Origin of the sequence: Halalkalicoccus paucihalophilus (assembly GCF_001593955.1) — an archaeon.
GTDB classification, from domain to species: Archaea; Halobacteriota; Halobacteria; order Halobacteriales; family Halalkalicoccaceae; genus Halalkalicoccus; species Halalkalicoccus paucihalophilus.
In genome coordinates this window covers 346,029-403,699 of the sequence record NZ_LTAZ01000013.1, presented here as the reverse complement: position 1 = coordinate 403,699, position 57,671 = coordinate 346,029, and the positions used below count along the sequence as shown (strand labels likewise).

General features: G+C 53.7%; 45 protein-coding genes and 7 pseudogenes (1 of these 52 only partly in view). 36 read left to right on the top strand and 16 right to left on the bottom strand.

From position 1 onward, the window contains the following. Window positions 1-867: 867 nt before the first annotated feature. The 10 genes and pseudogenes from HAPAU_RS17090 to HAPAU_RS17055 all read left to right on the top strand — a co-directional run bounded on the left by HAPAU_RS17090 (window position 868) and on the right by HAPAU_RS17055 (window position 5,674). Window positions 868-1,257: a hypothetical protein gene (locus tag HAPAU_RS17090; protein WP_066385151.1), complete on the top strand. Its 390-nt coding sequence runs from the start codon at window positions 868-870 to the stop codon at window positions 1,255-1,257. A 308-nt stretch (window positions 1,258-1,565) separates the two neighbouring features. After that, on the top strand, window positions 1,566-1,721 hold the full coding sequence (locus HAPAU_RS22515; protein WP_245634203.1) for a hypothetical protein: 156 nt from the start codon (window positions 1,566-1,568) through the stop codon (window positions 1,719-1,721). A gap of 305 nt (window positions 1,722-2,026) precedes the next feature. Then, window positions 2,027-2,530 (top strand): type VII toxin-antitoxin system MntA family adenylyltransferase antitoxin, encoded by a 504-nt coding sequence (mntA, locus tag HAPAU_RS17080; RefSeq protein WP_066385147.1) that lies wholly within the window; start codon window positions 2,027-2,029, stop codon window positions 2,528-2,530. A 64-nt stretch (window positions 2,531-2,594) separates the two neighbouring features. Next, window positions 2,595-2,759: pseudogene (locus HAPAU_RS23095) on the top strand (HepT-like ribonuclease domain-containing protein); the annotation flags it as partial. Between the two features lie 97 nt (window positions 2,760-2,856). After that, window positions 2,857-3,012, top strand: a pseudogene (locus tag HAPAU_RS23090) (DUF4397 domain-containing protein); the annotation flags it as partial. A gap of 78 nt (window positions 3,013-3,090) precedes the next feature. After that, window positions 3,091-3,297 (top strand): hypothetical protein, encoded by a 207-nt coding sequence (locus tag HAPAU_RS22505; RefSeq protein ID WP_169802681.1) that lies wholly within the window; start codon window positions 3,091-3,093, stop codon window positions 3,295-3,297. Window positions 3,298-3,402: 105 nt separating this feature from the next. After that, a pseudogene (locus HAPAU_RS17070) lies at window positions 3,403-3,676 on the top strand (winged helix-turn-helix domain-containing protein). 158 nt (window positions 3,677-3,834) lie between these two features. Beyond that, window positions 3,835-4,133: pseudogene (locus HAPAU_RS22500) on the top strand (hypothetical protein). Between the two features lie 879 nt (window positions 4,134-5,012). Beyond that, window positions 5,013-5,279 carry an antitoxin VapB family protein gene (locus HAPAU_RS17060; protein WP_066385146.1) on the top strand — a complete coding sequence of 89 codons (267 nt, stop codon included), beginning with the start codon at window positions 5,013-5,015 and terminating at the stop codon, window positions 5,277-5,279. 2 nt (window positions 5,280-5,281) lie between these two features. Next, on the top strand, window positions 5,282-5,674 hold the full coding sequence (locus tag HAPAU_RS17055; RefSeq protein ID WP_066385144.1) for a type II toxin-antitoxin system VapC family toxin: 393 nt from the start codon (window positions 5,282-5,284) through the stop codon (window positions 5,672-5,674). Between the two features lie 389 nt (window positions 5,675-6,063). Here HAPAU_RS17055 and HAPAU_RS17050 read toward each other — a convergent pair. Next, a pseudogene (locus HAPAU_RS17050) lies at window positions 6,064-6,513 on the bottom strand (RNA-guided endonuclease InsQ/TnpB family protein); the annotation flags it as partial. A 68-nt stretch (window positions 6,514-6,581) separates the two neighbouring features. On the opposite strand from HAPAU_RS17050, the gene HAPAU_RS23320 reads away from it, so the two are divergent. Next, complete coding sequence (locus HAPAU_RS23320; RefSeq protein WP_449267241.1) at window positions 6,582-7,061, top strand: DUF7344 domain-containing protein; 480 nt, start codon at window positions 6,582-6,584, stop codon at window positions 7,059-7,061. 83 nt (window positions 7,062-7,144) lie between these two features. Here HAPAU_RS23320 and HAPAU_RS22495 read toward each other — a convergent pair whose 3' ends face one another. Further along, complete coding sequence (locus tag HAPAU_RS22495; RefSeq protein ID WP_157078529.1) at window positions 7,145-8,140, bottom strand: hypothetical protein; 996 nt, start codon at window positions 8,138-8,140, stop codon at window positions 7,145-7,147. Between the two features lie 1,616 nt (window positions 8,141-9,756). Between HAPAU_RS22495 and HAPAU_RS17035 the strand changes: the two genes are divergently transcribed. The 4 genes and pseudogenes from HAPAU_RS17035 (at window position 9,757) to HAPAU_RS20345 (ending at window position 12,548) form a co-directional block, all read left to right on the top strand. Further along, the gene (locus HAPAU_RS17035) at window positions 9,757-10,677 is read left to right on the top strand and encodes a hypothetical protein (RefSeq protein ID WP_066385141.1); all 921 of its coding nucleotides are present in this window, start codon (window positions 9,757-9,759) and stop codon (window positions 10,675-10,677) included. Window positions 10,678-10,738: 61 nt separating this feature from the next. Next, window positions 10,739-10,864, top strand: a pseudogene (locus HAPAU_RS22490) (PadR family transcriptional regulator); the annotation flags it as partial. Between the two features lie 469 nt (window positions 10,865-11,333). Further along, window positions 11,334-11,603, top strand: a complete 270-nt coding sequence (locus HAPAU_RS22485; RefSeq protein ID WP_245634202.1) for a helicase HerA domain-containing protein — start codon at window positions 11,334-11,336, stop codon at window positions 11,601-11,603. Between the two features lie 39 nt (window positions 11,604-11,642). After that, window positions 11,643-12,548 (top strand): type IV secretory system conjugative DNA transfer family protein, encoded by a 906-nt coding sequence (locus tag HAPAU_RS20345; RefSeq protein ID WP_281177902.1) that lies wholly within the window; start codon window positions 11,643-11,645, stop codon window positions 12,546-12,548. 20 nt (window positions 12,549-12,568) lie between these two features. Here HAPAU_RS20345 and HAPAU_RS17020 read toward each other — a convergent pair whose 3' ends face one another. Then, window positions 12,569-13,561 carry a DUF368 domain-containing protein gene (locus HAPAU_RS17020; RefSeq protein WP_066385139.1) on the bottom strand — a complete coding sequence of 331 codons (993 nt, stop codon included), beginning with the start codon at window positions 13,559-13,561 and terminating at the stop codon, window positions 12,569-12,571. 467 nt (window positions 13,562-14,028) lie between these two features. Between HAPAU_RS17020 and HAPAU_RS17015 the strand changes: the two genes are divergently transcribed. Further along, window positions 14,029-14,580, top strand: a complete 552-nt coding sequence (locus HAPAU_RS17015; RefSeq protein WP_211263616.1) for a DUF7342 family protein — start codon at window positions 14,029-14,031, stop codon at window positions 14,578-14,580. A gap of 944 nt (window positions 14,581-15,524) precedes the next feature. On the opposite strand, the gene HAPAU_RS17005 is transcribed toward HAPAU_RS17015, so the two are convergent. Next, window positions 15,525-15,851 carry a helix-turn-helix transcriptional regulator gene (locus HAPAU_RS17005; RefSeq protein ID WP_066385135.1) on the bottom strand — a complete coding sequence of 109 codons (327 nt, stop codon included), beginning with the start codon at window positions 15,849-15,851 and terminating at the stop codon, window positions 15,525-15,527. A 225-nt stretch (window positions 15,852-16,076) separates the two neighbouring features. On the opposite strand from HAPAU_RS17005, the gene HAPAU_RS17000 reads away from it, so the two are divergent. The 4 genes and pseudogenes from HAPAU_RS17000 to HAPAU_RS16985 all read left to right on the top strand — a co-directional run bounded on the left by HAPAU_RS17000 (window position 16,077) and on the right by HAPAU_RS16985 (window position 21,547). Further along, complete coding sequence (locus HAPAU_RS17000; RefSeq protein WP_066385133.1) at window positions 16,077-16,715, top strand: DUF7344 domain-containing protein; 639 nt, start codon at window positions 16,077-16,079, stop codon at window positions 16,713-16,715. Between the two features lie 416 nt (window positions 16,716-17,131). After that, a pseudogene (locus tag HAPAU_RS16995) lies at window positions 17,132-18,114 on the top strand (RNA-guided endonuclease TnpB family protein); the annotation flags it as partial. Between the two features lie 158 nt (window positions 18,115-18,272). Further along, a complete protein-coding gene (tatC, locus tag HAPAU_RS16990; protein WP_066385132.1) occupies window positions 18,273-20,483 on the top strand; it encodes a twin-arginine translocase subunit TatC in 2,211 nt (736 codons plus the stop codon). 437 nt (window positions 20,484-20,920) lie between these two features. Then, window positions 20,921-21,547: a DedA family protein gene (locus HAPAU_RS16985; protein WP_066385131.1), complete on the top strand. Its 627-nt coding sequence runs from the start codon at window positions 20,921-20,923 to the stop codon at window positions 21,545-21,547. Window positions 21,548-21,818: 271 nt separating this feature from the next. On the opposite strand, the gene HAPAU_RS16980 is transcribed toward HAPAU_RS16985, so the two are convergent. Next, window positions 21,819-24,152 (bottom strand): cation:proton antiporter domain-containing protein, encoded by a 2,334-nt coding sequence (locus tag HAPAU_RS16980; protein ID WP_211263615.1) that lies wholly within the window; start codon window positions 24,150-24,152, stop codon window positions 21,819-21,821. Window positions 24,153-25,056: 904 nt separating this feature from the next. On the opposite strand from HAPAU_RS16980, the gene HAPAU_RS16975 reads away from it, so the two are divergent. Then, on the top strand, window positions 25,057-27,432 hold the full coding sequence (locus tag HAPAU_RS16975) for an amino acid permease (RefSeq protein WP_066385230.1): 2,376 nt from the start codon (window positions 25,057-25,059) through the stop codon (window positions 27,430-27,432). Window positions 27,433-28,377: 945 nt separating this feature from the next. Here HAPAU_RS16975 and HAPAU_RS21210 read toward each other — a convergent pair. After that, window positions 28,378-28,692 (bottom strand): DUF7344 domain-containing protein, encoded by a 315-nt coding sequence (locus tag HAPAU_RS21210; protein WP_157078528.1) that lies wholly within the window; start codon window positions 28,690-28,692, stop codon window positions 28,378-28,380. Window positions 28,693-29,528: 836 nt separating this feature from the next. Further along, entirely contained in the window at window positions 29,529-29,654 is a 126-nt protein-coding gene (locus HAPAU_RS22825; RefSeq protein WP_281177899.1) for a hypothetical protein, read from the bottom strand. A gap of 193 nt (window positions 29,655-29,847) precedes the next feature. Between HAPAU_RS22825 and HAPAU_RS16965 the strand changes: the two genes are divergently transcribed. Together HAPAU_RS16965 and HAPAU_RS16960 are read left to right on the top strand one after the other, a co-directional pair. Further along, a complete protein-coding gene (locus HAPAU_RS16965; protein ID WP_066385129.1) occupies window positions 29,848-30,096 on the top strand; it encodes an antitoxin VapB family protein in 249 nt (82 codons plus the stop codon). After that, window positions 30,093-30,485, top strand: a complete 393-nt coding sequence (locus HAPAU_RS16960) for a PIN domain-containing protein (protein ID WP_066385127.1) — start codon at window positions 30,093-30,095, stop codon at window positions 30,483-30,485. Before HAPAU_RS16965 ends, HAPAU_RS16960 begins: the two co-directional genes overlap by 4 nt. Before the next feature lie 707 nt (window positions 30,486-31,192). Here HAPAU_RS16960 and HAPAU_RS16955 read toward each other — a convergent pair. Next, the gene (locus HAPAU_RS16955; protein WP_066385126.1) at window positions 31,193-31,513 is read right to left on the bottom strand and encodes a helix-turn-helix transcriptional regulator; all 321 of its coding nucleotides are present in this window, start codon (window positions 31,511-31,513) and stop codon (window positions 31,193-31,195) included. Between the two features lie 11 nt (window positions 31,514-31,524). Next, window positions 31,525-35,682, bottom strand: a complete 4,158-nt coding sequence (locus HAPAU_RS16950; RefSeq protein WP_066385124.1) for a multicopper oxidase domain-containing protein — start codon at window positions 35,680-35,682, stop codon at window positions 31,525-31,527. A gap of 586 nt (window positions 35,683-36,268) precedes the next feature. Here HAPAU_RS16950 and HAPAU_RS16945 point away from each other — a divergent pair. The 9 genes from HAPAU_RS16945 (at window position 36,269) to HAPAU_RS16900 (ending at window position 44,106) form a co-directional block, all read left to right on the top strand. Further along, a complete protein-coding gene (locus HAPAU_RS16945) occupies window positions 36,269-36,721 on the top strand; it encodes a DoxX family protein (protein ID WP_066385122.1) in 453 nt (150 codons plus the stop codon). Between the two features lie 115 nt (window positions 36,722-36,836). Next, a complete protein-coding gene (locus tag HAPAU_RS20330) occupies window positions 36,837-38,141 on the top strand; it encodes a polysaccharide deacetylase family protein (RefSeq protein ID WP_084383851.1) in 1,305 nt (434 codons plus the stop codon). Window positions 38,142-38,303: 162 nt separating this feature from the next. After that, a complete protein-coding gene (locus HAPAU_RS22055) occupies window positions 38,304-38,465 on the top strand; it encodes a hypothetical protein (protein ID WP_211263614.1) in 162 nt (53 codons plus the stop codon). Window positions 38,466-38,877: 412 nt separating this feature from the next. Beyond that, window positions 38,878-39,516 (top strand): DUF7344 domain-containing protein, encoded by a 639-nt coding sequence (locus HAPAU_RS16930; protein WP_066385115.1) that lies wholly within the window; start codon window positions 38,878-38,880, stop codon window positions 39,514-39,516. A gap of 1,888 nt (window positions 39,517-41,404) precedes the next feature. Next, on the top strand, window positions 41,405-41,599 hold the full coding sequence (locus HAPAU_RS16920; RefSeq protein WP_066385112.1) for a hypothetical protein: 195 nt from the start codon (window positions 41,405-41,407) through the stop codon (window positions 41,597-41,599). 18 nt (window positions 41,600-41,617) lie between these two features. Continuing rightward, a complete protein-coding gene (locus tag HAPAU_RS16915) occupies window positions 41,618-42,268 on the top strand; it encodes a helix-turn-helix domain-containing protein (protein WP_066385110.1) in 651 nt (216 codons plus the stop codon). A gap of 67 nt (window positions 42,269-42,335) precedes the next feature. Next, entirely contained in the window at window positions 42,336-43,262 is a 927-nt protein-coding gene (locus tag HAPAU_RS16910; RefSeq protein ID WP_066385108.1) for a cytochrome P450, read from the top strand. Window positions 43,263-43,383: 121 nt separating this feature from the next. After that, window positions 43,384-43,572: a hypothetical protein gene (locus tag HAPAU_RS16905; RefSeq protein ID WP_066385107.1), complete on the top strand. Its 189-nt coding sequence runs from the start codon at window positions 43,384-43,386 to the stop codon at window positions 43,570-43,572. Between the two features lie 255 nt (window positions 43,573-43,827). Further along, the gene (locus HAPAU_RS16900; protein ID WP_066385104.1) at window positions 43,828-44,106 is read left to right on the top strand and encodes a hypothetical protein; all 279 of its coding nucleotides are present in this window, start codon (window positions 43,828-43,830) and stop codon (window positions 44,104-44,106) included. 191 nt (window positions 44,107-44,297) lie between these two features. Here the strand turns inward: HAPAU_RS16900 and HAPAU_RS23315 are convergent, their stop codons facing one another. Continuing rightward, window positions 44,298-44,438, bottom strand: a complete 141-nt coding sequence (locus HAPAU_RS23315; RefSeq protein WP_449267240.1) for a DUF7563 family protein — start codon at window positions 44,436-44,438, stop codon at window positions 44,298-44,300. Between the two features lie 346 nt (window positions 44,439-44,784). Here HAPAU_RS23315 and HAPAU_RS22480 point away from each other — a divergent pair, with 346 nt between their 5' ends. The 4 genes from HAPAU_RS22480 to HAPAU_RS16885 all read left to right on the top strand — a co-directional run bounded on the left by HAPAU_RS22480 (window position 44,785) and on the right by HAPAU_RS16885 (window position 50,680). After that, the gene (locus HAPAU_RS22480) at window positions 44,785-47,580 is read left to right on the top strand and encodes a bacterio-opsin activator domain-containing protein (RefSeq protein WP_245634201.1); all 2,796 of its coding nucleotides are present in this window, start codon (window positions 44,785-44,787) and stop codon (window positions 47,578-47,580) included. Next, window positions 47,543-47,878, top strand: a complete 336-nt coding sequence (locus HAPAU_RS23085) for a helix-turn-helix domain-containing protein (protein WP_368085903.1) — start codon at window positions 47,543-47,545, stop codon at window positions 47,876-47,878. Before HAPAU_RS22480 ends, HAPAU_RS23085 begins: the two co-directional genes overlap by 38 nt. 692 nt (window positions 47,879-48,570) lie before the next feature. Then, window positions 48,571-49,383 carry a helix-turn-helix transcriptional regulator gene (locus HAPAU_RS16890; RefSeq protein ID WP_066385103.1) on the top strand — a complete coding sequence of 271 codons (813 nt, stop codon included), beginning with the start codon at window positions 48,571-48,573 and terminating at the stop codon, window positions 49,381-49,383. A 157-nt stretch (window positions 49,384-49,540) separates the two neighbouring features. Further along, the gene (locus HAPAU_RS16885) at window positions 49,541-50,680 is read left to right on the top strand and encodes a flavin-containing monooxygenase (RefSeq protein WP_066385101.1); all 1,140 of its coding nucleotides are present in this window, start codon (window positions 49,541-49,543) and stop codon (window positions 50,678-50,680) included. A gap of 925 nt (window positions 50,681-51,605) precedes the next feature. Here HAPAU_RS16885 and HAPAU_RS16880 read toward each other — a convergent pair. From HAPAU_RS16880 to HAPAU_RS16850, 6 genes are all read right to left on the bottom strand, one after another. Then, complete coding sequence (locus HAPAU_RS16880; RefSeq protein WP_066385099.1) at window positions 51,606-51,980, bottom strand: hypothetical protein; 375 nt, start codon at window positions 51,978-51,980, stop codon at window positions 51,606-51,608. Next, entirely contained in the window at window positions 51,981-52,211 is a 231-nt protein-coding gene (locus tag HAPAU_RS16875; protein ID WP_066385096.1) for an AbrB/MazE/SpoVT family DNA-binding domain-containing protein, read from the bottom strand. Window positions 52,212-53,075: 864 nt separating this feature from the next. Then, window positions 53,076-53,774: a hypothetical protein gene (locus tag HAPAU_RS20310; RefSeq protein ID WP_211263613.1), complete on the bottom strand. Its 699-nt coding sequence runs from the start codon at window positions 53,772-53,774 to the stop codon at window positions 53,076-53,078. A 169-nt stretch (window positions 53,775-53,943) separates the two neighbouring features. After that, window positions 53,944-54,693, bottom strand: coding sequence for a hypothetical protein (locus HAPAU_RS16865; RefSeq protein ID WP_066385094.1), 750 nt, complete (start codon window positions 54,691-54,693; stop codon window positions 53,944-53,946). Next, complete coding sequence (locus tag HAPAU_RS16860; RefSeq protein WP_066385092.1) at window positions 54,687-54,893, bottom strand: hypothetical protein; 207 nt, start codon at window positions 54,891-54,893, stop codon at window positions 54,687-54,689. Before HAPAU_RS16860 ends, HAPAU_RS16865 begins: the two co-directional genes overlap by 7 nt. A 1,081-nt stretch (window positions 54,894-55,974) precedes the next feature. Next, window positions 55,975-57,671, bottom strand: partial view of a DUF5797 family protein gene (locus HAPAU_RS16850; RefSeq protein WP_157078527.1) — the 3' portion only. The gene runs 637 nt beyond the window's last position; 1,697 of the gene's 2,334 nt are visible here — the last part of the coding sequence; the start codon falls outside the window, past its right edge; it ends in the stop codon at window positions 55,975-55,977.

Sequence of the window (57,671 nt, the reverse complement as noted above, 5' to 3'; positions counted from 1 at the left end):
AGTTTCGTCGTGTTTCGTATGGGATTCCACGGGAAACGGCTGGTTCACCCGTCACAACACTGTGACCGCTGAGCGACAGTCTCGAGTCAGGAGAACGAAACGGAGCGGCTTGTCCTCTCCCAGATGAGGAGGGATCTATTTCGATACTCTCGCCACCCAGCCTGAGGCAACAGACAACGAGACGGACGCGGACTCAGTCAAGACGTCTCTCCGAGTGTCCTAATACCGACCCAACATAAACGAGAATAGTCTGTAAGAGCGAACCACGTAAGCAAGGCCATATTAGTAACAACCATGAACAACCCGAGTATAATATAGTAGTAGTGTAGGTAGTAGAAACGGTTTGAGCCGTTCTGGCGTCGCGAGCATATCACACCACGGTGTGATCAGTCAGATACTGCCTTGTGCACCGTCAAGCCCTTCTCGACAAGATGTAATGCACAAGGGCCCGATTTTTGAAACACTCCCAGCACACAACACACCCGCCTGATAGTCGATCCCACAATCATGGTTCAGTTGATTCGCAAGAGTGTTCGTACTGTCTATTGTCACAAATTCTTGACCGACTGAAATCGGCGTGACTAACTTAGAGGGTGGGTTCAGCACGAGTATCCTATCCACTTCAATAAGCGTTAATTGCATCCTATTTAACAGGAAAGCGATATGAGTACGAAGATCCGTACCGCTGAAGACTATTTGGGGGTATTACCGATGGTCCCACGCTTTGCAACCCAAAAAATTTCTTTAAGCCTCTCCGAGAACCTACAAGGACATGATGTCGCACCCGGACTCGCTCGGAAGACACGAGCGGGGCCCTGTCTCCCAACCTGGACCTGTGGAAATCGTTTCCGAGGGGATCTTCTATCCATGAATCCGCGTTACGTCGACGCTGTCGTCGATCTTGCATATGGGGTGGTGCTCTTTAGCGCCATCGCGCTGATCGTCATGAGGGGAACCGAGACCGGTCTCGCCTTCGGGTTCGGAGTGCTGGTTTCCTACGCGATTCACGTCGTCTGGAAGATGGCACGCTTCGATCCCGACTGGATGACCCGAACCGTGGAGGAGACCGTCGAACAAACGGTGGGGAAAACCGTCGAAGAAGCGGTCGAACAAGACGTCGAGGAGCAGGTCGGCACGGTCCAGGAACAGATCAAGACCATCGAGCAGCGCGTCGAGCGTCGCCCACGGGAAGACGAGGTTGAGGAGCTGATCGAAGAGACCGTCGAAAACGACGCGCAAGGCCGGTCGGATAGTTGATCAGGTTTCCCCGGATACCGGGTCGCATCACGGTAGTGAGACGAGTTTCGAGTTGCCCGATTTGAGCATAGCTGGCATTTGGGTAAGAGTCGTGGATTCGGTCGCAGTCGCCTCCTTCTGGGTGAGTGTTACTGGGCTCATTGTGACTACCTGAATCGATACTGTTCACGTATAGCTTCATCGTCCGTGACGTTCGGGATTACGCTGAGAAAGCGCCTGCTGGGCTTGTATTGAACAGTCGGACGATTACGAAGGTTCTTACCGCGTCTGAAGGATCGAAGCCCCACACCCAAACTGTGGCCCGTGTCATGGACTTCCTTGACAAACTCGGGATAGACGAGGTCGAGCAAACGAAACGACGTGGCAAGAAGCTCGTTGTGGTTGCCGAGGAAGCGGCCGACCGCTATCACGATCGTTGTGATTGGGATATGAAGCAAGCCCTCGCAGGAAGCATGATGGCCTAACAACGGGACAACACAATACGGAGCATAGTCTGCGAGAGCGAACCACGAATGCAGAGCCGTACTAGTGACAACGCCGAACAAACCGAGTATAATATAGTAGTAGTGTAGGTAGTAGAAACGGTTTTACTGGTTCTACCTTCGGAACTATATCACACCACGGTGTGATTAGTCAGACAGTACCCGACGAACCGTTCCAGCAAAGTGCAGGAGCGACAAACCACGCTCTCTGTTCCCCCTAACATGGCTCTTCCAGAGGGACAGCAGGGCACCAGTATTTTATATGGCCGAAGAGTGTAGACTGTACTATGCGAACCGTGGAAACAGCCACTCTTCCCGAGTCGCTGGATATCGAGGCTCTCCAAGCGGTTCTTCGAGACCACCCTGTTCAGATTGCACTCCTCTTTGGGTCTCACGCCACGGACACCGCTCATGACGCAAGCGATATTGACATCGCGGTCGTTTTTGAGTCCCAGCGTCCGTCTGATCCTGCATACAACGAGACGTTTTTCGGACTGAGTGCTGATCTCAGTGAGACACTGCAGACGGATGCTGTCGATCTCGTCGATCTTCGCACGCTCCCACCGACAGTAGCGGCGTCCGTCTTCGAACATGGACTACTCCTGATCGGAAAACAAGATCGCGCCGCTGAGCTCCGCGAGCAACTGACAACTCCTCAAATCGAGCCTACCCAATCACCACGACAACGTCTTGATGAGGCTCTCACCAAGATCGAGACACATCTCACACCGACGGAAAACGATACTGAGGCGGGTGTCCCAGCGAGCGGGCCACAACCAGACGACACCTGACGAATGACAGCCGACGAGTTTCCAACAGAGAGCCTCAATCGAATCCTCGTCGCTGTCGAGACCATTGAGGGAAAGTCTCGGAGTCCTTGCTCGTAAGCAACAGATTAGCCGTGAAGACTTCAAAGCCGATTCTGATACACGTGATATCGTCGAACGCCGGTTCATAAAACTCACCGAGGCATCGATCGATATTGGAGAGGAACTCGTCAAATACGAACGTAGTGAGCCACCAGCAAGCAATCCAGCATCGATGCGAGCACTCGGGGAACTAGACGTTCACCCCCGCCGGCGAGGGGTCCGAGGCGGCGGTCCTCGAATCCGAGGTCATCTTCGAGGAAGGTCGCTATACGGTTGCCGCCGTTGGCGAGGTCTGTGCGGGAAGCGACGAACCACTACGGATCGTCACCTTCGAGGACGATACGACATCTACGTCGCCGGGACACGCTCGTGTCCGGGGTATTCATGCATCGGTCGACGCTCCACGAGTCGACTTTACCGTTCGAGAGAGTGAAGAGACCGTCTTTGAAAACCTCGGATTCGGAGAGGGGAACTATAGCGAAGTGGCCGCTGACGAAACGGTTCTCAAGATACGTGAGAGCGCGACTGGTGAAATCGTTGAGCGCTTCGAGATCGGGTTCGAAGCGAGGGCAGTCTACACGGTGTTCGCTCTCGGATACGTCGATCCAACTACTACACCCGAAAACGCGGTCGAAAACGCCTCGTTTGCACTTGGGATTACTGAGAACGCGGTACCGGGTGAACGGTAAGCCGATGACACGTGTTATCTAGATTCTGAGAATCTGAATGGTTCTTTTGTAAACGATCAAAATGAACCGCTATCATTACAGTAGCAAGTGGAGATAGAGGAAATAATGGAGGCCGTTATCTGGTACGTGCTCACCGGAACCCGGGGGGCCGAACCGCGTGCGCCTCCTGCAGGCAATTGAGGAACGGCCACGCAATGCTAATCAGTTCGCCGAGGATCTCGACCTCAATTATACGACGATCCGCCATCACCTTGACGTACTGATGGACAACGGGATGGTTCAGAAAAGCGGTGGCGATTACGGCGCGGTGTACCTGACGACCGACCAGGTTGACCACCATTGGAAGACTGTCGAGACGATCATCGAACAGGTGGAATGAGTATGGATGAATTTGGGAACGTGTATATCCGAACACAGCAGAACGAGGGCGTGTAGATGAGTCCTTGGATAGCAGCCGTCGCTTCAATCATTGGCTTCCCTCCGCTCTCACCTTCCTTCATAGCGACAGCGGTGACGCCACTACAGGCCGACCCTGGTATCTGGCCAACGATCGCTCGGATCTCGGTTACACTGAACGCTGTCCTATTGCTTGCTCTCGGCGCTCTGTGGGCGCGTAACTACTGGCAGTTCCGCTCGAAACACACCCTGGGCTGTTCGTTTTCTCACTGCTGCTGCTTGCTGAGAACGTGTTGGCATTCTACTATTACCTGGCTGACCCGACGCTCGCAACATGGTTTGCGACCGCTGTACCAGCGGTCACATGGCGTGCGATGATGCTGCTCCATGTTTTTGAGATGATTGCGTTGGTCTTTCTGACGTGGGTCTCGTGGGACTGACCGACCGTTGTCTTTTGGACGACTCTTCGTTTTCGATTTGAGGAGAGATAGATTAGTGTTCCCAATACAGACGAGTGGATAGTCGTTGAGTGTGACATCCTCCCGCGCCTAAAGGCGCGGGCCTCCCACGCCCACCAACGGGCGGTTCGTTGGGATGTTTACGGTTGCCGGCCCGACGAACCGGGGGCGGTGCCACGCCGCCGTTACTCCTATCACGCTCGTGACTCGGAGTTATGTGGTTGTTTTCTGTCGGTCTGCGTCCCCGAAGGGCTTACGTTTTGATGAGGCAAACACCGAATCAACTGCCAATTTTCGGGGTGTCGAGACGCGACGGGAAACCGGCGCGTCGACAAACAGATATACGGACATGGGCACCTAACTCTATTGATTCTGATGTTTGGGCGGATGATGACGGCGATTCATCCACGTCGTAAACAGCATGATATTCTCGCCTGCAATTCATATAATCCGCTTAGATCCTGTTTGAATTCGTGAGGACCACGTAGAAGACGCCGAGTTTCGAAGCTACTGCAGCGGCTAACGGGAGGAGACCACCGGGGAGGATGAACGCGGCAATCGAAGCTAGTAAGCTACCATGCCCTAAAGGACGTGACGTTCCTATAGTCCTGCAGAGAGTGATCCGTCAGGTGATGCTTGACAGCCTTGCCTACCGACATTGATCCGGTCGATATCTCGATTAAGCCCGAGAATTCGTTCGGCATCAAGGGTCGCAATAGACAAGAAAATCAGATCCACGTTGACATCCTCCACACCGTCAACGACGTGGAATCTCGACTGCCGTTGGGAGAATAATCTCAGGGACGTAGCCGCGAATCGTTGGCACAAATACTTATACTCGTAGCACAGCTATCTATAGTCATGGCATCGTCCAACACAAAGACGATCGCACTCAGTAAACGCGCGTACGATCTGTTAGCCGCGAAAAAGCGCGAGGGAGAGTCGTTCAACGACGTTGTTGAGCGACTTGCAGGCGATCGCCCACTACTCGACATGGTCGGTACAGGGGACACTGACGACGAATACGAGCGCGCAGTCACTGACGCCCGCAAAAGCATTGACCGATCAACCGACCGCTACGCGAGCGAATTCGACGCAAACGAATCGGATCCAGCGGCGGATCGCTAGCCATGATCCTCGACACGAGTTTTCTGTTGGACATTCGACACGGGGATAACGGAGCGATCCGACTGGCGAGCCAGCTTGATTCGGACCACGTTTATCAGCGCGTGTCATCGATAACCATTGCAGAACTCTTTGCGGGCGTTCCGCGCTCGTCAAACCCAGATAGAGAACAGGAGAACATCATCAGCGTCGTTCTATCGAAGGAGGTCGTCCCGATTGATGAACGCATCGCACAGCGCGCTGGACGCCTACACGGCGAGCTCTATAACGATGGGACGCCAGTGGAGATGCACGACTGTCTTATTGGAGCAACGGCAATCGGCTTCGAGGAGCCTGTCGTGACGCGCAACGTCGATCACTTCGAGCGTTTTGATGACATTACTGTCCGCGAGTATTGATGTAAGTTACCCATGACTGAAGTCATGGGCTTTCCCCCTCGAGGGGTTTCCGCCCACACTCCGTCCGTCGTCACAGGCGGGTTGCACGCACAGCGTTCGGTTCGAGCGAACCGTTCCGTTCCCTCGAACGTACTCCCGGCGGGGGTTATCTCCGCCGAGGCCCTGGCCCATGGAGAGGCACTGTCATGCAGCTCGTTGCCGCGTGATAGGCTGGCTTACACCGCTTTAATTCTCGGTGGCCTCGAGCGCAACTGTTTCGCGGACGGTGAATCCGCCTCGGAGGGACAGCGGCATCGGCCCCAAGTTTCGGCACATCGCCGGGACGGTCTGTCCGGGGCACGCCTACGGGTGCCCGTACATTAGACCATATATGGCCCCAACGCACTACGACCGTCCGTATCGTGAGCGTATTTGAGAAGCCCAACGTCGATACCGACGCACCGCTCGGGATACTCGGGTTTCGTCGGCGGCTCACGGTCGAGGTCGACGCCAAAGGTAGCGTACCATTCGCCGGTCGGCTCCTTCTTGATCGTGACCTACTTGAGTGTCGCGTCGTCGGAAATCTCGCGGTGAAGCCGTATCGGTATGTCGCCGAGTTTCGAGAGACACAATAGCGTCTGACCGCCCTTCTTGTCGAGCTTGAAGCCGGATTGACTGTACGTGAAACTACGGAACTCCCGTGGCGGTTTCCACTTGAGCATCCTGACGTCCTACCCCTTTCGATTGAGCGCGGAGAGGCCTTTGAGATTGCCGAACAACCGTTCTACAAGGGTCTGAAGGACTTTCGAGTACATGTCGGTGAGGTCGTCCCACCACTTCTTGAGGTCGGGAAGCTCCGCGGCGTTCTCGGTAGCCTCCATAACTGTTGATACAGTGAGCCGCACTGGGTACGGATAGAGGGAAGAATATGCAAGCAGATTGTTTAGGTGACTGGAATTACAATTTACATTATATGACATCAGAAAAGCCGTTGAAATCACAAGACAATCTGGAGGGGGGTCTATCGAAAGATGACTTATTCCACATTCTTTCAAATTCCCGACGGAGAGATGCGCTCCACTATCTGAATGAACACGACGGACAGATTACGATGAGAGATATGGCGGAATGGATCGCTGCACGGGAACATAATACGTCAGTCTCACAACTCCGTTCTACAGAGCGCCAACCGGTCTACATCGCACTCTACCAATGCCATCTCCCACAACTTGACGACTATGGTATCATTGAGTACAACCAAGCTCGGGGAACAATTCGTCGAACCAACCTCGCAGACCGACTTAACCCCTATCTATATCTTGAACAGAGTAATCACACAGACGGAGAAATGAAAGAACGGGTAGTGACGTTCACAAAGCAACTACTCTCGTCCCCATCTGTCGCTTAATAGCCCCGTTTCCCGCTCACGATCTGACTGCCTGATATGCGAATCTGGAACGCTCTCACATAAAAGAGTCGGAGATGACGTTTCTATCGATATCCAAGATCCACCAGCTGTTCTTCCACATCGTACTCTTCATTCGTCGAGAAGTCACGGTCCGGCTGTCTATTTTTCGTATCCGTCCCAGTCATTTCCACCCATGGAACTTTCTTTAACTTTGGATGTGGGATGCTTTGGAAGTGTCCGTACTGGCCAAATTCACCGAATAATTCGCCATGATCTGCGGTGAGAGCAACGCTTCCATTAATGTTTTCAAGCAATTCTCCGACCGAGTCAAGAACAAGCCGAAGATTGTCGAGATACAACGGCCAAATATCGTCGATAGTGGCCTCTCCTGACCGACCGGCATCGTATGGCTTGTCTTCGAGGAATGTCATTTTCTCGTTATTTTTGACGAGATTGTGAATAAAGGGCCGATGGGGTTGAAAATAGTGGACGACAACCTTATCGAAGCCCTCGCGGCCGGCAACGATCGCTCGATCTGTAACATACGACGGCTCTTGAATAGTAGTCGAATGAGGCGCTAGATCGGAGATATCATCGAACTGTCGATTATGTTGACACGTTACTTCGAGATACGCCAGATCAGCATCGGATACCGTACTCCAGTTGGTGAAATCAAGCGGGCAAGGATGACTGGGTGGGCGAACGCCGTTAATCAACGTGTGTTCTGCATATGGGTTCGCTGAGATAAGAGCCGTCTCAGCGAGGACCTCGCGGTATTCATCTACGAACGTCTTGGCATACCATTCGCCCGATGTCGAGCCGACAGACCAGATAGACCCGATATCATCCAGAAACGAATATTCGGGCACTACCTCATGAAGCGCATCAGTCCGGCATGCGTCGAGCACTACCAGCACATCCCACGCTTTCTCGAAGACGTTTGTTCCAAGTGGATATCTCGACGTTAGTGAGAGGGAGAGACCATCATACGCATAAAACGCCGATGTAGCGATCTCTCCAAGGTCACGTGAGCGGACGCCAGCGAGAAGACCATGTGCCCATTCGTTCCGGTAGGTCATATGAGAGACCATAGAGGCTCTGTACAATGATAGCTATTGCGCCAGCAAAGCCGATTTATTCCGGAATTTGAGTGATTCTTCATGCTCAGGTTCTCTGGCAAATCCTCGTTGTAGAGGCCTGGTGTTGGTACTGAATCGTATAGTTATCAGCGAATTCCTGACCGTAGGCCGTACAAGATACGTACCTTGGATTTTTCACCTTCGCGGTGGCGCGGTACCTCCTTCTTCACCGAGCAAGCAGAGCGAGTGAGTAGGAAGAGAGGAGCGCGTGGCGAAGTCGTTCGAAAGACGCGAAGCGTCTTTCGTGATGTGGCCAGACGACGAAGACGCCTGGCTGCCTGCCGAGCTTCGTTCGGCAATGACGAGACGGCAAAACCGTCTTGAACCATCGGGCGAAATCGTGGCCACGGAGTGCTGTGCTGGCACACGTCCCGCACAGGACGGGCCGCAGTAGCCCGGCCCCGAATGGTGGGTTCGGAGACCCCCAAGGGTGTTCGGTAGGTGGGCGCAAACAACGCCCCGTCGCGCCAAGTGAGGACAAAAACCACATCAAAGCCCCACCCGCAACGAGCGAGCCCATCAGGGCGAGCGAAGGAGGGAGGGGTCAGTTACAGACTCGACGAACTACTGAGATAGTGTCAGAAGAGGCATGCGAGATACAGAGAACCCATGAAAATCCCGCACCTAAGGCCCTAGACCGTGAACGAATAGGGACTGGCTGAGACCGGAATACATCCAGTGAGACAAGCACGTTAGCAGAGAATCAGTACCACACAAAGCTAGTTTGCTGATTTCAGGTAATACCACTGCAGGTACTTTGTGAGGTACTGAACTGATTACACGCAAGAACTCAAGATGTTCGTCATGATGGTGTCAGGGGTACAACCGTCGACTCCCTGTTTCGGGAGAATACTGCTCTCTGTCGGGTCACTCTCGGGAGTAGTCATGGGCATCCTGGAACGAATCGCACTCTTGGCAGACAGCTCCTCGATCGAACTGAAGTCAAGCAGTTCCGAGAATTCACCAATCACATTGCCTACAAAGATCTTCTCTTGTCTGATACAGCCGTTCATTGAGACAACGAGCAAGATCTGGTACCCCTTCCGCAGTGAGAGTATCATATCCTGAATCGCCTTCTCGAAGTTTATGACCGGTCGTACAGCTCTTTCTCATTGGTTTAGCGATATGCCAACGACCATCCGGGTCTAACCGAGCCTCAGCCTGATCCATGGTATGTAGTACAATTCTGTACGGTACTATTTCAATATATTGAGGTTTTTCGTCGTTCCGATTACGTACAATGTAGATAGATTGACCCCAATAACCATGGATTCACGGGTGAACTTATGCTTGTGACTCATCGGTGTGTCTACTACAATGCCCATTGACGGCGGTAAGAACTCAATTACCATACTGCGTCTGAGAATATGGGGAAATACCTAGGCCATGAGTCACCGAGTACGCGAAATCGTTCCTAAAGAGGCACTCACTAGAGTAGTAGTTGCGGCCATTCCTACCAAGCGCGATACCCCGCTCACACAGTACCCACTCACGTCAATTTCAACTGATGGGAATAGGCATCTGTCATTCACTCCCACGTTGGAGGGCTAGCAGTAATGTACTCCTTGTTCGAAATCCGGCGAGCACTCGCAAATCCAGCCCGGATTGGCCTCGAGTGTAACCGCCTCTATTACCGTCGAGGCTATCAACGAGACTACAACCTTGACGGGGTGGATATTTTCGCCGAGGAGTGGGATACATTGATCATCCTTGATGCGTGTCGATACGATCTCTTCACAAAGCGCTCGACACTCCCAGGAGAGCCTGAAGTCCGCTACTCACGTGGATCAGGGACCGCCGAATTCCTTCGAGGAAACGTTGCTAATCGAGATCTTCGAGATACCGTATATGTGACGGCGAACCCACAGCTCTACCGCTATCGAGATGACTTCAAAGCACGGTTTCATGACGTAATCCATGTCTGGATGGAGGACGGCTGGGACGAGCACTATGGGACTGTGCTCCCGGAGACGACGACGCAGTACGCCCTGGACGCCGCTGAACGGTATCCGGACAAGCGACTACTCGTTCATTATCTCCAGCCCCATTATCCATTTATTGGTGCTGACACGGAATTCGACAAGGGCCATCTCGAAGCACCCGATAAGGGCGACAGTTTCTGGCTCCGCTTGACGAGCGGCGAGTTGGCTGTCGCGCCCGAAGTGGTGTGGGATGCCTACGCGAAGAACCTTGATTTCGTCCTCCCGTATGTCAAATCACTCTTAGAGGAATTTGAAGGCCGAACGGTCGTAACGTCCGACCACGGAAACCTGATCAACGAACGTGTGTTTCCGATACCGATGCGAGTGTGGGGGCATCCAAAGGGGATCCATGTTGAGCACCTCATCAAGGTGCCCTGGCTCGTGTCTGAGGCGGGAACTCGGAAAACGATTACTGCAGGAGATCCTGCTAGGGCAGAGCAAACCGTTGATGAGGAGGTGGTCACCGATCGATTGGAGAGTCTTGGGTACGTATGACGAGTAAGTCAGTATCGTGTTGATGTGAAGGATAACACGCTTCAGACGCGGGTTATCCTCCCTGGTTGAGAAAGGTGAGGTCGATCGTCGGTCAAACTACTATGCACTGACGGCCCGGGGCCAGCGTGAGCTTGGGGCTCGTCGAGAGTGGGAAGAGCAGTACGTCGCCCTCTCCGCTGGTGAATAGCCACTTACTCATCAAATTCGAGAATAAGCGATTCTCGTTCTTCGATATTCGCTATTCGATAAGCAATCCTTGTCCAACATCGGTGGCCACGGAAGGTAAGCGTTGCACAAGGCTAGCCAACCCTATATCTGCTGATAAAAACCTATTAATTAATATAGTTAAAGTTCTAAGAGTTAGTGCAGCCTGACTGGTTCCCGGCTGCACGCACACCCACCCCTACCCGTTCATGAGACCCTCTCCGACTCGGAGGGGTTTTCGACGCACAACCAACAGACGAATCGAATACAAACACATCTTGTCATGATTGGAACCGCAAGTCACCGCCGGAGTCGATGAGTGGTTCCGGCTCCGAATCGGGCTGTCACTGCTGATTACTCAAATTACCCGAAGGGGATCCCCCTCTCGCTCCCATAACAACTGATAATTTATAAATGGATATTGATAGGATACTGACCACAGTACTACTACTGTGCACCACAGTAGACGAAATCGGCAGACGGCATTCATCAAAGGCGTGCGGATCCCTCGGCGCTCGTTGCTCGCCCTCGGCGCGTCGGGCGCGGGGAAGAGTGTGACGTTGAAACACTTCGTCGATCAGCTCCAGAACGACCCGAACGAGCCGGTCGTCGTCTACGATCACAAAACCGATTATCAAGACTTCCTCAGCGATCGCGAAACACCCATGATCCGGCTCTCATCCGAGGGCCCAGCCGATGAGAACGGGGAGGCAATCGCGTAGAATATCTTCGTTCATTGAAAAGCCGACCGCGGTGCGGAGATCGCAGCCGAAGAGGACGCCGATGAACTTGCCCGTGGGCTGTTCCCGGACGAAGGAGGTGATTTTTGGACCGGCGCTGCTCGCCAACTGTTCGCAGCAACGCTGAAATACATCAGGCGCGACGTGACGGACCCGGATAATGCCGATCTCGTGCGCTACTGGCAACGCACAACGCCGGAGAAAATGCACGAGAAGCTCACTCGGGACGGCCATGAAGACCTCGCGGCTGCTGCGAGTGCGATCAACCCCAATACCGAACGCCAGGCTGGCTTGGTGTTCGCGACCGCTCAACAGCAGATCACGGACCTCTTTGTCGGGGACTTTGCCGAATCGGGCGAGTTCTCGATCCGCGAGTACATGCAGGATCCCGATGGGCGAGTCTTGGTACTCGACTATCCAACTCGACAGACGGGGACAATTGCCCCCGTGTTCCGCTATCTGATCGACCAGGCGATCATGCACGGGATGGACGATCCTGACCGATCTGCGTACTACCTGCTCGACGAGATCGAGCACCTGGACGCGACAATTAAGCGCCTCGGAGAGCTGATCAACATCGGCCGGAGCGTCAACTGCCAGGCGATTCTCTCGCTTCAGTCGATCGCCCAGCTCGAGGACACGTACGGGAAGGAGCGCGCCCACGCGCTGCTCAGTGGCATGGTTACGGTGATTGGCCTCCGGACGGCTGATGAGAAGAGTGTTGACTTTCTCCGCGAGGCCGTCGGGACGTCCTTCGAACAGTACACGCGGAATTTAGGCGACAGTCGTACACCCAGCGAGAGCGAGGAGAAAGAGGAGTATCACTTTGCGAAGGGCGATCTCCGGAATTTCGACGCAGGGGAGGCGGTGGTTTCTCGACAGGGCACGGGCTGGGTCCACGGCAGGATCAAGCTGCTCGAGGAATAGAGTAGAGTTCTATGAATAGATCAAATAGAGTCCAGATCCAACTCAACGGCGTACCAGTCGAGGGTAAGGAGGACAATCGCGCCCACGACTGCCGCGCCAGCGAACGCTACGACTACATTCGTTGAAAAGCCGACCGCGGTGTGGACCTCTTCCACCGGTGCTCGGAGTGCACCGACGACAAGAGCAATGAGAAAGGCCATGGTCGCCTGTCGGTTCCAATCCAGCGAACGGCGGATAATTCGTGAGATAGTAAACAGGCCGATCAAGCCACCCAACAGGAACGTTATGACAACTATCCCATAGTCAGCTAACTGTCCAGATGGCTCGCCTATGACGACTTGACCAACTCCATCCACGAACTGGCTAAGCGTCGTTGACATTCGAGTGTACTGGCCAAGGATAACCAGCAGAAGCGACCCGGAGATTCCAGGGAGAATCATTGCACTGACTGCAACGGCACCAGCAAAGAAGACGATAAGAAGACTCTCTCCTTCTAGAAACTCTACCGGGCCAGAGAGAAAGAACGCGACGACAAAGCCGAGAGCAGCAGCGGCCGCTTGGAACCCTGTTGTGATGGATAATTCACGGAGCAGGACGATAGCAGAGGCCGCGATAAGACCAAAAAAGAACCCAAAGAGAAGTGTCGGAGAATTCTCATTGGCAATATGTACAAGACGGGTAACGACAATGATGGCGGTTCCGACACCGGCCACGAGCGCTAGACCGAACCAACCGTCAATGTCTTCCCAAATGCCGAGCGCTTTGCGGATAGCAATTCCATCATCAAACGGAATTAGCGCACTGAGCAACTGCTGAATTCGTCCAAGCGTGATCGCCGAAATCATGGCGATAAGGCGGCCATAGATACCCAGAATGAGAGCAATGGTACCGCCGGAGACGCCCGGAACAGCATCGGCACTACCCATACAGAGTCCGATGACGAACGTACGGCCCCATTCACGCACTGATGGGACGGAGCCACGTAGCGTTGACACCGTCTCAGACACAGTCATTAGTAGTACATGCTACCGGTGACATTGTCAAATACTTTGTCGAGTTCTATGGTACGACACGGCCTTTTCGATTTAGATCATAGAATTTATACAGAGAGGTTGCACGGCGGGATCTCGGTCGACGACCTCCAACGATGACCGGCTTCTCGTTTTTCATCTCACCTTGTGCAACACAGCCCCTTATGATAAAGGCATTGTTGCACAAGGTCGGGGATCCTCCTTCCGTGCGTCATTGGTGTAAACTGTGAGTCGGTCAGCCGTGTTTTGGTGTTCCTGCCCCGTAGCAGCCTCTGAGCGGAGGGTTGCTGCGTAGTAGATCCGTCGGTTGAGACACTGCCCTTTGATGACGCCAGTTCAATCGCGGCTCTAGGTACCCAACTGCCGTTTTTAGGACCTACTACAACACCGAACTAAATATTCAGTATGGGTACGAAACTATTTGTCTATTCGTGCCCAAGGCCTCGCTAATGAGTGAGACAACCCCCCGTTGGCCGGATAAGATGGATGCAGCAGAGCGTGTCCGGCATGTTGCGTTGACACGGACGAACCCACAGAATGCGGGGTGGGTCGCTACCGAAGCAAACGTGTCACGCGATACTGCTGCCAAGTATCTCTCACGGATGCTCGATCAAGGTGATCTCAAAGCAGTTGAGACAACCGAGGGAACGTGCTACGCACCAGATCCCGTCACGCAGCTTCTGCGTGACGTTCGTGAGCTCGCTGAAGCACATACGCTCGGCGAGCTCACGCGAGAACTCAACGCGATCAGTGACGAGATCGACACCTGGAAGGACGACTACGAGGTTGAGTCGCTTGCAGATCTCCGCCACAGTATCGGTCGTGATGACTTAACTAGTGAGGACCGCCGAGAGCGACTCGAATGTATCGAAGAGTGGGAATATAACCGTGAATATCGAGAAGCGATTCAGCTCGCCATCAGTCTGAAGAGTTCTCTGGCGACACTAGGAACAGACACTTCCTTTGATGACTCATCTGCAACACTCCCGCAAGAAGGGTAGTTGTTGAATGGTCATCTTCCTTGCCGGCGGTCGCGGCTTCACTCGACGGGAGGGTCTCCGTCGACTCAAAGAACGAATCGAGAACGTGCCAGGAGCAACCAACGTCAGATACGAACCGTCTCGGCTTCGGCCTCGAACTGTCGTCACCGATATCGATATTGAGCTGTTTCTTGGTGAGCCACTGTCGCGATCAATGGGGAAATTGGAGGTTCTCTGGCGGCCTCGAGAGAGTACTGACATTCAGCGGGTCCATTGGGCTGACGATGTCGTGGATTTCGGGTGGCACAAAGACGATGACCATCCAGAGCTTGGAACAACCCACTTTCAGCGTACATTCGGGGATGAAACCGACTATGAAGCACGAAATATCGTAGTCGAAGCACCGCTGAGTTTCCTTGAACACTGCCTTGACCAACTCCCAGAGGAACTCCGAAACACAGACGAGTGCTAACCTGACTGTCCCATGACAGACCAGTGGTTAACTGACTAAGACCTTGTCAACGAGAAAAAACGCAGGGACCATCCCTTTCCCATGGAGTGCCTCTGACAATGGGTGATGGCACTGAAAAATACAGCAGTCACCCACTTGTATCTTTTGACTAATTGACATATATAAGTTAGCCATACGTCTGACGTGAAGATGACGCACGGCTGACGAGGACGAGTTCTGTATGTACACTTCAACTATTTTATTCATATAACTATTGTTAACTAGTATTATATAACATCTAAATAACAATAGCGCGTGTCTACAGAAGAGAGCGAGCCTGTCAGAGGCATGCGCATCGAGTAAATGACCGCATGGGCAATCGAGCCCCATTGCTGTAGCGCAGGTACAGAATATATTATCACACCTGCATGGTAATTATGCCTGACAGACAATGCTGGAATCAGGAGACGGGGTCACGACCCGTCTCAACCCCGCAGGTCACCTCATCAATAGCCTACTCGTCTGCGGTCACAGCCCCACTCGGCGTCTGATCGACAACGGGGACGGCGACGTACTGATTTTCCCATTCACGACGCGCGTCGATCTCCCGACGCCCGCGATCAGTCAGCACGTAGTAGTTCGCCCGCCGATCGATGTTCCCCTTCTCCATCAGTCCTTTCTCAATAAGACGATCAAAGTTCTGGTACAGGCGACTGTGAGCGACCTCCGTCTCGTAGTACTCCTCGAGCTCGGCTTTGACTGCGAGCCCGTTAGGGTCGTTCTTACCAGCAACGACGTACAGGAGGTTGCGCTGGAAACCGGTCCCAATCAAGTCTAACACTGGTACCGAAACTGGAAGCCTCAGGCTGGGCAGAGTGGAGTAAGTCGCTCAAAACGCATCGATCTCATAATGCCTGCATCCAGAAGAACAGTAACACTCCTAGCGTGTCATTCAGTGAGAAACACTGGTTAGATATGCAACAAGCGAACATGACAATCAATCTTTATCTACGTCGCATGTGACAACGAGTTGTAAGGGAAAATAGTCCCCTGAGGCCGATACACCATGAGCTACGAGATACCTGAACCGGAGAGCGACCGAGAATCGACTGAATCGACCGACCCAGAGGATATGATGACTGAGGGCATCAGCCATCTGCCTGGCTACGAGCTACTCCAAGAACAATTCTCCTCACCACCGTCCGACCAAGAGCCGTCAAAAGACCTGCTGTTCGACCTCCTTCGCAATCGCCGACGTCGGTATGTGTTGCAGTATCTTGAGACACACTCGGGAGTCGTGAGACTGAGTGATCTTGCAGACGCGCTCGCAGAGTGGGAGCTGGAGGATGAGGACGCCTATGTGACCCACAGAGACCGAAAGCGCGCGTACGTCTCGCTCTATCAGACGCACCTCCCGAAACTCGATGACGCAAATATCATCGACTACAATCAACCGAGAGGCATGATTGAACTCGGGCCAGACTATCAGTATGTGCAGGAGTATCTCCACCACTCACACGCGGGGACGTTGTTTTGGGATCGTCTCTATCTGAGTGGTGGGTTTGTAACCATCAGTGCTCTGGGACTTGCCCAATTCACTGCCTTTCCGTTCGTTGCTGTGCCTGATGTGGCGTGGTTCGTGCTGGTGCTGTTCGTATTTGGATCGATTGTCTGTGCTCACTCGATCGCTGCTCGGTCTGCCTAACTCCCAATTGAGCGAGATAGATTGCATCTGGAGGTGTTTGAGCTATTCAACTCTATATCCAAGAACTAGTGTCCAGATTTGATTTCTAATCAGAAGCAGATCGGCATATCGTACTATTCAGGTGGGGTACCTGTTTTCAGCGTCAGGGTAGATCGCCTGCCTGAACTCCCTGCGAGACGGATTTCGGCACTGCTTCATCCTCACTCGTCTCAAATCTCGATTTGAGCTTCAGATGAACATGTAGATGAGAGTTCGATTGAGACGATACGCGTTCGGTCGATTGTCGTTGCCCGGAGTTACTCTGTGAGGAGTCCATCGTTTCCGACGGTCTACCTAATTCAGCGAGAGAGTCCCGCCGTTTACCGCGGGCGTGAATTGCGTAAGAATCGTTCCACAACCGCCGGTTACTGCTGGTCTGGGGCAACGAACGCGAAGGACGCGACCTTCGAACGTACATCTGAAACACGTCGTACTCGGTCGAGTGGGGCGAATGTTCTCGTCTCGAATCCTCGTCGGGAGCGACCTGAAAGAGGAGTACGGCCTCGAGACGCGGAAACGCCTTCGGCTCGAAGTTCGGGGCGATCCGAACTGGAAAGAGTACGACAAGCAAGGACGGTTAGAACTGTACTACGACGAGACCGCACAGAAGTTCAGGGCCTTTCAACCAGTCACCGTAGACGATTCTCGACTGGCACAACCACTGGCTTCGGAAGAAGCCGCCTTGGACATCGGTGCGAACAACCTCGTCGCGTGTACAACCACGACCGGCCAGCAGTACCTCTACGAAGGCCGCGACCTGTTCGACCGCTTCCGCGAAACCACGCGCCGAATCGCCGAGCTTCAGTCGAAGCTTCGGGACGGTCGATACAGCAGCAAGCAGATACGCTCATTGTATCGACGACGGACGCGCCGACGCGATCACGCACAAGACGCCCTTTGTCGCGACCTGATCGAGCGGCTGTACAACAAGGGCGTTTCGACGGTGTACGTCGGCGACTTAACGGATGTTCTCGAAACATCGTGGTCGGTGCGGGCGAACGCAAAGACGCACAACTTCTGGGCGTTTCGCGCGTTCGTAAAGCGACTCGCGTGTACCGCAGAGGAGTACGGCATGACGGTCGAAGTTCGCTTGGAAGCGTGGACCTCGCAAGAGTGCCCGAACTGCGGTTCGACCGACCGGACGACGCGGCACCAAGACTCGCTCACGTGCGCCTGCGGCTTCGACGGTCACGCGGACTTAACAGCGAGCGAGACGTTCCTGAGACGGCACAGCGACGTAGTACGGCCGATGGCACGGCCTGTATGCCTCAAGTGGGACGACCATGAATGGTCAGAGTCACCGCGCTCAGTTCCCAACGAGGAGCATACAAACCCGCAAGTTGCCTCCGTGGGTCGGTAAGTGAGACCCCTAGCGTGAGGAAACCCCGGCGTGAACGCCGGGGAGGATGTCATCAGCGATATCTACGAATATGGTTTCAACTTAATCCCTATGTAGGGAATCGAGTTTCTTGTTATCTGTAGAGAAGGTTGATGACTGCTCATGTACTACTAGTGTAAATGGCGAGGCCGATCTTCGATGAAAGTACTGCCCGAAGTTTCGATACTAGTCGACGGACGGTCGGCGCGATACTTTCTACGATTCAGACTCACCTCCAGAAGGTTTTCATCGTCTTCACAATCGGGTTCCTCGGCATATTCTATGCGCTTCGAGCATTTGTCTGGGACTGGCTCCGGGCTATCACTGAGTCAAAGATGTCCGCACAAGTTGCAGGCCAACATGAGATCATCGTTACGACACCCTTCGAGGTGATTTTGCTCCAGGCGAAAATCGGAATCATCGGCGGGGTTCTCATTGCGGTCCCACCGCTTGTGTATCTCTCCCGGCACGAGCTTCGGGCACAAGGGTACTGGCCGCGTACTTCGATCTCGTACTGGAAATTCGTTGGAATAAGTCTCGTGTCAATCTTGCTGTTCCTCGGCGGGGTTGCATACGCCTATGGTTTCTTCTTTCCTCTTATCCTCGGCTTCCTCGCCGAATTCTCTTACAATGTTGGGATCGATCCGACCTGGTCGATCGTTATGTGGGCGGAATTTCTTGTCTTGCTTACTCTCTCTTTTGGGCTTGCTGCACAGCTCCCGTTAGTGATGATTGTACTCGCATATACTGAGATCGTTCCCTATGAGACGTTTCGGGACAAGTGGCGGCACGCTGTCCTTGGAATGTTTGTTTTCGGCGCGATATTTTCGCCGCCTGATCCAATCTCCCAGTTAATGTGGGCGCTGCCACTGACCGTTCTCTACGCCGTTAGTCTCGGGATCACGCGATTCATCGTTGCGCTCAAGCGTGGCGGTCAGCCGAACGTCGCAGAGACGTTCCGAAAGAACCTCAGTCGCCTGCTTGGAATCCCATTGTTGCTTGCCGCTGGAGCGTACGCTGTGCTTGCTACCAGCCTTGGCGAGAACATCGAGAAAACGCTGCTCACGTTCCGTACTATTGTTCTGCCTGAAACACTCCCGGTTCACGGATCATCGGAAATCTTCCGAGAAGTTGCCCCCGAATTTGGTATTCCGGTACTCTTGTTTCTCATCTCCTTTCTCATTCTGGCGATCTATCTGGTGATCGTCTCTGTCGAAGACATACCGTTACAGACGGGTCGGATGGGTGACCCCACGGCACTTGATCTCACGACGCTTGATGCCGCCGGAATTCGTGCTGCGCCCGATGCATCGTTTGAGACACTCTCGGAAGTGGCAGTGCTCTCGATTGCCCGTAAGGCGATAGATTCCGAGGACTACGAAACGGCCCAGTCTGTTCTTGATCGGTTTGATGCGATTGATAGAGACAACGCCAATGAGTCAAGTCGCAGTAACGATGTCGAGACAGCGACAGCTGATACGGACCAAAGCAATACGGAAGATATCGGTGGTATTCTAACTGGGTCAGCCTCCGGCATGTTTGCGTCCTTCTCCGAAGAGAAGGACGAGGACGACATTGGAGGATATATCTACGACATCAAGTATATCGTTGACAGCCTCCGCTCGCGACTGCTGTGGATCTTCCTCGTTTTCGGTGTCGTCCTCATGGGGGTGTTCACGTTTTTCTACATGGGCGGAGTCCGCATCATTACACAGGACTTCGTCTCGCGGATGCCAAGTGCGGTCGTCAGCATTGATGACATTCGGATCATTGATCTCCATCCCGTTGAAACATTGATGTTCATCATCAAGGTAAGCACGCTCGCGGGTGCGCTTGCCGTCCTCCCAATGGTACTCTACTACGCGTGGCCGGCAATGAAAGACCGCGGGCTAACCGACGGCCAGCAATCCGTGGTCTACGAGTGGACGCTCGCTATCGCGCTCGCGCTTGGGATCGGCACCCTCCTCGGGTACTACTACATTGCTCCCGGCCTGATCGGTCTTCTCGTCTACGACGCAGTCCAGGGCGGGATGCGCATCTCCTATCGGATCAGCAGCTTCTCGTGGCTGATCATCTATACGACCGTCGGCGTCGGTCTGCTCGCCTGTGTTCCGGTCACGATGTGGATGCTCTTTCGCGGCAAGATTGCTTCCTACAACACAATGAGACATCGCTGGCGTGAGGTAACGATCGCGGTACTCGTAATCGTTGGTATTATTACGCCTACGGGTACGCTGACGATGATTTTGGTTGCGGTCCCGATTATGCTCGCGTATGGAATCGGTCTCGCAGGCCTGTGGGTCGTTACTGTTGGCGGGCGTCTTGATTTCGGTAACAGAATAAGTCATTGACATCCCCGCACGTCATAAAGGGCGTGAACTGCCGCGGGGCTAAGCCCGAGGCACTCTCGCTGTGTTTCCTATAGAATCCACAGCACGGGGAATCCACGTCCTTTAGGGCGGGCGAGGATGTCAATGGATTTCAACAGTGCCACTACTTCCTCTCAGTCGTCGTCCGCGGGATTCATCGGAGCGCGTACTCCCCGGCGTGGAACTTCGAGAGCTCTACGTCCTCGTGACGGAATGACTCGCAGTCAATCGGCTCTGTTGAAATCCTTCACAGATGAACGGGCAAGGCCGCCTAGCGCTACAGACAGTGCGTGCTGGCACCAACGCAATTTACGACCCGTCCAACTATTGGTAATGCCTGTGTGCAAGAGTCAATAGGCGAATCTATCGCTGCCGTCCTCCGGAGAAGGTGAGTTAAGGCGTTGGCACCTACTCTGTCTATGGTGGACGTAGCAGAGGTCGTACTCCATTTCGTGTTGTTATACGGTCCACTTGCCCTGTTTTGTTTCACGTTCCTTGAGACGTCGATGCTCTTCCCATTCTTCCCGAGCGAAGTCGTTGTTCCGACAGCTGCCGCACTGCTCATCAGCGACTTCACATCATTTCTCGTGTTCGTGCTAGCAGCGACTGTCGGCGGGACACTCGGAGCGTTTGTACCGTTCTACGTGTGTCGTGGCACTCGTATCGGTGAGTTCAACTGGCTCGAAAACCATATCACCATTTCAGACGAGCAGCTCAACCGAGGAGAGAAATGGTTCCGGAGATGGGGACAATCGTCGGTGCTTTGGGGACGATTCCTTCCCGTGCTTCGGTCTGTCATATCCATTCCGGCTGGTTTCGCTAACATGAACTCGATGCGATTCGGCATCTATACAGCAATCGGAACTATTGGATTCTACGCGGCCACCGGCGGTCTCATCTACTATGGCCACCACCAAGCACTCTTCGCAGCGATGGTTACTTTTGCCACCACTAGACCAGCCATCGCTACAGTCGTGATATGTACGCTTCTTGGACTCGGAGTGCTCGTCAGACGCTGGGTCCATCGTCAGAAATTCAGAACGTGATTAAAAATGCGGCTAATGAATACTGTAGATTCAACACAGCCCCGATTTATTTCAAATAAGAGAGAAATTCATTTCCATCAGCCATCAACTGCAGATGAGATCACTGACCTTTCTCTCGAGTCACTCCATTCCGTGAAGTATACTCGACAGTGCATAGTGCAGTACAAAAGTGCCTAAAGAGCCTCTAGTTGACTCGGCAATGTTCGGGCAGATCTGTCCTTGGTATCGGGCCGACTGAGAATATGCGATACTGTGGTAGAAGAGCGGTACATCAGGTCGAATTGACGATTACGATGGGACAGGTTACGTTCTGGAGAAGATATTCAACACGCGGACCGTAGAATGCTCGCTGACTAATCGAGCGGGTCTCTGTTCCAATAACAACTAGATCCGCATCATTCGTTTCAGCAATATCGATAATCGCTATCTCAGGTCGGGACCGTACTGCGACAGTCGTGAGCACCTTAGCGCCCATCTCGCGACCAATCGTCGCCTCCCGATCGACGATTTCCTCACCGATACCGATCATCTTTGAGAGATCAGGTTGACCAGCGAAACGATCGTCAGGGTGCGGTTCATCGACAATGTGGACGATCTCGACAATAGCGTTTTCCTGTGTCGCAATTGCAAAAGCAATCTCGGCAGCACGGCGATTATACTCGGTCCCTACCGTTGGTAGCAGAATCCGGCGTAATTGCTCGTCTATTTGCTCAAGAGCATACTCACCCGAATACGGCGTACTGACAACCATTGTTGGGCATGAGGTCTCTTGGAGGATTTGATCGACATTCTCACTGAAGAGGGGTTCATTGGGATCGGTCCTACGGCCGGTCTCCCCAAGAACGAGTAAATCGTAGTTGATCGCTTCGGTAATGATCGTGTCGGCTATAGTTCCACGACACTTACGTATGAGAGATCGAGATGAGTGGCCTTGTTCACCCAACTGACGTATGATGGGTTCAAAGATATCTTCGGAATCGTCGTTCTCAACAACTTGTTCAAGAGACTTTCCCCCCTTCCCGAGCGTTATTTCGCCACTTGTCCGTTTACTATCCAGTTCAGTGGCTTCCCGAAGTGGTTCCCTGGATAGCTTGGTTCGCTCTCTGGATCTGAACAAACGGGTGAACGAGTTCGAAAGCCTACGGAGTCGATTGTTGGTTTCGTCGTCTTCGGTTGTAACATACATTGTCGTCAATTCAATATCCCGATCGCGAATTACTGGCCCAAGCAAGCGCGCTGCATACTGAGTGGCGGCTCCACCACGAGTTGGCAATAGAATTCGCGTGATACCAGCGATAAAGCTTTCTCGGAGCCGCTCTTCTCGTTTTAGACGTTCACGTTCCTCCTCGCTCATCTCGATTTTCGGAATCGACCAGCGCATGATGGGTGGCGCCATGAGTGAAGTAGTGATAGCGACCATGACGATGATACTGTACATATCGGTCGTTAGAATGCCAAGGCCAAGCCCGATTGTCGCAACGATGATTTCCATTGCACCACGGGCATTCATTCCACCGCCAATCGTGATCCCTTCCCATTTCGAGAGACCAGCTGTTCGAGCGACACTCATCGTGCCGGCAAATTTACCGAAGCAGGCGACACTGAGGACAACGAGGCCGACCAAGAATACAGTCGGGTCAAACAACGCCGCAACGTTCATTCGAAGCCCAGCGATAGCGAAAAAGATCGGCGCGAAGATTCCGAGAGTCATCAGTTCGAATGTGTGCTTAAGATGGTAATCAAAACGGTTGACTTGACTGACTAAGATCCCGACAACGAATGCTCCTAAAATTGCCTCGAGACCCATGTATTGAGTGATTGCGCCCGCCGTAAGTGCGAGGATCATAAGCGTCGACAACATCGCCGTTTCGCCTGTAACAACGTTATCGACCCAGCGAAAGATTTTTTGAACCAATTTCCGACCAACAGTAAACGATAGTCCGAGGAAAACAATCACCGACAGAATGGTTGTCAGGGCTGAACCCACATCCACCACACCACTCCGGGCTAATCCAGCGACAGTCGCAAGGAGGATCCAACCGATTGTATCATCAACCATGCCTGCTGCGAGAATAAGCTGTCCAATATCTCGGCGGATAATATCGAGTTCGATGAGCACTTTCGCAATGACGGGAATCGCTGAGATACTCATCGCCGTCGCAATAAACAGGCTAAACACCAGCTGTTGATCATTCGCACCAATAAAGTTCCCTGGGAGGAACCATCCTAACGCGAAGCCAGTTACGAACGGCACGAGAATGCCACCCAGTGAGAGAATAACTGCCGTCCGACCCTTACTGATGATGAGATCAATGTCTGTTTCAAGCCCTGTGACGATCAATAGCATAATCAGTCCAATCCAGGATATGATCTCAAGTAGGTGGAATTCACTCTCGGGAATTGCAAACAAGGGTTCATAGATACCTGGAGCGACCAGTCCGAGGATAGATGGTCCGAGGACAACACCAGCAAGCAATTCTCCGACGACAGTGGGCTGTCCTATTGAGTTGAATAATTCGCCAAGAACGCGTGCGACGAACAGCAACACTGCAAGTTGGGCAATAACGATGAAGAGTTCATGATGGCCGATCGGCTCGAGAACCATCACTATGACCATCCCATACTTTCAATGGAGATCAATTCCCGTCGCTCAATTGATCGCCATCTCGTTGGTTTGCCACGTCTAGCCCTTCCTCTTCCAATGAAGGGGGTATCGATGCTCCACATAGTCTAACCCGAGATAAGTGTTAGTAATCTAAGGTGCGAGGGTATAAAAAGTCACAGATGATCTTCATTCGATTTGACGCGGTTGACAGAGGCAGAGATAGTGAATCAAGCGGAATAGGCGATACTGAGATAGTGGTGATCTCCTAACGGAATCTGACTCAGAAATGTTTGCCCCGCAGAAAGTGTAGCGAGACTAAAGGGATAACGACAAGGAGCACAACTCGAACCAACCACCCTATACACGCTCTCCTTTGCCTAGTCACTGTTCCGAGCAACCTCTTTCCTGTTGTAACAGTAACCTGGTTAGAAACCAAAAAGCGTGTAACGGCAGTTGTCGTCGAGCGATGATTCGGTAGGGATGGGTCACTCTGAACCGCCTGTAAAGGCAAATCGCCTACAGAGTCTGGAACCCCTGAGGGGACGTTCCTATAAGTTCCGACACAGAAACAGGAAGCATCGCCCTCGATAAGTGAGGGCTGGGTAGGCCCGAGCGCGGTAGGGTGGGATAGTTCACTCTCTGTCCTCGTTATCGGTAGTTGCTGCGAGTTTCTGAATAGTGTGTCTCCCATGTATGGCTGTAATAAGTAACATTAACCACGCAAGAATGGTAAGGATTCCTCCGATAACAACGCTTGATACCATCTTCTTCTATTCTATGCAGTCCCTTCTCATACGATTTGCTCCCTACTGACGATGCAAGGTTGTTGGTCTAGTAACAAGATTGTAGTACTGACAGGGTGTGTTAGTCTATTGAAAGATGACTATAGACGACGATGAGGGCAATGGCATCGATTGACGACATGGATGCCGAGTTCGCTCGGGAACTGTCCCTACTCGATATCATCGTCCTTGGCATTGGTGCGATGATCGGTGGCAGTATCTTCGTTCTGACCGGGCTTGCTGCTGGTGAAGCTGGCCCAGCAATCATTTTAGCGTTTGCACTGAATGGAATTATCACCATCTTCACCGCGATGGTTTACGCTGAACTGGGAAGTGCTATTCCAGAACCCGGCGGTGGCTATCTATGGGTTCGTGAAGCACTCGGTCGTCCTCATGCGTTTCTTTCAGGCTGGATAAGCTGGTTTGCCCATGCAGTCGCTGGCTCACTCTATATCCTCAGCTTCGGTTCGTTTGTCACACTGATCATCACGGGATACTTTGGATTCGATCCAGGGCTTGCTCCTGTAACACTTCAGAAATTGTTCGCGCTACTCGCAGTCATTGTTTTTACGTATGTCAATTATCGAGGAGCAAAAGAGGCCAGCCGGGTTGAGAACCTCGTCACGTTTTTCCAGCTGTCGATCGTCCTTGTGTTCATTATAGTCGGTCTCATGGTGTTGATTCGACAACCGAATCCGACTGTCGATTTCGATCCGTTTTTGCCACAGGGAGTTGGGGGCGTCTTTCTCGCGATGGGGCTCACGTTCATCGCCTTCGAAGGGTACGAAATCATCGTTCAATCCGGTCGAGAAGTAGTCAATCCGCGAGAGAACATTCCCAAAGCGATCTTCTACTCAATGCTGATCGTCGTCACGATCTACATCCTTGTCGGTATCGTCCTTATTGGGGCCGTTCAACTGACACCTGGCCTCGTAGAGACCGCACAGCAAACCGATAGCATTGGCGGTAGTACGGTTCCCGAACTACCGGCTGATCCAGCCGTCTGGCAAGTATTAGGGCATCTTGGAGAGTTTGGGCTTGCGCAAGCGGCTGGACAGCTACTTCCGTACGGCACTTTGCTGATCCTTGTCACTGGAATTCTGTCTGCATTAGCTGCGCTGAATGCGACCACGTTTTCCAGTTCTCGTGTGGGTTACGCAATGGGACAAGATCGGGTATTCCCTGACTCGTTCAGCTACATCCACGCCAAGTACCGTACTCCCCATATTTCGATACTACTCAGTGGTGGGCTTATCGCTGTAATGGCCGTTTTGTTGCCGCTCGCACAGGTTGCAGCAGCGGCCGATCTTATGTTCCTCTTATTGTTTTTACAAGTGAATTACTCAATGATCAAAATTCGGCGAGAACGAGGGGATGAACTCACATACGGGTATATCGCACCGTTGTTCCCATATATTCCTATCCTCGGTATCATAACGAAACTTCTTCTCGCGATGTATTTCTTCAACTACAGTCCGCTTGCGTGGTATATCGCCATTGGATGGATTCTCGCTGGGGTGGGTCTATTCTTCGTTTACTCCCGTGGTCGGATCCGAGAGACAGAGATTGCCCGCGAGACGAGGGCAATCTCAGAGGAACGCGCACTAGTTGAACGACCGTATCAGGTCGTGGTGGCTATTTCAAACCCGGAAACGGCAAAGCGGCTGGTGACCTTTGGGAGCAGAATCGCTCGCCACCATAATGGAGAAGTATTGCTCACGACTGTGGTAACGGTCCCCGTCCAGACACCACTTGAAGAGGGAGCGAATTATATCACGAATCAACGAGAGCTACTAGCGGAGGCGATGCGATATGTTCCCGAGGACATACCAGCGCATCGAGTGGTAACGATTGGTCGGAATGTTGGACGCAGTATCGTAAATCTCGCTCAAGAACGAGATAGTGAACTGGTTATACTCGGATGGCGGGGGCGCTCTAAGCCAACCAAACCCCCGATATTAGGAACGACTATCGACTATATCGTCGAGAATACCCCCTGTGACCTGGTCATCGCGAAAACGGAAGGCCCGAACACCCCCAGAAATATTCTGTTACCAACTGTTGGAGGTCCGCATGCAGCGTTCATTGAGAATATCGCCACGGCCTTTACGGATGATGAGCGAGTATCGCTTACCCTTCTGTACGTCGATGAGAATGATACCGATGCTGTTGAGTCGCTTCTTCTAGATCGACAAACAGCGTTACAGGGAAGTGGGGTTAATGCTTCCATTGCTTCGATTTCGGCGACGAACGTTTCGGAAGCTATTATTCAATTTGCCGAAGCGGGCGAGTATGATACGATCATGATGGGAATTACACGAGGAAGAATTCTACAACGATCGGAGATCGGTCATATTGCAGAAGACGTTGGTGAACAGTTTTCCGGTGAAGTCTTACTTGGGAAATACTATCAACCACTCCAATCACCACTTATTCAGTGGCTTCGCAAACGGAGAGATGAGCAGGAAGAACTGACCGAGGAAAACCGTGAGCTTTGATTCGATTGCTACTTCATCAACCTTCTCGCGAACCACCCGGGATCTCCCATCAGTTGTTCTCCAAACGTCTCCGGCATGGTCACGGGGGATTCATCGACCGTGCTCTGAGTCTGAACGACAGAACTCGGATCGAGATCTCGTCGCTGGAACGGTAGCCACGAGGGATCGAGGGCGTTCGTTTCTTCGAACCGTCGTTGATCGCGAGCTCACGACCAACCAGAAACGTGCTCGCTTCATCGCTCGCGATGTTCGGAGTATGCTGAGAAAGCGCCTGTTGGCCTCGTGCTCAATAGCCAGACATTCGCGAAGGTGATCACCGTCGCCGAAGGATCGAGGCCACATACGCAAACTGTGGCCCGTGTCATGGATTTTCTTGAGAAGTTAGGGAAAGACGAGGTCGAGCAGACGAAACGTCGTGGCAAGAAGCTCGTTGTCATCAACGAGGAGGCAGCCGACCGGTATCTCGATCATTGAGACCGAGGTATCGAACAACCTCCCGCAGAGAGCGGGATGTCCTAACAACAGTCCAAGAAGAGGGAGCACAGTCGACGACCCGGGAAAGCCCTCCTTTCCTAGTTACAACTTTGAACAACCGTACCTTTGTTTAGTAGTAGTGTAAAGGGTAGAAACGGTTTCGCCGACTCTGTCTTCAGAAGCATATCACACACGGTGTGATTAGATCGGTCGTCTTGACCACGATCTTCACTCTGGTACCTTGTTCAACACTGTCCTTTGTGCACTCCGTTTGTTGCACAAGGCTCCGTCTCTTGCTATACGATAACTGATCCGTTTCCCACCAGCGATACCTGGAGCCACTAGCAGTCATCCAGAGTTCACTCAGAAGTACTGTGGACGCTGCTACAGTGACTCCTGAACGAAATCCGACGATAACTCTTGATAGGCCACATGTTCGGTGTACTCCTCGACGAAGGGCTGCTGATAATATCAAACACTCCCACTTCGGGAATCGTATTCGATGACATCAAGCCCCTCAAGTCGGGGAAGCGACTCCTCTATCAAGAGCGATTTGAGCTGGTTACTCTCAACTACTGCTGATTGCTTACTCTCCTGGCTTGCTAGTGTTTGAATCCCTGCAGCTACGTCCTCAACTGAGCTACTGGAGGCAGATGTCGCTAAGAAATAGTAGATGACATAGCGGCATGATCGCGATGCGAGTGTCTTGAAGACAGCCGTATGAGCGGTTGTCCCGCCAAAGACATCGGTATCGCAGGGCACAACTGCGTCGATGTTGCTACTCATCTATACCTCGCTTTGTGTGTCGACGATCGAATGGTGAGCGGTTGTTCAAGTTCATTGTGTCAGAGGCATGCGCATCGGGCAAATGACCGCATGGGCAATCGAGCCCCATTGCTGTAGCGCAGGTACAGAATATACTGTCACACCTGCATGGTAATTATGCCTGACAGACAATGCTGGAATCAATAGAGGGGGGTCACGACCTGTCTTGATCCCGCAGGTAACCTCACTAATAGCCTACTCGTCTGCGGTCACAGCCCCACTCGTGGGCTGGTCGACAACGGGACGGCAATGTGTAGAATCAGTATATCTTGGTGCTAACGGACGCCTCTCTCGGCATAACGCACTACAAGGAAAGGGGACTCAGGACGCCTCTGACATCACCCTGAGGCCCATTCTCCTAGGATCCATAGCCTCTGACAACCATGTGTTGAGTCCCCGCTGAACTCAGACGCTCATAGCTGCAAGGGGGTCCAATCCTTGCTTTTTGTAAGGATATATACAGGTATAATCTCGTCCCTTGGTATGCCCGCGTCTCGGAAAGTGTCGAAATAAGTATGGATGGTTTGATCTCCACCAAGAGATGGCATACCAGGCTTGTACTTTTTCGGGTAATAGAGTGTAGTCTTTGTATCGAGACTCCCTATGACGTGCAGAGCACGGAAGAAGTAGACCGTGAACTATGTCGGCTCTTTCAATCAGCCGCCCGGAATGGCGTTCCCCTAGGTCCAACGTGGGTCTGTCGGTACGAGGATGCCCCTGATCTGGAGATCATGGTATTTGAACTCGCTCATTCGCAGGACTGAATCGGGACAGTCTTCGAGGAGCACACTCACTCATCAGGTGATGGTCGTCCACCGTCCGATCGCGAGTAGTGGGAGGAATATTGCTTCTCGAAGGGCGACCTCCGGAACTTCGACCCGGGCGAGGCCGTGATCTGTCGGCAGGGAATCGGCTGGATCCACGGCCGGATCAAGATGCTCGAGGAGTAGGCCATTCTCGAAAGAAGCCCCATGGCAGGGAATTTTCGAGATGCTGTGCAGGTGCGTGAGGCTAATCCGGGAACAAACCACTCCATGGGATCTATATCAACAGCGCCGAGTGTCACCCAAAACGGGCGAAAGATTCAGGTGCGTCAACGTACAATGTCAACGAAAGATGGGCGTTGCCGACAAACAAATTCGGGTCAGTGAAGCGGTGAAACGTGAGATCGAGCGCCGTCGACGGGAGGGGGAGAGTTACAACGACGTCCTCGAACGAACGTTTGCTACTCGCCCTTCAACTGATCGCGACCTGTTCGCTGGCTTTGGGATACTATCCGACGAGGAAGCTGACCGGGTCCGTGAGAACGTTGATCAGAGTAGAAAGAAATCGAAAGAACGCATGCGCCGCATAGACATCGAATGAAGGTTCTGGACGCGACGTTTCTGATCGACTATCTCAGTGGCGTCGAAGCCACCCGTGAGTACCTTCAAAAGCATAGCGACGAGGTGTTCATCCATCCAGTCCCTGCATACGCCGAAGCGCTTGTCGGAGTCGGAAACGGCCCCAAAGACAGCAATATTGATGAAGTGCGTGATTCCTTGTCGTGGGGAGAAGTATACAGCGTGGATAAGCAGACGGCAGTGACCGCGGCAGCGATCGCTGATGAAGTCGGACCAGAAGGACCGTATCTTGCAGGAATGGACGCGTTGATTGCAGCGGTTGGGCGCGAGCTTGACGCACCAGTCGTCAGCGCTGATAGTGACCTTACCCACCCCGCGATGGCCAAGGTCATCGCTGTCGAAGAATACTGACTCTTACTCACTCCAGGAGCGTGAACCGACCGCATATGAGGCATCTGATACCTCCTTAACCCTCGATCAATCTCTTTAGGACAAGATATCGATTCAGTGTCGAAGATTCGCGAGCTTCGCGAACAGCCATGAGGCTCTTTCTCGATACAAACAGCTTCATTACGAGTTTCTCACGTTAACAATGAACCCCATAGAGCTGCGCTCCGTGTTAACAAAGAAATAGCGTCTTGAGCTGCCACGCGCCGAAGCAATCCAAGATGAGATCACTGCCGACGTGCAGATTGTGATCCCTGACGCTTCGGATATGATGGATGCTACTCGATTGCAGCGAGAGACGCTATTGTACCCTTGGATTGTTTGATTCTTGCCTGTGCGCAAAGTCATCCCCGAACCACGGAACGATGACGGGAAGGATGGGACATCGCGGCGGTCGTCCCGCTTGAGGAGAACGAGGACGCGTTCCACATCTCGCGTCCCGACGACGACCTCCACAACGGCGAGGTCGAGGACGACGACAACAAACACAACGACGACTGAAGCCCATCCACAGGGCTTACATTCTGAGAACAGATACCTGTGTCCGCGGTACTTCCTTGTGTACCACCAATTGTCTACAAAACCGGCTGTTGCACACGGTACTCATCCACGGTCATCCACCGTGTCAAACCCGGAAGAAAAGATCGGAAGATGCCTTCAATCAGGCGTCTCTACTCGTCTGCGGTCACAGTCGCACTCGTGGGCTGGTCGACAACGGGGACGGCAACGTACTGGCTTTCCCACTCGCGACGCGCGTCGATCTCCCGACGCCCGCGATCAGTCAGCACGTAGTAGTTCGCCCGCCGATCGATGTTCCCCTTCTCCATCAGTCCTTTCTCAATAAGACGATCAAAGTTCTGGTACAGGCGACTGTGAGCGACTTCCCCTTCGTAGTACTCCTCGAGCTCGGCTTTGACTGCGAGCCCGTTGGGATCGTTCTTGCCAGCAACGACGTACAGGAGGTCGCGCTGGAAACCGGTCAAATCATACATGGATACTCACCTCAGTCTCCCTTCGAATGTCCGAGTGAATCAACCACCGTGAGCTGCTCCGAGTCGGAATCCGATCCGAACCCGAGCGAGTCACGTGATTCTGAGTCATCTTCGAACTCCGCTGCTCGATCAGGGAGTGGCAACACTGATTGATCGAACTTCTTTTTCGCATCCTGGACGCGCATAAGCCCCCAGAGTCCACCTTCGAGGTAGAACTTGGTCTTGCGCTCCTGGTAGACGTAGTCGCCCGTGTCGCCAAGCACGCCCCCGGCACCACCGTCTAGCACCAGTTCGCGAGCTGCGCCTGTCGAGAGATCGTCCTGCGTGCCAACCAGCCGTGCTTCTGAGACGTTGTTCCGGCGCCACTGGTGACCGGCACAATGGAACGTGATCCCGTTGGCTCGATCAGCCGGCTGACTCACGCGCAGCGTCACGGGATCCTCCGTGTACGCGCGCAGGAGCGGCGTGTTGGGATCGCCGTGGACCTCCGAGCTGTAGACCTTGTACTGGCGCTCGTCGTTTTCGAACCGCCGTGCAAACGGCTCCGAGCGGTAGTTGATTCCCTGGAAGCCCTGGTCCTCTTGTTCGAGGATCTGATTACATGGTTCGTCCGCTAATTCTTCGACATCAACGTCCTCTTCGTCGGCCAATCCTACTCGCGGAATCGGACAGCTTCCGTCGTCGTTGACGATGTACATCCCGTCGGTAAACATCAAGGCGAACTCGCGGAAGTCCTCCTCCTCATGGTTCGTAATCATCGCTTGGGTGCTATTCAGAACTGGCTTGCCCGTCTCGGGATCAAGCCATTCCGAGCCTTCGGGTTCAACGATCATGTTGCCGAACGCGCCGTGGTGGCGGTTGCTGCGCACGTCCGCGAAGTCCGAGACGACGCTCGTTCCGAGCGAGCGGGCCCCCTCAGGTTCCTCTCCAGGTTCGACGACGGGTGCAGGATCCGCGAACCACCGATAGGTCATCGTCTCGCCCGGCGCCACCGTCGAATCGAAGTTGAATCCGACGGCCATGCCTGACGAGCCCTGGTCGTCGAACAGCAGGTTCTGGGTCGTTAACGAGATGCGCTGTGAGCGATCCCAGTCGGCGTCCGGCTCGATATCGAACGTCGGGTGAGCGTGATCGTCGTCCAGATCGCCTAGCGCGTTTGTGAGGTTGATCTCGACGCAGTCACCGATATTGGCCCGGATCGTCAGCGGCTCGGGGTTCTTCTCCCCCGAACGAATTGCTTCGACCTCGTTGTCGAGTACATAGACGATGCCGTAGGGATCGTGATCGCCGTAGTCGTTGTACTCGATCTCCGTCTGGATCGCGGTGATGTTGTACGTCCGGTCCGGAGCTCCCGCCGGACAGGGTTCACCAGGCTCGGGTGCTACCGGTGGGCGCTCGCCGATGCTGTCGTTCTGGCGGGCGTCTTTATCGGGTGGGAACTCCCGGTCGTCGTTCTTGGCGTACAGTAGCTTCGCCTTGTGACCGAACTCCGTCCAATCGAAGTCGCTGAACGGTGCCGGGTGGCCCATCTCCCGGAGCTCCTCGTTGCTGATGCTCGCGTCGGGTGCATCGCTGCCGGGAAGCGTCTGAAGGTGCTCGACTTCGGCGTCGAACAGCCGGAAGATCCCCCACATCCCCTCCCAGAGGTCCTGGACTATATCCGAGCCGTAGACGTGGTCCCAGATCGGCAGGCCGTCCGGGTTCGGCAGGTCGTGCAGCCGGTCGGCCGCCGTATCCTCCGCGAGCAGATCGAAAGAGAACGCTTCCGATGGCCCGATGATCTGCGAGGTCGTTGCCTCACGCCGGAGCTCGTCGGCCTGACCACGAATGCCGTGGATTCCGAAGTTGTGCTGTTCCTCGTAGGGACCCTGCAACAACCGGATGCGGACGGGATCGCCCGCGTACGTCTCGAGAGTGGGTGTCGGTGGGTCGCCATGGAGCCGCGAACTGTGGACGTATGCGGGATCGTCGCCGGTGCGCCGGAAGTACGGCGCGGTCCGATAGTTGATCGCGCCCGAGCCCGCGTTCTGGTTGTGCTCCATCTGCTGGTTGATGAACTCACCATCACAGTTCTTGAGCGGGGCGAAGTCGTGGTACAGCAGCGCGAACTCGCGGAAGGCGTCCCCGTCCTTGGGATTAATCATCGCCTGGGTTCCGCTCTCGATCTCCTCACCCGTGTGAGGATCGTGCCACGTCGAATCCTCGGGTTCGACAATGATCGCCCCGAAGATGCCGTTTTGGGACTCCGGGATCCCGGTGATGTGGTCGTGGAAGAAGATCGTGCCCTCCTCGTTTGCGAACCACCGGTAGTGCATCGTCTCGTTCGAGTCGGTCCCTTGATCGTAGTTGTAGCCGACGTTCGCCGAGTCCGACCCCAGTGGGTCGAAATTGACGAAGTGGGGGTGAACCGATTTGCCGAGTTCGAGTTCGTTTTTGAACGTGACCTCGACACAATCGCCGACGTTCGCGCGAATTACGAGCGGCTCGGGGTTCATCTTCCCCGAACGGACCGCCTCGGCGTCGTCCTCGAGGACGTAGACCTTCCCCTCGGGGTCGTGATCGCCGGCGTCATTATACACAACATCCGCCGGCAGCGCGACGATCGTATATTCGCGTGTTTCACCGAGCACCTCGGGGTCGAACCCCTCGGGATCGCACGGGTCCTGATACGGCGCGCCGGGGACGACGTCGCCAAGCGCCTCGGCTTCGGCCCCTTCCGCCTCACGACCGTTCCTTTGCGATCCCGGCGGCTTGGGCGGGAGTTCGCCGTCCTCGTTGGGAATGAACTCGGGGAAGCCCTCGATCTCGGAGTCCGCGTCAAGCGGCGGGTCGCTGTTCTCCAGCAGCTGGAGCTCTTTGTGCTCCTTATCGAGCACGCGCATCATCCCGTTCATTCCCTCACCGTAGTGGGGGAACATGTGGCAGTGGAACAGGTAATCGCCCGTATTTTCGCCGTTGCCCGCACCAGTCTCGAAGGCCTCCTCAGCCTCGATATCTGGCGAGATTGAACCCGGTCCGTGGGCGATGGTCAGGCGAGCCTCGAAGCTCGCGGTCGGGCCGATCGTCTGGGAATCGATGGTGTCAGATTCCGTTTCGCCGGGGATGCTCTTCCAGCGGTGACCATGGAGGTGGTGAACGTGGTTCTCTTCGTGTTGGGCGCCGACGATGGACATCTTCACGGGGTCGCCCGTATAGCAGGGGAAGACGAGGTCGCCGCCGCCGGGGTCGCCGTGGACCCACGAACTGTAGAACGTCTCCTCTTCTTCGTCCTGAAGTCGTGCGCTCGTCGTGGCCGCGCGGTAGTTGATCGCGTGGATGCTCTGTGGGTTGTCAGTGCCGGGCCAGACGGGCTCGCTGCCATCGGCATTGACGATGTCGATCGCGTCGTGATAGCAGACAACGAACTCGCGGTGGCTCACCCCGTCGGGTTCATGGATGTCGGCTTTGACCCCACTTTCGAGTTTCTTGCCGGTCTTCGGGTCGGTCCACGTGGCCTCAGGCGACTCGACGGCGAGCGCGCCGAAGAGGCCACGCGACTGGAGGTTGTTGTCGTCGAATTCTTCTTCGGGATCGCTCAACATTGCGGGGCTGGCGCCGTCGCCGAAGAAACGCGTTCCTTGGTGGTTCGCGTACCAGCGGTAGGTGATCGAATCGTCCGGCGCGACCGTGGTGTCCTCGTTGTAACCGACCGCAAGGCCGTCGCTTTCGTTGACCTCGTAGGGGAGGCCGTACTGGTGCATCGAGGCGCGGCAATCGAGATGGTTGTGGAAGTCAATCTCGACGATGTCGCCCTCGTTGGCGCGGATCACGAGCGGTTCAAGCACCGACGTATCGACGTCGCCGCCGGGCGCACAGCCCGAGGCCCGTCGGGCGGCCTTCAGGTTCTCTTCGAGGACGTACATCACGCCGTTGGGCTGGTGCTGGCCGAACGCGTTGTAAACGATGTCAACGTTGATCGCGTGCACGTCGAAGTGGCGGACTTTCCCGCCCTCATCGGGCGTCTCCGGAACCATCTCGTCGAGGTCCACGTTCTTGGCGGCACTACTGAGCGTGGTGGCGGCGGCCCCCGCACCGATCATGAACTCGCGTCGAGTGGTGGCCGGTTGATCGAGTGACTGTGCTTCGTCCGTTCGTTCCTGGGTGTGTCCAGGTGACGTTTGCTCGTTCATGTTACGAGACAATCAGTCCCATGTGGCAGTTGGAATACTGTTATCCGGACAATACGTCGTCTAAGGGACAAGTTAGTCAATCGTAATGAGCAACTGATCCGATGAGCACTGCTGGTCCGATAACATCAACGATAAGTATCGATTGAAACGACTGGTATATGCTCCCTATACCGCTCAGATCACGTCTCAATAGCGGCTTAGAGCAGATTTAGAATTAGTAGTGATTTGCCCGCCACCGATATGTCCGCAAACAGAGACTGTTTGTAGAGGGACTCTACTGCAGGAATTTCTCGAATAAGTATCGGCTACTGGGAAATAATTCGGTGTCATTTGCCGGCTAATTTCTTGAGCCAATTCGTGGAGAGCGGATTAGAACAGAATTTTTAACCATTATTCTTCATGATACATCAGCCGATACATACTCATTGGAACGGACCGCTGAGAATAATTTTTCAGTACTGTCAAGAAAACGGAGCGTTTATGATTAAAATCCTTGTAATAATAGCAGACCGTAGACGTTTATTGTCTGGGAAGTCTTGTATATGATGATTAGTGGCATTTCGTTGACTGAGCGTAGCATGTATAACTGGAGCGCCTTACTGGTGAGAGTCTCTCTTGGAATTGTGTTTCTCGTCACCGTGGCGGAAAGGTCCTCAATATCGGTCCCAAAGCAGCCGGTATTGACGGATTCGCCGGTTTCCTCGTCAGTCTTGGCGTCCCATTCCCAACGCTCTTTGCATGGGTAGTTTGGCTCGTTGAGCTTGTCGGTGGATTCCTACTGCTTGTCGGTCTGTTCACCCGGTACGCAGCGATTCTGCTCGCCATCGATATGGCAGTGGCGACCTGGATTGTCCACCTTCCAAACGGGTTCGCAGCCGGTACCAACGGGATCGAGTTCACTCTGACTCTCTTCTTGGTTACGACTGCGCTCGTTCTAAGTGGGCCAGGACGCTACGCCCTTGAATACGCGATCTTCAGGCGAAAACTCATGCTTACACCGGCCGAGGAATCGGCAACAGACGGCAATATTAAGGCATAATTCGTCTTCACTCACGTTAATAGTAAGCATTGATTGATAGCGTATGTTTGAATGGTTGTTTTCAGTAAGTAGCTGATAACAATACCTCAGACTAAGTTATTGTAGCGTATTCACAATGACACTTAATCGACGAGCCTTACTCGCAACAGTCGGGGTAACCAGCGTTGCAGGCTGTCTCGGGCAATTAGATCAACTCGAGGACACGGATCCAGACCAATCCGAATCAACTCAGGATGACAACGAGGCAGACGATCAAACAGAAGACACCCATGAAAAACCGGATCCAGAATCATATGATCCACTCTTCGACTTTCATGATCTGACTGCATGGGAATCGAGCGGCGGCGAACTCACAGCTGATCAAACCGAGCGAATAACGGGTGAGCACGCCGCCCGAATTGACGTCAGTGTGACTAAGCCGTGGGCACGAGTCGAGCGTGCAGGCCTTGATCTCGATCTGAGTAATCACCGCCTCAACCTCGTCTGTCAATTGCATCTATCCGACACACAAGGCGAGTCAGTCGATATCGTCGTTGAAGACCACCAAGAACGCCAGCTCAGATTTCGCTCACGAATACATAAAACAGGCGATGATACAACGTTCATGCCGGTCGATCTCGGCGTCCGTGAATGGGAACCAGCGGCGATGCCGGATCTTTCATCGATACGCCGGATTCAGATACAGTCGCGCTTCGGGGAAGACACAAGCGGCTCACTGTGGCTTGACTCGCTCGATGTCGTCGAGTTACCCGAGACGCCGAAGCTCATGATCCAGTGGGACGATGGGTTCGTCTCCCAATATACCGAGGGACTTCCGATCCAACGCAAGTACGACATTCCGTCGAACACGTTCATCAATCCCACAAACGTTGATACGGGAGATGATCGGCTCACCCTCGAACAACTCGAAGAACTGCAGGCAGCTGGCTGGGAGATCAGTAGCCATCTGCTCTATCATGATCACCTTACTGAACTCGACGTCGACGAACAGGAAACCCAAATCCGGGAGTCAAAAGAATGGCTTATCGAGCACGGATTCGAACGGGGAGCGGAGTATTTCGCGTATCCATTTGGTGAGCATGATCAGTCGAGTTACGATCTCATCGGAAAGCACCATTCGCTCGCGATGATTGGGGGCGAGCCGGGATACGGGCTCCCACGCAATTTCCCCGCTCTTGGTCGATCATCGGAACGGACGTTCGAAGCGGCGACTGAGTACGTTGACCTCCTTATTGAGTGGGGTGGATTCGGCGGATTATTCTGGCACGCCATTCCTGGGGAAACGCCGGTTGATGAGTTCGATGCGATCATGAGCTATATTGCGGATCGTCGTGATGCAGGAGAACTCGACGTACTCACCCTCTCGGAATTGGATGAGATAGCGCCTCCTGTGCCAGAGGTCATGCCGTGGTACGCATGAATTGATCTGACGCGATGACGCGACTGTGGCCCATCTTTAAACAGCGAGGGAATCCCGCCCTGAGGCCGAAGGGCGGGAATCGCGTAAGTCCCTCTACGCAACCACCGTATACAGCCGGCCAACTCTCAGACGTTTATAATACACTGCTGCACATATGGGATTGTGATACGGCGTACCGTCGTTGTCAAGTTAGCCGTTCTACAAGAGCGGCGCGACGACCTCCGCGAAACCACCGAGCGGGGGAACCGACCCAAACAGGAGCGATTCTGTTGCCGGAAGTGTGACTACGAGGTTCAGGCGGACTACAACGCGGTCGTCGGATGATATCCGACGGGCAGCAACGTCGTATTGCGACGTTGCGACGGCGAAGAATATCGGAATAAAGCATGTCCGTGCGGGGCAGAAGTCTCCGCATGGACGGGCGAACCGTCAACTCGCCCTAAAGTCGGGAACGGTGAACGTAAGCGACGAGTTTACGTCCGCCGATGTTTCGGCTTGAACGGGAGTTCACCGACAAGCCCCGGCGTACACGCCGGGGTAGTTGACGAGAGCGCTGTGTTCAGAGAAGCATTTCGAAATCCATCCGAAAATACGAAAAAGAGTTGTCCTTCCGGCGTGTCATTCAGTGAGAAATACTGGTTAGATATGCAACAAGCGAACCTGACAATCAATCTTTATCTACGTCGCATGTGACAACGAGTTGTAAGGGAAAATAGTCCCCTGAGGCCGATACACCATGAGCTACGAGATACCTGAACCGGAGACCGACCGGGAATCGACTGAATCGACCGACCCAGAGGATATGATGACTGAGGGCATCAGCCATTTGCCTGGCTACGAGCTACTCCAAGAACAATTCTCCTCACCACCGTCCGACCAAGAGCCGTCAAAAGACCTGCTGTTCGACCTCCTTCGCAATCGCCGACGTCGGTATGTGTTGCAGTATCTTGAGACACACTCGGGAGTCGTGAGACTGAGTGATCTTGCAGACGCGCTCGCAGAGTGGGAGCTGGAGGATGAGGACGCCTATGTGACCCACAGAGACCGAAAGCGCGCGTACGTCTCGCTCTATCAGACGCACCTCCCGAAACTCGATGACGCAAATATCATCGACTACAATCAACCGAGGGGCACGATCGAACTCGGGCCAGACTATCAGTATGTGCAGGAGTATCTCCACCACTCGCACGCGGGGACGTTGCTCTGGGATCGGCTCTATCTGAGTGGTGGGTTTGTAACCATCAGCGCTCTGGGGCTTGCCCAGTTTACTGCCTTTCCGTTCGCTGCTGTGCCTGATGTGGCGTGGTTCATACTGGTTCTGTTTGTGTTTGGATCGATTGTCTGTGCCCACTCGATTGCTGCTCAGTCTACCTAACTATCCATTGACTTCCTCCTGCACCTACAGACATGGGACTCTCATCATGGAATTTCGAGCTGATAGCCTCTGTCCTCTGGTTGCAAGACGGTTTTCCGTCATCGCTGTCGGAATACTGTTCAAAATTCCCTGGAATTTTACTGATCTAGTCCTCGCATACACTGTATTCAGAGAATAACTACGTGGTAGGGACGCTATGGTACTAGTGAAATAGCGTTCATCTCACAGGAACGAGAGTGGTCACGACTGAATCCATCAGCCTCTCACCAAGCCATGGATAGTGATGAAGCGATTAGTTGTCTTCTCCACCAATCGTATCGCAAGCAATTGGTAGAGACAGTCCAAAAAGCCCTTCAGAATGGGTATGCTGGAATCGATATTCAATGCCTCATTCACCAATCGGGTCGGGGGGTCGAACTGATCCTCTGGCAAGCACACTATTGGGACTCAGAGCCAATCGACGTTGGTGAAGAGTGGTTCGAACGGTATGATTTTCGCTTCTATGATCGAGAAACGCTGTGTGAGAGACTTTCACGAGGAGAGTTGCCAGCTGCGGATATAAGAGGCCAACTCAAGACTGAGCGTTGACATCCTCCACATCGTAAACGACGTGGAATCTCGACTGCCGTTGGGATAATAATCTCAGGGACGTAGCCGCAAATCGTTGGCACAAATACTTATAGCCGTAGCATAGGTAGCTATAATTATTGCATCAATCGACACAAGAACGATCGCACTCAGTAAACGCGCGTACGATCTGTTAGCCGATCACTTCAATCGTTTTGATGATGTTGCTGTCCACGAGTATTGACATCTCCCGTATCGCAGCGGTCTCTAGACACGTCTGGCGTATCTTTAAGCCTCAACTAATTTGACGGAGCTACTTATCTATGACTTCTGAGCGACGGTCATAGATGCAGTTTCAGTCCATCTCAATGGGAGCTCCTCCGACTCACTCGACAGTGAAGGAAGTACGCCGGTCTCGATGTGAGCAATGGTTCGTACTGGTACTCTTCGTGTTTGGATCGATTGTCCGTGCTCACTCGATTGCTGCTCGTTTCATCCAGCTATCAAACACGGAACTACCGAATTAACCGATAGTGCTACGGAGATTCATCAAGAACTGTCTTTTCCACTGAGAGTTGATTAGGCTGTTTCGGATTTGGTATAGAGCGTAATCTGTTCACGTCGTGTACTCCGCTTACCCTCATAATCCTCAGTTTCGTTGAGATAGATCTCGTGATAGCCATCACTAATCACATCTCCATCATCGTTAAGAATATACCAGTATGCACCGAGACGACTAATCGGTGTGCCATCCTGCAAGTGTGCTGTTTCGTGCCAGCGTGTGGGATTTGGCATCCTCGATTCGACAGTAGATGTCGAGCGAGTAGGAGAGACGGTCTCTTTCCGATCTTCGTGGGTGCTCATTCCAATAAGATCATTAGCACGTTATATAGTTATAGTATTCATACATAACAATCTCTGGAGCGACTATACTCTTTGAAGTGTATGGGTGATATGTGTGGATCACTAATATAGATGTGAAACAGATAGAAACAAGTGTATTTTTATAGTAATTGTTATTTGCATAAAACGAACCGGTCCCGCTGGGTGTCATTTAGCGTTGTTGGGAAGCGTAGATCGAGGACGCCTAAAAGGAATTCACAGAGTATACCAACCACCTATACATTCTATCGCCAATACGTTGGTATACCAAGTTAATGTAAGGTATTAGACCATAGTCATATACGAATCGGGCTCGGAGGGGGTATACGGACCAGATGAGAAGGTCACACTGGTATCGAGGGATACCCGCCCGCGACACGGACAGAGATCGATCAGCCTGGCACTCAAACAGCCCATCCAGACCATACCAGACCGCATCATGGACGATTTTGAAACAGTAGCTGAAACGGTCACCACAGAGGAAGCGTTCACTACTGTACTGCAGAAACTCGTGCAGCCAGCCCACGAAAACGAGGGTGACATCGAAGGAAGATGGGAGTGTCGGACCACAACCGACGATTCCGACTGGGAGATCATGATTCTCGAACTCGCGAAAAAAGACGCGGGACGCTGATGACGGGGTAGGTAACATATGAGTGTGATTGCTGAAATCCAGGTCGAGGGTGATTTCGTGCTCAGTGAGTTGCTCGCGGAGCTGCCGGATGTGCCGATCCAACTCGAACGGGTGATTCCGGCTGGGGAGCGAACGGTGCCCCTGATCTGGATCCATACGGACGAGCCCGAACCAGTCGAACAGCGCCTTCGTGAGCATCGATTGATCGAGTCGATCACCCAACTGGACGTCTTCGAGGATCGGGCGTTGTATCGCATCGAGTGGGCCGAAGAGCCCGATAGTATCTTCACTGAGATCCAATCCCAGCGGGCGGATCTCCTCGATGCGGTTGGGATAGGCAGCACGTGGACGTTCGAACTTCGGTTTCCGAGCCATGAGGCGCTTTCAGAGTTTCACGCTCATTGTAAAGAGGCAGGCCTCCCGCTATCACTCAATCGTACCTATCGGCCCAGCAGCGCTGAATCACCGACTCGCTATGGGTTGACGGATATTCAGTACGATACACTCCTTGTCGCGCTTGAGGAGGGCTACTTTACGGTTCCGCGTGAGATAACCTCCAAGGAGTTAGGGACGCAACTGGGGGTGTCGGATCAGGCGGTGACCGAGCGGATCCGACGTGGGACCACGAATATCCTGTCTCACATTCTCGTCTCACCAGAGGACGACTGAGCGAGCAGGTGCACTATCAGTGAGGTCGGGTACCGAGCCACGAGAACTCACTGTTGCAGATGTACTTATGACGGCACTGACAATCCGGGTCGCCTCGGAAATTCTCTTAGGTGAAGATCTCGGCCGTGAGCGGGCAGCACAGTTCCACGAGTGGATGCATATTGCGGGCATCGAATTCGAGTTCTCACCGTCGACTGTCCGTCTGAACTGGCTTCCACAACGGATCTCCCCGGAGTTCAAGCAAGCAGCTGAAGGCATTCGCAACTTGAGCGAGGAAATAATCGAGCAACGACGGGCCAAACTAGCAACTACGGACGAGGACCAACCTCCGCGAGATATGCTTGCGCTCTTGTTACGCGCTGAAGCGGATCCGGCGGTCACGTACCCGGAGACTCAGATCCGTGATGAGGTCGCCACATTCCTTATCGCGGGACACGAGACGACTGCGCTCAGCCTGACCTATACACTCGGTTTGCTTGCTCGATCCCCGGCGATTCGAGATCGCGTTCGAACCGAGGCAGACAGTGCGCTTGGTACTGAACAACCACGGTATGACCATCTCACGGATCTTTCGTATACTCGCCGTGTATATCGGGAGGGGCTACGATTGTATCCACCAGTGTGGGCGGTGTTCCGCCAAGCAAGTGAGAAAGTCAAGCTAGGCGACTACGTAGTAGAGAAGGGATCTGCAGTGATCCTTCCGCAGTGGTCTGTTCATCGGGACAAACGGTACTTCGACGATCCACGAAAGTTCGATCCGTCGCGATGGGAACGACGATCACCGAATGCCGTGAGCGCGTATTTCCCGTTCAGTACGGGACCTCATTCGTGTATTGGCTCGCAGTTTGCCCTCTCGGGAGCGACGCTCTCGCTCGCTCGCCTGACACAGGAATTCGATATCGAGGTGGTTGCTCAGGAGCTCCGGAATTTACGACCAACGCCGACGCTTCGCCCTGTTAAGGGTGTTATGACCACGATCGAACCACTCAGCTGAGTAGAGAGTGATTGTTCGGCTTGATTCGTTTAGAACAGCTGGGTGTAGACAGCTGAGGCAGAACAGACGGTTTTCTCAGAAATATAGAAGAACTATATGGCCTATCAAGAGAGAAGTAGCTATGACGAATCGTCTCGATCGGCCGGGTGTCGATCTCGTCCTTGGATTCGGCGAGCGAAACACGCCGCGCCCATGTGCGACCGATGATTGTGAGCATGATGCCGACTATTACGTGCTGACTGATGACGTACTCTCGGAGTACGTCTGCGAAGACCACCTTGAGGAGACTATTGAGCGAGCACAGGCCTGAATGCAACCACCAGTTGTTTAGAAGTATTCGTGATACAGAGCAAAGTCAAACAATACCGCATCACAGGACTAATCACAACGGGAATGACCGTAACAGCTACGTTCCTTGAGTAAGTCTGTACAATAGGAGGGTGTGTGATATCTTAACATATGACACACACTAAAATGGTATCAGTCAAACCGTTGAAACCGATTGGAAAAGCGATCAAGACAGTTGGTACAGTCATGTCGTCTGTTACCAAAGCAGTGCGGCGCGATGAACGCCGACAGGATCGAGACAACCAGCGAGACAGGAGACGGCGGAACAACCGGCGAGAGAGAGGGCGACAGGACAACCAAAGGGACAGCAGCAGACGACGGGACGAGACACCACCGCCACGACGGCGAGATCACCGAACAGACGACCGCCAGCGGGAGCGAAATGAGCGCGACCGGACACGGGTTCGTAGCCGCAGGGGGAACGGGGCGAAGCGAGACGAAAGCAAGTGAGGGCAACGCTAGATCTCTCCTTGAGGTCGGCTACATTATTCTATAGGCCCTACCCAAAGAGCCACCACTTTGTTTGAGCCCATGCCGGCGCATCTTGGTACTCTCGCTGACCGTCGGTGGAGCAAAATCGAGGAGATTCTTGAGCGAGCACGAGCCTGCTCTCTTTTTGTTCAATACCGGCGGTCCTGTTTGCCCTAGCACTTCGTTTAGCTGCAGCAATCAATAACCACTGAACGGTCAGTGGCCGGTTGCTTTTCCATTCTTGATTGCCGTTGCACTCAGACAATTCGGACAGCCATAGAGCGTTCCGTCATTACCAGCGAATACGCGGTGGAAATCGGCGGTCACGTGCTGGCCACACTCATCGCATTGGGGCATATTCATTCAACCATGTAGCATGGTTATCAACTTTCGGCCTGCATCGTGGACGACTATACGTGAGAGACACGATAGTAGGGCACCGGAACACTGAGTCGTGAGGGTAATCCTCAAAGCCTTTTCAAGGTTGCCTAGCGTTATCTAGTAACATGACATCACACACGCCACTGCTATCTACTGTTCTTGATGCAGTTGATGAGCTTGCTCCACCCGGAACACCACTCACAACGCCAGAAATAGCCGAGCAGTTTGAGTGTTCTACTCATACGATCTACGACAAACTCGACAGACTCGCCGAGGACGGTCGGCTGAATACGAAAAACGTCGGCACGGACAGTCGTGTCTGGTGGCAATCCCCTCCTACTCAAAAACAGACGAGCGAATCGAGTCGAAAACTGGTCTTACTGAAAACAACAATTCCGAGCGGGCGGATGACGATCGCAAAGACGCCGCCGCACGAGCCACTGAAGCGACATTTCGACAATTATTTGAACACGTTCCGGAGCTGTATCTCATTGTCGAGCCTGATGACTACGAAATTGTCGCAGTGAGCGAGGCGTATCTAGAAGCGACAATGACCGAACGTGCAGAGATAATCGGTGACACTCTGTTTGAAGTCTTCCCTGCCGATCCTGAGAATCCGGATCCAGAGGGGGTTCCGCGATTACGTAAATCGCTTGATCGAGTGCGATCGACGGGGAAAGCAGATGTAATGCCGATAACCTATTATCCAATCCCTGATCGTGAATCTGAGGACAGCGAGTTCGAAGAACGCTGGTGGAGTCCAACGAACTCCCCGGTGTTCAACGAAGCCGGTGGGATCGATTACATCATTCACCGCGTCGAGGATGTGACGTCCATCGTCCGCCAGTTGCAGGCAGATGGAGAGGATGAGCTGCTCTCACGGCTCGATACATGCGATTCGCACCTTGCTACGGACGTTATGCTGCGCGGTCGGGAACTCCATCGGGCAAAAGAACAAGCACGCGAACGGCTGCGAGAGTCAGAACGGAAATACCGAACGCTGTTCGAATCGATCGACGAAGGATTTTGTATCATCGAGAAAGTCGAGACGGATTCAGACGACCCAATCGATTTTCGCTATGTTGAAGCAAATCCTGCATTCACCGAGCAATCCGGCGTCGACAATGTAGTTGGAAAGACGATGCGAGAAGCGATTCCCGATATCTCTGAAGAGTGGTTCGACGTTTACAATACCGTTTTGCAGACTGGTGAAGCAGTCCGCTTCGAACGCGAATTTTCATCTGAGGGTCGGATTTTAGAGTTGTACGCGTTCCACATTGGAGAGCGGAATAGCAAACAAGTTGGAGTGATTTTCACAGATATCACTGAGCGAAAGGAAACTGAAAAAGCACTGCGTAGAAGTGAAGAACGCTACCGGACGCTGTTCGAATCGATCGACGAAGGGTTTTGTATCGTTGAGATGCTGTTCGATGAGAACAAGGACCCGGTTGATTACCGGATTATCGAGGCTAATCCAGCCTTCGAAGTACTGACTGGACTTGAGAATGCCGAGGGGAAGACTGTCAATGAGCTCGGGGCAAATATCGGACAAGAGTGGTATGAACGGTACGGCAATGTTGCTCTCAGTGGTGAGTCGATCCGGTTTGAACAATACGTCGAAGACTGGGACTGCTGGTTCGATGTGTACGCGTTCCGTCTTGGAGACCCACAAGAGCGCAAAGTCGCGATCCTATTCAACGATATCACGAACCAGAGAGAGCTGCAGACGGCTCTCGAACGGCTGAATACCATCAGTCGTGAGCTCATGAACGCCGGAACACAAGAGATCAGCACCCGATCGGTCGACATCGCACGGGATGTACTTGACACTGAGTATGCTGCACTATGGCGCTACGACGAGACAACTGGTGAGTTCCGACACGGTACTAGCCACACGGATCCAGACATAGAGGAGATTTCAAGTGAGCTATTAGAGGGGTTGTCAGAGCAGGCGTGGCAAGCGTTCATCGACAATGAGATCAACGTTGAAAATGGCGATTCATTCACTGGGGGTCCCTCCTCGGAATCATCGCTACAACAGTATATACTGGTTCCACTGTCGAGACATGGTGTTCTCTGTATTGGCTCTGCTCAGGCAGAACCGTTTGATGACTCAACAATCGGTCTCGCTGGAGCGCTTGGGTCGACTATCGAAGCAGCGTGGGATCGGGCGAAAGGTGAACAGCAGCTCGCCCAACAAAACGAAGAATTAGCCCGTCTCAATCGCCTCAATAGTCTCATTCGAGAAATCGATCAAGCATTAGTGCAGGCCGACAGTGTAGAAGAGATCGATCGTGCGGTCTGTGAGCGGTTAGCTGAGTCCGATCAGTACCAATTCGCTTGGATCGGCGAGCACGATTCGGCCACAAACACGATTACACCACGGGAATGGGTCGGCGTTGATAGTGGCTATGTTGAAGAACTGAAGACGACGATTGACGAGACCACGACTACTCGAAACCCAATCACTACTGCGATACGTACTCACGATACACAGGTCGTACCCGATCTTGCTACAGAAACGGAGTTTGCTCCCGCACGGACGGCGACGCTCGAACGGGGTGCACGCTCATGTATTAGTGTCCCGTTGGTGTATGAAGAATCCCTGTATGGAGTCTTATCAGTCTATGCTACACAGCCCCAATCCGACGAACGAAATCATGCTGTCCTAACTGAACTCGGTCAGACGATCGGACATGCGATCAACGCTGTTGAGACTCGAGCAACGCTCCACACCGATCGAGTCGTTGAACTTACGCTTCAATGTCGAGAGCCGACTACACCGCTTTGTCGCCTCGCAGAGCGACTGGGGTGTACGGTCACCCTCGAGGGGCTTGTTCACCGCTCAGAAGGGGAGCCGGACGTCTTTTTCACCGTGAAGGGTAGTTCACCGGAAACGGTTCGTGCTGCCAGTACGCAGTCCGTTGCTATTGAAGAACTACGATGTATCGACGAGCGTGATACCGGATCCTTGTTTAGATTGCGATCATCCGAGCCAACACTTTCGTCCATGCTCACCAAACAGGGTGCAGTCATCCGAACGCTCACCATCGAAGAAGGAGTAACAACAGTTGTCGTAGATATCTCCGATATGGCCGCTGTCCGCGAATTTTATTGAGCGGATTGAACAGAACGTTCCGAACATAGAGTTACGTGGACGTAAAACCCGTGAGCGCCCGCTCAAAACGCAACGAACGTTTCGAACGGTCTGCGGAGAGCGCTTAACTGAGAAACAAGAGGCAGTTCTCCAGACGGCATACCTGAGTGGGTATTTCGAATCGCCGCGGGTTCAAACAGGTCGGGAAGTCGCGGCCTCATTAGATGTTTCCCAACCGACATTCACGCATCATCTGCGAGCGGCCCAACGAAAAATCTGTGAGGTATTGTTTGATGCGTCTACGACCAGTGCTGCATAGGCTCCTACGGATTCTACGGGCTGTTACCTAAATGGTAAAGGGGCTGTTTGGGGTCGATTTCCTATGCTAGCACTAACTGGTTTCCAGCCATAGCCCCTAAGGACGAATGCGGATGAACATCCTCGTCTCCGCTTTGGCTCATGAGCAAGCGGAGAAGGGCGGGGAGTTATAGGTGCCTCTGACAGCCCTACTCGACTCCTCCCGCCACTAAGGGGAAATTTTGGCGCTATTTATGAATTACCTCGCTGTGCTCAAACCTAGCCTTGTGCAACAGTATGCCGATCATGAAGGTTGTTGCACAAGGTAGTAGCTGACGGATCATACCGTGGTGGGGTGGGATTCCGAAGGTCAACCAGCAAAACCGGTTCTACTACCCACACTACTACTGTACTATTCTAGATTTGTTCGTCGTTGTTACTAGTACGGCCGTGCTTTCGTGGTTCGCTCTCGCGGACTATGCTCTGTGTTGTTGTCCCGTTGTTAGGACATCACGCTCTCTGTAGAGGGTTGCTCCTTAGTCCGATTACAACAATCGTGATACCGATCGGCTGCATTCTCGTCGACCACGATGAGCTTCTCGCGAGGATGTTTCGTCTGCTCGACCTCGTCTGTCCCGTGTTTTCCTTAACGTAGAATCGCCTGTCTCTCCCACATGGTAGAAACGCTAAGCTACTTGCCCTCCTACATCGCATATGACTGTGGGAATTGACAACATCCAGTTTTTGGCCACGTCGGTCCACCGCGTCGGCGTCCTCGAAATGTTGCACGACGGACCGACCGACCGTCAAGACCTGTGTGAGGCCACCGGCGCCTCCTCACCGACCATCGGACGGGTGCTCACCGACTTCCAAGAGCGGAGGTGGCTTGTACGGGACGGCCCAAGGTACGGGCTGACTCCTCTTGGCGAGTACGTCGCCGACCAATTCCTGACTCTGCGGGACGCGATGAAAATCGAGGAGAAGCTCCGCGACGTCTGGCAGTGGTTGCCCGTCGAGATGCCGGGCTTCTCCGTCGATCTCTTCGCCGACGCGGTAGTCTCCTATCCTGGACCAGGGTACCCCTACGAGCCTGTCGAGCGTCTCGGCCAACTCATCGCGTCTACCTCGTCATTGCGCGGGTTCGACAACATCGTTTACAAATCAAGCAATCTCGAGACGGCCTGCGGCGCGGTCCTTGAGGGAATGACGTTCGAATATGTGTTCACGCCTGAGGCTCTGGAGGGGATGGTTGCCTGGAACCCAGATCGGATCATGGAGGTCACCGCCTGCGAGAACGCGACCGTTCTCGTCCACGACCACCTCCCCGACGGTGACCGCTGCGGTCTCGGCATCGTGGACGACCGGGTCGGTATCTGCTGCCATGACGTTGAGACCGGGGCGCTCGTGGCGGTTATCGACACCAACGCCCCGGAAGCCCGTGACTGGGCCATCTCGGTCTTCGAGCAGGTTCGCGTGGAGGCGACGCCAGTCGATCCCGACACCTTTGAGTCCCGCGTGCCCTCGTAATTAGGGACGACGACCACTGCCGTCGAACTGCCAAATCGGTCAGCCAAGAGCTGTTGACGTAGCAGTCACCTGGTCTATCTGAGATTTCAGGGCATGAAATCTTGCACGCGGCATCATCACGTTCCTCCAACGCGTACACTTACCGAGAAACGAAGACATGATCGAACGACATGACACCGTCGTCATCGGTGGCGGCCAGGCCGGACTGGCGACCGGGTACTACCTGCAGCAGCACGACCAGGACTTCATCATCCTTGATGCGAGCGACCGCGTCGGTGACGCATGGCGGGCACGCTGGGATTCTCTCCAAGTGTTCACTCCTGCCCGTTACTCGAGCCTACCGGGGATGGATATTCCGGGCTCACCGTACGCTTTCCCCACGAAAGACGAGGTGGCCGATTACCTGGAGACCTACGCCCAGCGGTTCGACCTGCCCGTCGAACTCGGCGTCCGCGTGGACGGGCTGGAACGGAGCGGCAATGGCTTTCTGGTCACCGCGGGCAACCGGCGGATAGAGACGGACAACGTCGTGGTGGCGATGGCGAGTTACCAGGTCCCGACGGTCCCGGATTTCGCAGCGGAACTCTCCAATGACATCGTCCAGCTGCACTCGATCGACTACCGTAACCCCGATCAGCTTCAGGACGGGGACGTGCTCGTCGTTGGGGCGGGCAACTCCGGTGCCGAGATCGCACTCGACGTCGCCGACGGACATGAAACGTGGCTGTCGGGCCGGGACGTCGGCCACGTGCCGTTCCACATCGACTCGTGGGTCGGCCGTTACCTCGGGGTTCCGTTCGTGATGCGCGTGCTCTTCCACCGAATCCTCACTACGGGGACGCTGATCGGGCGCCGTCTCCGCCCGAAGGTGCTCTCACAGGGCGGCCCGCTAGTGCGCACGAAACCAAGTGACCTGGCCGCGGCCGGCGTTGAGCGGGTGCCTCGCATGACCGGTGTCCGCGACGGTCGCCCCGTCGTCGGGGATGACGACGTTCTCAACGTCGAGAATGTCATCTGGTGCACTGGCTTCCATCCTGACTTTTCGTGGATAGACCTCCCAATCTTCGACGGAAAGGAACAACCCAAGGAGCCTGTCCACGTGCGCGGCGTCGTTCCGGACGAGCCGGGACTGTACTTCGTCGGCTTATTCTTTCTGTATGCGATGACGTCGGGGCTGTTCACCGGCGTCGGCAGGGATGCGAAGTATGTGGTCGACCACCTGACGTCGACAGCGCGACAGCAGCCGCCTCGTCGAAACTACACCGAATCGGTAGCCGGACTCCCACAACAGTCGTAGTTGAGTTTGGCGTCGGCTGTATCGAGTGTTTCTGGCAGATCGAGGTCTGCGTGTCGCTGGTACTGTGGTTGGGTCTTGTTCACAGCGATGGATTGCTCGCCAGTTCAGTAAACAGCTCACCTGTCACACCACCGTCCTCATAGCCTGGGTGATTTAAGCACCAGAAATCACTTATCGGGGAAGTCAGTGATACAGGCGGCTACGTTCGGACGAGTCTGATGACTACTTCGAGATGGTGCTAGAGAATACGACGAGTTAGCCCATTGAATCGATGAAGAACAAGAAAGAGAGCACTAGACGGACCTTCTGTCTTCATCACACCGTGGTGAGATGGTTCCGAAGATAGAACCGACGAAACCGTTTCTACTCCCTCTACTACTACTATAACGGGAGGAGGCTGCTCGGAGTTGTGACTAGGAGAGGAGGGCGTACCCGGAATAGTCGTCGTCGACTGTTCGCCTTCGTATTGTCCCATTGTTAGGATATTACGCTCTCTGCAGGGGCTTGCTCCTTGGTTCGATTACAACAATCGTGATACCGATCGGCTGCTTCTGAATCACCGACAACGAGCTTCCTCCCACGTCGTTTCGTCTGCTCGACGCCGTCTTTCCCCAGCTTTGCGAGTAAGTCCACGATACAAGCTACAGTTCGTATGTGGGGCTTCATTCCTCCGTCGGCGGTATGACTCCACGATCGGTCCACTGTCGAGTACGAGTCCAGTCGGCTCTTTCGCAGCGTAATCGCAGGCAATGAAGGAAGTGCGGTTCTGATTTGTCGTGAATTCGCGATCAGCGACGGCTCGAAGAAACGAACGCCCCCGGTCCCTCGTGGCTACCGTTCTAGCGATAGGGTCTCGATCCGGGTTCTGTCGTTTGGATTCGGAGCACGATCGATGAAGCTCTCATGCCCACGCCTGGATTCAGCGTCACTCCTCCTGAACGTCTATAAGATCGAGTCGCGGTGCGAATCCCTCGTACATGCCGTCACTGGAAACGATGGTATCGCCTGCAGATTCCACGAGATGGAGCGCCTCAAAGGGAGTGAATCCGTGATCTTCGACGTATGTTGCCGCGGCGACGACGGTCTCTACGTCGCCCTGTACTTCGAGGAGGGAGGTAGCATTCGCAATGACTCGTTCAGTGTTCCGTCCCTCGCGATACGCGACTAAGAGCAATTCAATGAGTGTGAACTGGGACGTCCATAGCTCGTCTCGATGCTCTCGATATACTTTCTCAGCAGCATCGCCCAGCCAGTCGTCGTCTTTGATAAGGGCAAGGAGGAAATCCACCTCGGCGTACATTTAGCTGCCGGCCTCGTCAAGGGCTGTTTCCCGCGCCTCATCACGGAGTTCGGTAGCTGACTTTTCGACGTCCGCGAACTCGTCACGAAGTGCCTCGAGCGGATTGTCCGCGACTGGGACGAGTTTAATTCCGTCGTGCAGTTCAACGATATGATAGTGCTCCCCATATCGCTCCCGAATCTCCTTTGGGAGCGTAAGACGACCACGTTCGTCAAGCCTCGTGTTTGACATACACTACTCTATGGTGGGAACAATCAAAAGATTCCCCTGAATAGTAGCTTTACCCACTGATAGGCTTTCGACTTTGCGCTTCGGTTATAAGCAAGTAGATACGGGCGCTGGAGTAGTCGACGACGTATCGGCCACCCTATTGTACCTGCGCTTATGTTCACGAGCAAAGGCTAGCTCACGCATCTGACTAGCGTAGAGGCCGTAGATATAAAACGGCGGACGTGGCTCGCCCGTGAACAGCTCAGATGGGGCACAAGCCCAGCAGGCACCTTCTCAGCGTACTCCTGCACGTCCTGTAGAATGAAGCGGACGCGGTGCTGGTTAGCCGTGAGTGTGCAATCGACAACGTGTCCTCTGTAATAAAGGCCTGCGTGGGACAGCATATATATTAAAGAGGGACGGAGATAACAGTCCATCCGTGTGTTATCGTGTGTCATCCATTGGCGATAGCGCACATGAGATGGGTAGAGTCCCACTCTAGGATGAGTCCACCTGCTGCGTATGTCATGGGCACTGTGGACTCACTCCTCCCCCACACGAGACGAGAGCGATACCGGCCTACACATGTTCAATATGAATCTCGCCCTAGAGACGTATCAGCGACGTTCTATGCCAGAAAAACTATGAACAGCGTGTCTGGCCTTGTGCAACAAATCCCGTCAAGCAAGAGACGATGTTGCACAAGGCGTTGTCTGACTAATCACACCGTGGTGTGATATACTTCCGAAGGTAGAACCAGCAAAATCGTTTCTACTCCCTCCACTACTACTACATCAGGGTAAGGTTGTTCGGAGTTGGTACTAGGAGCGGAGGGCGTGTCCAGGGTGGTTGGTTCGAACTCTGCTCCTTGTTGTTGTCCCGTTGTTAGGACATCACGCTTCCTGCGGGGGCGTGCTCGATATCCCGATCACAACGATCGTGATAGCGGTCGGCTGCTTTCTCCTCAACCACCACGAGTTTCTTCCCGCGTCGTTTCGTCTGTTCGACCTCGTCCTTCCCCAGCTTTGAGAGGAAGTTCATGACACGGGCCACAGTTTGCGTGTGGGGCTTCGAGCCTTCAGACGCGGTGATGACCTTCGTGATCGTCTGGCTATCGAGCACGAGCCCAGCAGGCGCCTTCTCGGCGTAATCGAGTACGTCACGGGCGATGAAGCGAGCGCGCTTCTGGTTGGTCGTAAGCTCCTGGTCGGCGACGTGCTCGGGGAGCGCACAGATCCGTTCTAATGGTGTTTCCGCGATCGTGGTCTGGGAGCCGTTCTCCTCGGGGTCGATAGTCTCCGTGGGTGTCTCCTGAAGTGTTGTTTCGAGTTCGTCGGTCTGGTCTTCGACGTCGGTGATCCGCCCGCGAACGTCCGCGAACTCCGAGCCGGCAAAGCGCTTGTACTCGGTGAGCTCCGCTTCCAGTTCCTCAATGCGCTCGTCCTTGCGTTCGACTTCAGCTTCAAGCTGCTCGACGCGGTCGGTGAGCGCTTCGAGTTGCTCATAGACGGACTCAAGGGTTGGGTCGTTGGTTGTCGCGGACTGATCAGTGGCGGTGCTTTCGGTCGTTGTAGTGTCGCTCATTGGTAACAGAATTGTGGTGAGACGATCGGGCCCGTCTCGTGGCTGGCAAGTGTTTCGACGGCGTAGCTCAGCGGCGCAACTCCACGCAGGACTCGGGGTGTTACAGGCGGGGCTCTCGGTGGGCGTACAGTGCTGGCGCTGTGCGAAAGCCCGCCCATTGTGGCGCGGGTTACTCCTGGCGCTGGTGGAGCTGTGTGCGAACGCCCGGGCTTGTGGCGCGTTGGGTCTGGGTCTGGGTGATCGCGGGGTCGCCGTCGGGATCGGTCTGCTCGGCGGCGTCGGTCGGATCACCCGTACACGCCCGGACGTGTTGAGGCCACGCGCTCATCCCGATCTCGGTATTGCAGTGCGGACAGGGTTTGGTGGCTTGTTCGCCCTGGCGGGCGATCTGGCAGTTCCCACACTGGCGGGCCGTACTCGCCTCGGCTTCTGTGAGTGGGACCGGCGTGTACTGGGCGGTACTGTTGCAGTTGCACAGTGGCTGGCCCTCGCCGTCGTCGATGTGATAGACGGCGCTTGCGGGGTTCTGAATGTGGGTATCCCGGAGGAGTGCTGTCGGGGGTTCTTCGTTGTGGGCTTCGGCCGTACCTTCGCTGGGGGCGCTTGCGTCGAGCGTGTGGATCTCGCCGAGTGTCTGGAACTCGCTCTGGGTACGGACGTTGAGCGTTCGGGTGAGCTGTGATTGGAGGAGGTGTTCGCTCAGGCCCCGCGTTGGACTGGTGAGGTTTTCGGGGGTGCACTCACGGCAGTAGATGCGTTCGATCGCGAAGGTGGGGGCGTCCTCTTTGCGGGCGGCATAGATCGTGACCTGTTCGCCTTCGCGCAGGGTTCGGTTGCAGGCGGTGCAGTCGGGGTTGGTTTCCGAGAGTCGCGCGCCGGCGAACAGTTGGGTACTGTCGGTGGAGATTTCGGTCAGCATCGGTCGGCCACCTCGCAGTGTTCGGCGTGGAAGGTCTCGCGGTGGAGGTCTTGCTCACGGATGAATTCGCGTTGGCAGGCCTCACAGCGCCAGTAGGTGGTGGCGTTGGCGACCGTTGGGGGTTCGTGGTGGGGACCGGTGATGCGGTGCGTCCGTTCGGAGGCGATACTGTTTTCTGGGGTAGAGTTGCTAGTGCTCATTGCTTCTGTCACCACAGGAGCACGGGTTCGGTGTGCCATCACCGAGCCATTTCAATTTCTATGGCTCCCCTTGTGCTCCTATTTGCGTATATGCAATACTGTCACTTAGGAGTTTTCCTATACGCAAAACTTTGCCTGTGGGCAAAGTAGTATAGGGTAGTATCCGACACTACCATTTGCATGTGCGCGAATACTCAATATCAGATGGCACGAACACGCGGCCTCCTCACGGAAAACGACCGACGTGTACTCGCTGGTGAAAAAGGGTCAGAAAACCGCCGTCAACAAGTTATTTGGGAAATCAGAAGTCGAATACGGGACGAAATACCACAGGATATTGAGTATCTTTCCGAGTACGAACCAAAACTTCTTGACGAATTACAAGAAACAGTCTGTGAAGATTAAGATAATGGCCAATCAATTCTCTTTCTGAGATCTTATTTGCGAGCAAGAATTTCAAGCAAGAGGTCGCAGTGATCGTCGAGAGCACGGAGTACCAGATCTAGAACGCAGCGGATCCCGCGGCAGCTATCCTAAACCTCAAGACGCGCCAGGTGGCCTCAAGCGCGTTCCAGAAGTGGTGTACGACGTATGCCGGAAAGATCGTTGAGGTGAGCGATGAGGGCCATCATACGCTGCGAATCGACACGGTCCTTTCCCGGCTCAAAAGTTCGCTGAATCCACGTATCCAAGACATACTTCAAGAAGCAATCGACGCGTGGCGCAAAGACGGTCGTGACCACTTGATCTGCTGAACGCGACCGTGAAGTGGCGAACTGGTCCCTCTCAGATTGCTAAATCCGACAGTGCCCGACGCATTGAGGCATAGTAAATTGGGTAGGTATCCGGACTCTGCAGTTACCAAAAATACAAGAGAAAATACCCCGCCTCGCCATCGTTGGGTTCCCATCCGATCTACTCAAAATAGGGCTCAAATCTGATCCTTAACTTTCATACTTTCTCTGATGCCCATTATGGCGTATTATAACAATAATGTCAGATAAGAACATTTACTTATTAAACTTCCAGCAATAATTGATCCGCAAAAAGACGAGTAACTTATTCTATGGAGTCACCCGTTTCAGTCCTCATTTTTAAGTTGCTTAACAGCGCGCTCTCCTTCCTTAGTTGGCACAATGAGTTTGTCTTCGTTTCTGGTATAGAATTCTTTTAGATTAGCAATGAGATACTGGTAAACTTCCGATCCGGAATTGTAATCCCATGCCTCCGCAAGTTCGCTGTTCTTCGTCGGCGCGAATTCAACTAGTTGTGCCAGACGCTGTAAGTCCTTCTTAGTGAGGTCCACAGTCTGATTATCCTTTGGAACCTCTGACTCATCCTTCTTTAGTAGATCTCCTTTGATCGATTCACTAGAAGTAAGCTCACCAACGGGACCTTGGGCATTAAGCGCAGGCATCGGATATGGACTTTCGGCAGCCCCCGATGTCATTATATTTAACTGATTTATATATTGCTTAGCGTGCTTCTCTATTGTACCCGTCCTCTGGTCATTGTAGGAGAGGATCACTGTCTTTTTCGTACGGGGGTGGAGGTAGAAGCCTGCATAGTGAGGATGTTGAGGTCCGGGAAAGAGGAGGTGCCGACAGGGAGGCATATCACGGATTGAGTCGCTGTTAAGGAGCACTACGCTTGTCCCGATCACATCCTCCGGCACACTATCCTGCGATAGTGCCTCTCGGAGCATATGAACCCAGCTCTTCCTCGGACAGAAGATTCCCAAGCGAAACCCGTTCTCTACAGCGTCCAATACTTCGTCACGAATGCGTTCAAACATCGGATTCCTATCCCTAAGACTAATTTCAACTTTTCTCAGAGCCCTCAGGGCCCCAAATATGGATGCCGGCGCTCGGAGGTCCTCTATCTGTCCTCCGTACGTTTCAAGATCTTCAAGTATTCCGTCGGTGGTTTCGGGCAGGTAACGTTCGCCTTCAGCGTACTGCTGGCGGATCCACTCATTGTACAGATAGGTCGATACAGGTAGTCTCTTAAAGAACATCTCTCTTGAGTATATTTTGTATGCTGCTTGTTCTACATTATTATCAAGTAAATCAGTGAAGTGTTTTGTGACCATCTTAAACCAACGGGAAAGATCATCTCCTTCAACGGGTTGGACTTCTATTCTTGGTTCCCGAAGTAGTCCGAGCGTGTCGGTTATACTCGGTGGAAACGGACTTCCCTCTGAGCCTGAAGCGTAGTGCTCTCCATTCGTCCCGATGGTTGTTCTCCCGACTTGAGGAGTGTATCCATTACAGGCCTCTTTAATGTCACTAGAATTCGGGATGACCTTGTCTTCCTCTAAGAAACTCGGTGGAGCGTATCGCGGTACACCATCACCCTCGTTCTTCGTGTACAGACTAGCTATTGAGACTATCGGCGTGTTCGGAAACCGCTCTCGCAGCTTGGTGATCGTCTCTTTATTAACTCCTGTCTTCCTAGATGTATAGTCCACGGTGATCACGGAAAGATCACTCACGGCGGAAAGTTCGTCTATCTTCTTCGTGAGCACAAGCCGCCGATTAAGCAGAGATTCGGATGACGTTTTCAGCTCGCCGTTGGAAACGTAGCTGTGAGCGAACACCTGATCTAAGGGGACTGCCGTTCTGGTTTCCCCTTCGTTAACTGCTAGTCCATATCCACGGTATGTGTCTCGTACCTCCCCTTTCTGGCCCCAGTGGACCGAGGTCCCCGACGTGAGGAGAGCAACGTTTGACCGCGGCTCTGCGTTATACAGGAGTTCTATCACTGCGCGAAGGGGAA

Coding starts and splice junctions, on each gene's coding strand:
- HAPAU_RS17090 (WP_066385151.1), top strand. CDS start 868: ATGAATCCGCGTTACGTCGACGCTGTCGTCGATCTTGCATATGGGGTG.
- HAPAU_RS22515 (WP_245634203.1), top strand. CDS start 1,566: ATGGACTTCCTTGACAAACTCGGGATAGACGAGGTCGAGCAAACGAAA.
- mntA (WP_066385147.1), top strand. CDS start 2,027: ATGCGAACCGTGGAAACAGCCACTCTTCCCGAGTCGCTGGATATCGAG.
- HAPAU_RS17060 (WP_066385146.1), top strand. CDS start 5,013: ATGGCATCGTCCAACACAAAGACGATCGCACTCAGTAAACGCGCGTAC.
- HAPAU_RS17055 (WP_066385144.1), top strand. CDS start 5,282: ATGATCCTCGACACGAGTTTTCTGTTGGACATTCGACACGGGGATAAC.
- HAPAU_RS23320 (WP_449267241.1), top strand. CDS start 6,582: ATGCAAGCAGATTGTTTAGGTGACTGGAATTACAATTTACATTATATG.
- HAPAU_RS22495 (WP_157078529.1), bottom strand. CDS start 8,140: ATGACCTACCGGAACGAATGGGCACATGGTCTTCTCGCTGGCGTCCGC.
- HAPAU_RS17035 (WP_066385141.1), top strand. CDS start 9,757: ATGTACTCCTTGTTCGAAATCCGGCGAGCACTCGCAAATCCAGCCCGG.
- HAPAU_RS17020 (WP_066385139.1), bottom strand. CDS start 13,561: ATGACTGTGTCTGAGACGGTGTCAACGCTACGTGGCTCCGTCCCATCA.
- HAPAU_RS17015 (WP_211263616.1), top strand. CDS start 14,029: ATGAGTGAGACAACCCCCCGTTGGCCGGATAAGATGGATGCAGCAGAG.
- HAPAU_RS17000 (WP_066385133.1), top strand. CDS start 16,077: ATGAGCTACGAGATACCTGAACCGGAGAGCGACCGAGAATCGACTGAA.
- tatC (WP_066385132.1), top strand. CDS start 18,273: ATGGCGAGGCCGATCTTCGATGAAAGTACTGCCCGAAGTTTCGATACT.
- HAPAU_RS16985 (WP_066385131.1), top strand. CDS start 20,921: ATGGTGGACGTAGCAGAGGTCGTACTCCATTTCGTGTTGTTATACGGT.
- HAPAU_RS16980 (WP_211263615.1), bottom strand. CDS start 24,152: ATGGTTCTCGAGCCGATCGGCCATCATGAACTCTTCATCGTTATTGCC.
- HAPAU_RS16975 (WP_066385230.1), top strand. CDS start 25,057: ATGGCATCGATTGACGACATGGATGCCGAGTTCGCTCGGGAACTGTCC.
- HAPAU_RS21210 (WP_157078528.1), bottom strand. CDS start 28,692: ATGAGTAGCAACATCGACGCAGTTGTGCCCTGCGATACCGATGTCTTT.
- HAPAU_RS16965 (WP_066385129.1), top strand. CDS start 29,848: ATGGGCGTTGCCGACAAACAAATTCGGGTCAGTGAAGCGGTGAAACGT.
- HAPAU_RS16960 (WP_066385127.1), top strand. CDS start 30,093: ATGAAGGTTCTGGACGCGACGTTTCTGATCGACTATCTCAGTGGCGTC.
- HAPAU_RS16955 (WP_066385126.1), bottom strand. CDS start 31,513: ATGTATGATTTGACCGGTTTCCAGCGCGACCTCCTGTACGTCGTTGCT.
- HAPAU_RS16950 (WP_066385124.1), bottom strand. CDS start 35,682: ATGAACGAGCAAACGTCACCTGGACACACCCAGGAACGAACGGACGAA.
- HAPAU_RS20330 (WP_084383851.1), top strand. CDS start 36,837: ATGACACTTAATCGACGAGCCTTACTCGCAACAGTCGGGGTAACCAGC.
- HAPAU_RS16930 (WP_066385115.1), top strand. CDS start 38,878: ATGAGCTACGAGATACCTGAACCGGAGACCGACCGGGAATCGACTGAA.
- HAPAU_RS16920 (WP_066385112.1), top strand. CDS start 41,405: ATGGACGATTTTGAAACAGTAGCTGAAACGGTCACCACAGAGGAAGCG.
- HAPAU_RS16915 (WP_066385110.1), top strand. CDS start 41,618: ATGAGTGTGATTGCTGAAATCCAGGTCGAGGGTGATTTCGTGCTCAGT.
- HAPAU_RS16910 (WP_066385108.1), top strand. CDS start 42,336: ATGACGGCACTGACAATCCGGGTCGCCTCGGAAATTCTCTTAGGTGAA.
- HAPAU_RS16905 (WP_066385107.1), top strand. CDS start 43,384: ATGACGAATCGTCTCGATCGGCCGGGTGTCGATCTCGTCCTTGGATTC.
- HAPAU_RS16900 (WP_066385104.1), top strand. CDS start 43,828: ATGAACGCCGACAGGATCGAGACAACCAGCGAGACAGGAGACGGCGGA.
- HAPAU_RS23315 (WP_449267240.1), bottom strand. CDS start 44,438: ATGCCCCAATGCGATGAGTGTGGCCAGCACGTGACCGCCGATTTCCAC.
- HAPAU_RS16890 (WP_066385103.1), top strand. CDS start 48,571: ATGACTGTGGGAATTGACAACATCCAGTTTTTGGCCACGTCGGTCCAC.
- HAPAU_RS16885 (WP_066385101.1), top strand. CDS start 49,541: ATGATCGAACGACATGACACCGTCGTCATCGGTGGCGGCCAGGCCGGA.
- HAPAU_RS16880 (WP_066385099.1), bottom strand. CDS start 51,980: ATGTACGCCGAGGTGGATTTCCTCCTTGCCCTTATCAAAGACGACGAC.
- HAPAU_RS16875 (WP_066385096.1), bottom strand. CDS start 52,211: ATGTCAAACACGAGGCTTGACGAACGTGGTCGTCTTACGCTCCCAAAG.
- HAPAU_RS20310 (WP_211263613.1), bottom strand. CDS start 53,774: ATGAGCGACACTACAACGACCGAAAGCACCGCCACTGATCAGTCCGCG.
- HAPAU_RS16865 (WP_066385094.1), bottom strand. CDS start 54,693: ATGCTGACCGAAATCTCCACCGACAGTACCCAACTGTTCGCCGGCGCG.
- HAPAU_RS16860 (WP_066385092.1), bottom strand. CDS start 54,893: ATGAGCACTAGCAACTCTACCCCAGAAAACAGTATCGCCTCCGAACGG.